This window comes from Micromonospora sp. NPDC006431 (genome assembly GCF_042870725.1).
Classification (GTDB): domain Bacteria; phylum Actinomycetota; class Actinomycetes; order Mycobacteriales; family Micromonosporaceae; genus Micromonospora.
In genome coordinates, this window is sequence record NZ_JBIAHQ010000032.1 from 1 (window position 1) to 54,101 (window position 54,101).

Consider the following 54,101-nt stretch of genomic DNA (forward strand, 5'->3'; position numbering starts at 1 on the left):
CAAAGGCACAAAGCCAGTCAGACGAAGAGTCACGCCCACTGCTGCCGACCATCAGCCCATCACCTGCAGACCGACCAAGCCAGCCTCACAGTCAGTCGAGGGTGCGGGCGTCCCGGTCGAGTTCGTGCTCGGCCTCGGCGAGCGCGTCGGCGTCGATGTGCTCGGCAAACTCGGCGGCCTCGGCGCTCTGCGCGGCCAGGGCCTCCTTCACCGCCCGGATCGCCACGCCCGGCGGGTACCCCTTGCGGGCCAGCATGCCCACGAGGCGGCGGAACACCGCGTCCGGCTCGCCCCGGGCGGTCCGCAGCTTCCGCTCGACCAAGGCGCGGGCGGTCTCCGCCTCGGTCTCCTCGTCCAGCTCGCCAAGCGCCTCGCTGGCCACCTCGCCGTCGACGCCGCGCTGGCGCAGCTCGTTGGCGAGCGCCCGCCGGGCCAGCCCACGGCCGGCATGCCTGCTGGTGACCCAGGCGCGGGCGAAGGCGGCGTCGTCGATGATGCCGACCTCGTCGTACCGGTCGAGGACCTGGGCGGCGACCTCCTCGGAGATGCCCCGCTTGGCGAGGGCGCCGGCCAGCTCGGCCCGGGTACGCGGCCGGACCGCGAGCTGCCGCAGGCAGATCTCCCGGGCCGCCTCGGCCTCGTCGCGGGGCGGGGCCGGCGCGGCCTCCGGATCGGCCTCCTCGGCGCGGCCCCGGCGGCCCCGGCGAGGGCGGGGTGTGGTGGCGTCACCCGTGCGGGGCGGGCTGGCGTCCCAGCCTCGCCCCGTACGGGCGCGTCGTCCTGCCACGGGGCAGGTCAGAAGTCGACCGGCGGCAGCTCCGGGCCACCGGCGGCGTCGCCCACGCCGACCCCGACGCCGAGCTTCTCCAGGATCTTCTTCTCGATCTCGGCGGCCACATCCGGGTTCTCGCGGAGGAACTCGCGGGCCTTTTCCTTGCCCTGGCCGAGCTGGTCGCCGTCGTAGGTGTACCAGGCGCCGGACTTGCGGATGATCGCCTGCTCCACGCCGACGTCGATCAGCGACCCCTCGCGGGAGATGCCCTTGCCGTACATGATGTCGAACTCGGCCTGCTTGAACGGTGCGGCGACCTTGTTCTTCACGACCTTGACCCGGGTGCGGTTGCCGACCACGTCGGTGCCGTCCTTGAGGCTCTCGATGCGGCGCACGTCGAGCCGGACCGAGGCGTAGAACTTCAGCGCCCGACCACCGGTGGTGGTCTCCGGGCTGCCGAACATCACGCCGATCTTCTCGCGGAGCTGGTTGATGAAGATCGCCGTGGTGCCGGTGTTGTTGAGCACACCGGTGATCTTGCGCAGCGCCTGGCTCATCAGCCGGGCCTGGAGACCCACGTGGCTGTCGCCCATCTCGCCCTCGATCTCGGCGCGCGGCACCAGGGCGGCAACCGAGTCGATCACGATGATGTCGAGCGCGCCGGAGCGGACCAGCATGTCCGCGATCTCCAGCGCCTGCTCGCCGGTGTCCGGCTGGGAGACCAGCAGGGCGTCGGTGTCGACGCCGAGGGCCTTCGCGTACTCCGGGTCGAGCGCGTGCTCGGCGTCGATGAACGCGGCGATGCCGCCCGCCCGCTGGGCGTTGGCCACCGCGTGCAGGGCGACCGTGGTCTTACCGCTGGACTCCGGGCCGTAGATCTCGATGACCCGGCCACGGGGCAGACCGCCCACGCCGAGCGCGACGTCGAGCGCGATGGAGCTGGTCGGGATCACGGCGGTCTGCACGACCGGCCGCTCCCCCAGCCGCATCACCGAACCCTTGCCGAACTGCTTGTCGATCTGAGCGAGAGCAAGGTCGAGTGCCTTCTCCCGGTCCGGCCCTGCCGCCATCGTTGCCACCCCTGCCTTCGCCGGCGTCTTACCTGAGCTTCGCGTCACGCGGGACACGCTAGGCGCTGGGTCCGACAGAAAACCAGCCGACGGGCCGCGAGCTGTGGACGAGCACCCCGCTGTGGACAATAGCCGAACAGGTGTACGACTCGGCAAGCGACACGCGGACTCGGAAAAAAGGCTGCTCAGCGTAGTCGCGCGGGGACCCGGTCGGGATAGGCGGCGACCACCGCCCGCCACACCACGTGCGTCTCCTCACCCGCGGCGAGGGCCTGCTCGATGGTCCGCCCGCCGAGCTGGGACAACACCTGGTCGCTGGCGATGCTGGCCGCGTAGCCCGGCCCGAACGCCTCCTCCAGCCGCGCCCAGAAGTCGGTCAGCCGCACGTGTCACTCCTCCTCGTCGGGCGCCCCCGCTGGCACCGGACGCAACGCTAGCGCCACCAGGGGCACCGCCGCGATCGCCGCGAGCAGGGTGAGGGTCGGATAACCGGCCACCCGTACGACAAACCCACTCAGCGCCGCAGCGCCGGCCCCGGCCAGTCCCATGGTCAGGTCCGACAACCCCTGAACGCTCGGCCGCACGTCCGTGGGCACCGACTCGGACAGCAGCGTGGAGCCGGCAACCATGGTGCCCGACCAGCCCAGTCCGAGCAGCGCCAGACCGAGCGAGAGTTCCGGCGTGTGGTGTCCGGCCGTGCCGGCGACCGCGCAGGCGGCGAGCAGCACCCCGATCCCGCCGAGGATCACCGCGCGCCGGCCGAGCCGGTCGGTGAGCCAGCCGACCACCGGGGAGAGCGCGTACATGCCGGCGATGTGCAGGCTCAGCACGATGCCGACCACCCGCAGCACGTCGGCGTCGTCGTGGAACTCGCCGAGCCGAACCGGGGTCATCGACATCACCGCGACCATCACCAGGTGCCCCATCGCCACGGCCGCGATGCCGAGCCGGGCGGCGGGCCGCTCGCGTACCACCCGCCACGCGGCGCGCATGCCCTCAGCGCGCCGGGCTGGCGACAACTCCGGCTCGGCGCGTCTGACGCCGCGCTGCGACCCGGAGCCGTCGGCCGGCGCCGCGACCACCTCGGCCACCGGGTCGTCGGCGGCCGCCAGCCGGCGGGCGGTGAGCAGCGGGTCGGGCCGCAGCAGAGCCGTCAGTACGCCGGCGGCGAGCACGAACGCCGCGGCGCTGAACGCGAACGGGCCGGCCAGCGGCGGCAGTCCCCACCCGCCGGTGGTCCGGTCGGCGAGCGCGGCGAAGTTGGGCGCCGCCACCGCGCCGATGGTGGTGGCCCAGACGATCAACGAGAGCTGGCGCCCCCGGCGGGCCGGCTCGGCGAGGTCCACCGCCGTGTAGCGCGCCTGAAGGTTGGCCGCGGTGCCGCCGCCGAAGAGCAGCATGCCGAGGAAGAGCAGTGGCACCCAGCGGGTGACCGCGGCGAGCACCACCAGCACACCGCCGGCCGCCCCGGCCAGGTACGCCACCACCAGGCCCGGCCGGCGGCCGTGCCCGGTCATGATCCGGGTCACCGGGACGGCGAGCAGGGCCCCACCGACCACGGCCGCGCTCTGCGCCAGGCCCGCCACGGCGGTGCCGGCGATCCGGGCGGCGAGCAGCGCGCCGACCGCGACGCCGATGGTGACGCCGATCCCGCCGATGATCTGGGTGACGAAGAGCAGCCGGAGGGTCCGGCGCTGGATCGCGGCGACATCGAGCCGGGGTGGGGCCGGCGCGGTCAGGTCGGTGGCCATCAGGGCTCCTAGGTAAGGGGTGCCAAGCCCGCCCATCCTTGCGCAGCCAGCCGGCCACCGGCATCCAGGTTCTGCTAGAGGCCGAGGCCGCGGCCGATGATCTCCTTCATGATCTCGGTGGTGCCGCCGTAGATCGTCTGCACCCGGCCGTCCAGCCAGGCCCTGGCCACCGGGTACTCCAGCATGAAGCCGTAGCCGCCGTGCAGCTGCAGGCAGCGGTCGGCCACCCGGTTCTGCAGCTCGGTGGTCCACCACTTGGCCTTCGCCGCGTCGGTCACCGAGAGCCGGCCGGCGTTGAACTCGGCGACGCAGTGGTTGACGAAGGTCCGTGCGATGGTGACCTCGGTGTCCAACTCGGCCAGGAGGAACCGGTTGTGCTGGAACTTCCCGATCGGCCGGCCGAACGCCTCCCGTGAGCGGGCGTAGTCGAGGGTGAGCGCGAGCAGTTTCTCCGCCGCCGCCACCGCCGCCACGGCGATGCTCAGCCGCTCCCGGGGCAGGTTGGCCATCAGGTGGTAGAAGCCGTGGTTCTCGGTGCCGATCAGGTTCTCCGCCGGCACCCGGCAGTCGTCGAAGAACAGTTCGGCGGTGTCGTTGGCCTTCAGGCCCACCTTGGCCAGCCGCCGGCCCCGGCTGAACCCGGGTGTGCCGGTCTCCACCGCGAGCAGGCTCACCCCGTGCGCGCCCTGGTCGGGCGCCGTCTTGGCGACCACCACCACGAGGTCGGCCAACTCGCCGTTGGTGATGAACGTCTTCTGGCCGTTGAGGACGTAGGTGTCGCCGTCGCGGACCGCGCTGGTGCGGACGCCCGCCAGGTCGGAACCCGCCCCCGGCTCGCTCATCGCGATCGCGGTGACCAGGTCGCCGGAGCAGAAGCCCGGCAGCCAGCGCTTGCGCTGGTCGGCGGTGGTCAGCTCGGTGAGGTACGGGGCCACCACGTCGTTGTGCAGGCCGAACCCGACGCCGGAGCAGCCGGCCGCGATGATCTCCTCGTCGAGGACCGCGTTGAACCGGAAGTCGTGCTGCCCGCCGCCACCGTGCGCCTCGTCGACATCCATGCCGAGCAGCCCGGCGGCGCCGGCCTTGCGCCACACCTCCCGGTCCACGATCCCGTCGGCCTCCCAGCGCTCGTGGTAGGGCACGGCTTCCCGGGCGAGGAACTCGCGGCACAGGTCGCGGAACTCCTCGTGCACCGGCTCGTAGAGATGCTGCTCCATGGCGATGAGTCTGCCCGCCACCCGGGCGGGCGGGAAGGGCCCGGGGGCCGGGCGCCACCGCGATCGCGGGTGCCGGCAAGGGCCCCGCCGTGGTCTTTTCCGGGCCCGGCCGGTACGCCAGGATGGACGGATGAGCACGCTCACCGGGCAGCAGATCGTCGACGAGGGACTGGCCGGGTGGACGTACCTGCTCGGCGGCCTGCAGACCCGGATCACCACGGGGAGCTTCGCCGCCGGGCTGGCGGTCGTCGACGCCATCGGTGCGGCGGCCGAGCGGATGGACCACCATCCCGATCTCGACCTCCGTTACACGCACGTCGACGTGCGGCTCTGGTCCCACGACGTGGGCGGGGTCACCGCCCGGGACGTCCGGCTGGCCCGGGCCATCGCCGCGATCGCCGCCGACGCCGGCGTGCCGCTGGGTCACACCGGCTTGTCCCGGCTCGAACTCGCCCTGGACACCCCGGACTTCGCCGCCGTGCTGCCGTTCTGGCGGGAGGTGCTCGCGACCGAGCACCTCGCGGGACCGGGCTTCGGCGACGAGCTGCGCGACCGGGCCGGCACGCTGCCCACCGTGTGGTTCCAGGAGTCCGGTAGTGCGGAACCCCGGCAGCGTTGGCACCCGGACGTGTGGGTGGACCCGGCGGAGGTGGCACCGCGCATCGAGGCCGCGCTGGCCGCCGGCGGCACGCTCGTCAGCGACGAGAACGCGCCGCGGTTCTGGGTGCTCGCCGACCCGGACGGCAACCGCGTCTGCCTGTGCACCTGGCAGGAACGCGACTGAGGGACCCCTCAGGCGGCCAGGGCGCGGGCGGCCACCGTCAGGTCCGCGACCAGACCCTCGTACGCCACGTCCTGGTTGTCCGCGCGCAGCACGGCGGACGGGTGGATGGTGGCCAGCAACTGGGCCTCCGGGGCGTCGGCCACCTTGCCGGCCTGGTCGACCGGCACCCGCTTGAAGTCCTGCGGGCGCTGCGCGGCGTCCGGCCAGGGCAGCAGTTCCCCGCGCTGCTTCGTCACCCGGAACGCCGGCCCGAGCAGCGCCTTGGCGGCGGTGGCGCCGAGCACCACGACGACCTCCGGGCGGAGCCGGGCGAACTCGGCGACCAGCCAGGGCCGGCAGGCGGTGATGTGCACCCGGTCCGGCGTCTGGTGGATCCGCCGCTTCCCGCGCAACTCGAATCGGAAGTGCTTCACGGCGTTGGTCAGGTAGATGTGGCCGGGGTCGATGCCGGCGTCGTCCACGGCGCGGCGCAGCACCCGCCCGGCGGGGCCGACGAAGGGCAGGCCCTTCTGGTCCTCCATGTCGCCGGGCTGCTCGCCGACGAAGACCACCCGGGCGCTCTCGTCACCCCGGCCGAACACCGTCTGGGACGCGTTCCGGTAGAGCTCGCAGCCCTGGCAGCCGGCCGCGGCGGCGCGCAGCTGGTCGATCGTGTCCGCCTGCGGCGGGATGAACTCCTGCGCTCCGGGCGCGCTCTCGGTCTCGGCCATGCCCGACTTTATATACCGGTTTCGTCATCGACGCCGGGTGCCGCCCACATCAGTAACCACCACCCCCGCCGCCGCCACCGCGCGAGGCCAGCGCGATCGCGATGATCACCAGGATGATCACCACCACCGCCACCCCGATCCAGATGCCCTTGCGGGACCTGTTCGCCACGGTCACCCACCTCCCGGCCGGTCTTACCCGTCGCCGACCGGGCCATGCCGCCGGGATTGCCGGGGCAGATCGGCCGGGCCGGGATCACGCGGTGAACGGGGCCGGCCCGACGGGACGCACCGCCCGCGCCACCGCGTCGGCCAGGGGCACGAGGTCGGCCTCGTCGAGCGGGCTGACCGTGATCCGGACGCCGGGGGCGGCGGCGATCCGGTTCAACGCGCCGGGGGCGACCGACCAGCCGGCGTCGCGCAGCGCGGTGACCATCACCGTCTCGTCGGGCACGGGCACCCAGACGTTGATCCCGGTCCGCCCGTGGGCGGCCAGCCCCCGGGCGGCCAGCGCGTCGACCAGCCCGTCCCGCCGCCGCTCGTAGCTCTCCCCCGCCCGCCGCACCAGGTCCGTCGTGCCCGGGTCGCGCCAGAGCGCCAGGACCAGGCGTTGCAGCACGGTGGAGACCCAGCCGGCGCCCACCCGGGCGCGGCCGGCCACCCGGGCCACGGTGGCCTCGTCGCCGGCGAGCACCGCGAGTCGCAGGTCCGGACCGTAGGGCTTGCTCACCGACCGGACGAAGGCCCACGCCGGGGTCGCCCCGGCGAGCGGGTGCAGGGGTACGCGGGCCAGCTCGGCGGCGTGGTCGTCCTCGATCAGCAGCAGGTCGGCGCGGCCGGCGAGCAGCGTACGCAGGGCCGCGGCGCGGTCGGCGGAGACGGCGGCGCCGGTCGGGTTCTGGGCGCGGCTGGTCACGATCAGCGCGCGGGCCCCGGAGGTGAGGGCGGCCCGGACGCCCGGCTCGGTGGGGCCGTCGTCATCGACGGGCACCCCGATGGCGCGTAGCCCGAGCGCGGCGAGCAGGTCGAGCAGGTTGGCCCAGCCCGGGTCCTCGACCGCGACCGCGTCGCCGGGACGCAGGTGGGCGGCGAGCAGGCGCTCGATGCCGTCCAGCGCGCCTCCGGTCACGGTGATCTCCTCGGCCGGTACACCGTCGGCGGCGAACCGCTCCCGGGCAGCGGCGGCCAGCTCGGGCAGGACGGCGGTGACCGCGTACCCGCCGGGCGGGCCGAGCTCGGTGGCGAGCGCGGCCAGGTGCGGGCCGAGCGGCGGCAGCAGCCGGCTGTCGGGCTGACCGGCGGAGAGGTTGCGGGCGCCGGGCAGCGGGGCCGGCATCAGCGCGGCGCGGCGGGTGGCGACGGGTGGGCGGGGTCGGACCCGGGTGCCGTGCCGGCCGGCGGTGACCACCAGGCCCCGCTGGCGCAGCTCCTGGTACGCCTTGGCCACGGTGGCCGGGCTGACCGCCAGCTCGGTGGCCAGGGCGCGGACGGCCGGCAGGGTGACGCCCGGGGCGAGGCCGCCGCTGCGGATGCCGCTTTCCACGCTCGCCGAAATGGCCGCCGACGACGAGCCGACGATCTGATAATGTGCTGCCACAGTTCAGAGATTGTACTAGAACAAAGGTGGGACTGCCGCATGTACCCCCGGACCGAACGGACCACCGCCACCCGCATGCGGGACCGGATGAGCTACGACGAGGCCGCCGCGCACGCCGTGCTGGACGAGGCGTACCACTGCACCCTGGGGTTCACCGTGGACGGCGAGCCGCGCGTGCTGCCCACCCTGCACGTCCGCATCGGCGACACCCTCTACCTGCACGGCTCCACCGGGAGCCGGCCGCTGCTCGCCGCCCGGGGCGACGGACTTCCGGTCTGCGTCGCGGTGACCCTGCTCGACGGGCTGGTCTACGCCCGGTCCCAGTTCAACCACAGCGCCAACTACCGGTCGGTGGTCGTCCACGGCACCGCCCGCCCGGTGACCGACGAGCGGGAGAAGGCCGAGGTGCTCACCGCGCTGGTGGAGAAGGTGGCGGCCGGGCGCAGCACCGACAGCCGCCCGCCGAGCCGGCGCGAACTGGCCGAGACGGCCGTGCTGGCCCTGCCGCTGCGCGAGGTGTCGGTCCGCGCCCGGGCCGCCGGAGCCAACGACGACCCGGCCGACCTCGACCTGCCGTACTGGGCGGGGGTGCTGCCGCTGCGGCTCACCGCCGGCGTGCCCGAGCCGGCCGCCGGGGTGGCCGCGCCGGTGCCGGCGTACCTGCGGCCCGCCCGGTCGGCCTGGCTGGAGCCCGTCGTGCTGCGCGGCGAGCACGTGGTGCTGGAACCGCTCGATGAGTCCCACGCCGAGGAGCTGTACGCCGCCCTCGACGACCCGGAGGTCTGGCGGTACGTCGGCAGCCCCCGGCCGCAGAACGCGGCCGAGACGGCCGGCCAGATCCGCGCCGCGCTGGACGCGAACCTACGGGGAGTCCGGACGCCCTGGGTGCAGCGATGCGCCGCCACCGGCGCGGTCGTCGGCACCACCTCGTACTACCAGCCCGACCCGGGCCTACGGACCCTGGAGATCGGCTTCACCCAGCTCGGCCGGGCGTGGTGGCGCACCGGGATCAACACCGAGGCGAAGCTGCTGCTGCTCACCCGGGCCTTCGAGGAGCTGGACGCGATCCGGGTCACCTGGCAGACCAGCACCCTCAACGAGCGCTCGCAGCGGGCCATCGAGCGGCTCGGCGCCACCCGGGAGGGGACGCTGCGGTCCAACCGCCGCCGCGCCGACGGCACCTGGCGGGACTCCGCGCTCTACTCCATGCTCGCCACCGAGTGGCCCAACGCACAGGTCACGCTGCGGGAAAGGCTTCGCCCGGCGGCACCGGTGGCGTCATGATGTCCGGCGTGCTGGGCATCACCGACATCTGGACGTACGTGCTGGGGACCGTGGCCATCGTGCTGCTCCCCGGGCCGAACTCGCTCTTCGTGCTCTCCACCGCCGCCAAGCGCGGGGTACGGGCCGGCTACCGGGCCGCCGGCGGGGTGTTCGTCGGCGACTCGGTGCTGATGTTCCTCTCCGCCGCCGGGGTGGCGTCGCTGCTCAAGGCGTACCCGCCGCTCTTCCTGGTGGTCAAGTACGCCGGCGCCGCGTACCTGGGTTACGTAGGGCTGACCATGCTGCGCGGCGCCTGGCGGCGCTGGCGCGACCGCAACAACCCGGCGACGCCGCGCCTGATCGACGCGGCGGAGCCGGCCGCGATGCGCAGTCCGTTCCGGAAGGCACTGGTGATCAGCCTGCTCAACCCGAAGGCGATCCTCTTCTTCATCTCGTTCTTCATCCAGTTCGTCGACCCCGGGTACGCCTGGCCGGCGCTGTCGTTCGTGCTGCTCGGGTTGATCGCCCAGGTGACCAGCGCGCTCTACCTGACCGCGCTGATCTTCGCGGGCACCTTCCTGGCCGCCCAGTTCCGCCGTCGCCAGCGCCTGGCCGCCGGCGGCACCACCGCCGTCGCCGCCCTGTTCCTCGGCTTCAGCATCAAGCTCGCCACCGCGTCGATGTAAGGAACGGGCCCCGGTCAACGCCTGCGATATAGCAGGCGTCCCCGGTTGACGTGTGGACTGCGGCGGCACCGGCCCGACACGGGGGCGGGTCAGGTGCCGTCGCCACCGCCGCCGCCCCCGATGCCGCCACCCCCGCCGGCGGTGCCCTGAAGGCCGAAGCCCGGCTGGACGGGCTCGTCCGGGTGGCGGCTGACGTGCGCCGACTCCCGGATCATGGCGGACCAGTCGGCGTGCGCGGCGGCTGCCGCATGCCGGTCGATCGCGTGCCGCAGCCAGCCGTCCACGGTGGCCACCCAGTCCCGCTGCACGGCCCCGGCGTGCCAGACCCGGAACCGGCTGATGCTCTGGTGGGTGACTCCGGCCAGGGAGAGCCGCCGGTCCATCCAAAGCAGCACCTCCAGCCCCGCCGCGTTGGTCACGAAGATCACCTCCAGCTCGGTGATCGGGCCGGCGTACAGCGGCGCCACCCAGTAGCCGAGCTGCTCGTAGAACGGCAGCGTCTGCTCCACGCCGGGCAGCCGGCCGTGCTGGAGGCCCGCCTGCCGCATCACGAAGCCGAGGATGTCCAGCGCCGCGAGGATGCCCTGCTGGGCGGGGAGCGGGTGGATGAAGATCGGCACCATCGCGCCCTGATCCAGGTCCGGGTCGACCGACACCTCGGTACGCAGCCCGTGGCGCAGGCTCATCAGCGGGACCCCGCCGAACATGTTCACTGGGGTCTCCCAGGGCAGCGGGAAGGCGAAGTCGACCGCCTGCCGGCGCCCGGCCGGCACCACGAACCGGCCGGCGACCGGCACCTGGTGGTACTGCACCAACCGGCGCGGCGCGTCCGGATCCTCCGGCTCGAGCTGGGCGACCAGTCCGAGCCGGAGGTGCCGGACCGGCACGTCCTCGCCCCCGGCGGTGAGCGTCACCCGGCCGGGCAGCCGCAGGCCCGGTCGGGTGCTGGCGTTGGTCACGGTGGTGCTCACCGAGAGCCCGGTCCAGACGGACTCCGACGACAGCCCGGTCAGCCGCATGCCACCGGCATTCCCGCTCGCCGGGCGGGCACTCCTGCCCCGCGCACCGGCCCGGCCTGCCTCGCCGGCTTGGCTCCCCTCGCCCGCTCGGCTTCCCTTGCCCGCTCGGCTTCCCTTGCCGGCTCGGCGATGTGGCGGGGTCCGGCCGCTCCGGACCCCGCCACATCGGCGATGCGGGTGCCGGAGCGGCGTGCCGACGGGCCGGCCGCCGGGCCCGGGGGCGTGGGGACGGGCCGGCCGCCGGGCCCGAGGGACCCGACGGCCGGACGGGTGGGACGGGACCGTCAGCGCAGGCGGCGGCCCCGGGGCACCGGGTCGGTCTCGTCGTCGAACTCGCCGATGACCTCCTCCAGCAGGTCCTCCAGCGCCACGAAGCCGATCGGCCGGGTCGGGCCGCCACCGTTGCGGACCAACGCCAGCTGGGCCTGCCGGCCCCGCATGGCCGCCACCGCCTCGGTGACCGACGCCCCGGCGGGCAGCGTGAACGCCGGGGTCATCAGCTCACCCGCGGTCGCCGGCCGGCCCGTGGTGACCGCCCGGACCGCCTCGCGGACGTGCACGAGGCCGCACACCTCGCCGCCGGCGTCGAGCACGGCCAACCGGGACCGGCCGCTGTCCCGCGAGACGTGCTCGATCCGCTCGGCGGTGTCCTCCCGGCATACCGTGACGATCCGGTCGAACGGCTCCATCACCTGCGCCACCGTGGTGCCCTGCAGCTCCAGCATGCTGGTCAGCATCTGGTGCTGCTCGGCGCCGAGCAGCCCGTGCTCGCGGGACTGCTCCAGCAGGATGCGCAGCTCGTCCGGGCCGTGCACCTGGGCGAGCTGGTCCTGCTGGCGTACGCCGACCAGCCGCAGGATCGCGTTGGCCAGCGCGTTCAGCGCGGACAGCACCGGGCGGGACACCCGGGCGAAGGCACGGAACGGCAGCGCCAGCAGCGTGGCCGAGCGCTCCGCGTCGGTGATCGCCCACGACTTCGGGGCCATCTCGCCGACCACCAGGTGCAGGAAGGTCACCAGGGCGAGCGCGAACACCAGCGCCACCACATGGCTGGCCGCCACCGGCAGACCCACCGCGTGCAGCAGCGGGCTGATCAGGTGCTCGATCGCGGGCTCGGCGAGGGCACCGAGGCCCAGGGTGCAGAGCGTGATGCCGAGCTGGGCACCGGCCAGCATCAGGCTCAACTCGCGGACCCCGTCCAGCGCCGCCCGGGCCGCCCGGCCGCCGCCGGCCGCCATCTGCTCCAGGCGGTACCGCTTGGACGCCACCAGGGCGAACTCGGCGGCCACGAAGAAGCCGTTGAGCGCCAGCAGCACCACGGAGAAGAACAGCGCAAACCCGGGGGTCATGCCGCCACCTCGCTGCGCTCGGCGTCGTCATGACGCGAAACGCTGAACCCGACGACTCGCTCACTCCGCTCGCTCATGCCGCCTCCTCCCCGCGCTCGGCGACGGTCGTCCGGAGCCGGACGGAGTCGGCGACGTGCCGATCCACGGCCAGCACCTCGACCAGGGCGCGCGGTTCGACGTCGGCCAGCTCGCCGTCGACGGCGAGGCTGATCTCCAGCCGGTCGCCGACCTCGGGCACCCGGCCCAGCTCCCGCATCACCAGCCCGGAGAGGGTGTCGTACTCGGGTGCCTCGGGCAGCGCGATGCCGGTGCTGTCGGCGACCTCGTCGATTCGCCAGCGGGCCGGCACCACCCAGGAGCCGTCGTCCTGCCGCGCCGCGGCCCGCTCCGGCGGATCGTCCTCGTCGCGGATCGGCCCGACCAGCTCCTCGGCGATGTCCTCCAGCGTGATCACGCCGGCGAAACCGCCGTACTCGTCGACCACGCAGGCGAGCTGCCGGTGCCCGACCCGGAGCCGGTCCAGCACCGTCGGCAGCGGCAGCGTCTCCGGCACCAGCAGCGGGGGTACGGCCACCGCCTCGACCCGGGTGGTGGCCCGCTCGGCCGGTGGCACCCCCAGCACGTCGGCGATGCCGACTACGCCGACCAAGTCGTCGACGCCCTCGGCGCCCCGGACCGGGAACCGGGAATGCCCGGTGTCAAGCAGCTCGACGACCCGGCTGACCGGCTCGTCGGCCCGCACCGTGTGCACGTCGACCCGGGGAACCATGGCCTCCCCGGCGGTCAGTTCCCGGAAGTCGAGACCCCGGTCGAGCAGATCGGACATCGCGGCGTCGAGGTGCCCCTCCTCCCGGGACTCGGCGATGATCTGTTCCAGGTCCTCCGGGGTGGCGCCGCTGGGCAGCTCCTCGATCGGCTCGATGCCGACCCGGCGGAGCAGCCGCACGGCGGCCCGGTCGAAGAGGGTGATCACCGGTCCGGCGATCTTCAGGTAGATCAGGGTGGACCGGGCCAGCGCCCGGGCCAGGGTTTCGGCACGGGCGATGGCGAGGTTCTTCGGGGCCAGCTCACCGAGGACCATCTGCACCACGGTGGCGATGATCAGGGCCAGCGCCACCGACAGCGGCAGCGCGACCCCGGTGGAGACCCCGGCGACGCCGAGCAGGTCGGCCAGCCCGCCGCCCAGGTACGGCTCGGCGGCGTAACCGACCAGCAGGGCGGTGACGGTGATGCCGAGCTGGGCGCCGGAGAGCATGAACGACAGCCGTCCGGTCACCTCCAGGGCCCGGGCGGCGGCCTGGTCGCCCCCGTCGGCGAGCTGCTTGAGCTTGCCCCGGTCCACGGCGACGTAGCCGAACTCCTGGGCCACGAAGTAACCGGTGGCGGCGGTGAGCACGATGATGAGAACGAGTCCCACGAGGATCAACACGGGACGCTCAGGGCTCCCGGGGCCGTCGGGACTGGGGATTGCCGGGCATGACCCGGCTGGCTACTGCTGCCCTCCTGGGCAGAGGAGTCGATCATGCGGCCATTTTATCGGCGCTGGCTGTGCGTCCGCTGAGGGTGCCGGGAAGCTCCTCGACGTCCGGTTCGCCGGTCCGCCAGCTCCGCGCGTCCGGTTCACCGGCCGGCCAGTTCGTCGGCGTCGAGCAGGGCGGCGTCGACCCGGCCCGACCGGTACGCCGCCCGCCCGATCATCTGCGCGGCGACCGGCGCGGTGGTCAGTTGGAAGACCGCGACCAGCCCGATCATCCCCAGGTCCGCCGGCGTACGCAGGCGCAGCGCCACCCCGACGAGCAGCAGCAGCACGCCGAGGACCTGCGGTTTGGTGGCGGCGTGCATCCGGTCCAGCACGTCCGGGAAGCGCAGCACGCCGATCCCGGCGGCGAGCCCGAGCAGCGCCCCGGCCAACAGGAAGGCCGCGCCGAACCAGTCGGCGACGGCGGCCATCAGGCGACCTCGCGGACGGCGAAGCGGACCAGGGAGACCGAACCGACGAAGCCGAGCAGCGAGAGCACCACGAGGATGGGCAGCGTGGTGGCGTGCCGGTTGACCGCCGCCTCCACGGCCACCGCGGCCAGCATGGTGGAGAGCAGCAGGTCGGCGGCGACGACCCGGTCGAGCAGCGACGGTCCGCGGTAGATGCGGGCCAGGGCGAGCAGCGCGGTGACCGAGATCAGCGCGGTCAGCGCGACGGCGAGAAGCGTGGTCACGGGTTGGTCCTCCGGTCGTCGGGTTCGGCGGTGAGCTGGCGTACTTCCTGCGGGGAGCCGACGGCGCGGACGATGCGCCGCTCGACGGCGAGGACCCGCTCCCGGCTGTCGGTCAGGTCCTCCGGGCTACGGACGTCGAGGACGTGCACGTAGAGGGCGCCGTGGTCACGGTCCACCTCGAGGATCAGGGTGCCCGGGACCAGGGAGATCAGCTCGGCGGTGAGCGCCAGGTTGAGGTCGGTGCGGATCCGCAGCGGCACCGCGATGATCGCACCGCGCGGCCGGTAGCCGGGGCGGACGGCGATGGCGGCGACGTGGACACTGGCGCTGACCAGCTCGCCGACGAAGGTGACCGCGAGGACCAGCAGCGCGCCGGGGCGGAGCCGGCCGCCGAAGGTGACCGGCGGGAGCGGGAAGAACAGCAGCACGGCCCCGCCGACGAGGATCCCGCCGAGCAGGTTTCCCCAGGACAGGTCCCCCCAGAGCAGCAGCCAGATCGCCACCAGCCAGCCGAGCGTGACGGCCTGGTCGCGGCGCCGCCCGCCGCGCCCGATGGCCGGCGCCGCCGGGCCGTCGTCGGCCGGCGGCGGTCCGTCCGCCGCGCGCCCGTCGTCGGCCGGCGGGCCCGGAGGCGGGGCGCCGGTCACCGGACGCCCGCCGGCAGCACGGCCCGGACGTACGGGGTGCGTTGCCGAAGGTCGCCGGCGGCGTCCGCGGTGACCCGGAACAGCGGCCCGGCGGCCAGGGTCAGCGCCACGCCGAGCGCCACCAGGGCGGCGGTCGCGCCGACCATCAGCGCGGGCAGCCGGACGGCCGGGGCGCTGGTGGCCAGCCGGGGCGCCCGCCAGAACGCGATGTTCCACACCCGGGAGGCGGCGTAGAGGGTGAGCAGGCTGGTCACCGTTCCCGCGGCGACCAGCACCCCGGGCAGCACCCCGCCGGCCGCCACCCCGGCCTGGAGCAGGCCGAGCTTGCCGAGGAAGCCGGAGAACGGCGGGATGCCGGCCAGGTTCATCGCCGGGACGAAGAAGAGCACGGCGAGCAGCGGGGCGATCCGGGCCAGTCCGCCCAGCCGGCGCAGGTCGGTGCTGCCGGCCCGCTCCTCGACCAGGCCGGCGACCAGGAAAAGGGTGGTCTGGATGGTGATGTGGTGCACCACGTAGAAGATCGCTCCGGAGAGCCCGGCAACGGTGCTCAGCGCCACCCCGTAGATCATGTAGCCGATGTGGCTGACCAGGGTGAAGGAGAAGAGCCGCTTCAGGTCGGACTGGGCGACCGCGCCGAGGACGCCGACCACCATGGTCAGCCCGGCCACGACCATGAGCAGGCCGGAGACCTGACCGCCGGGGAAGAGCAGGGTCTCGGTGCGGATGATCGCGTAGACGCCGACCTTGGTGAGCAGGCCGGCGAAGACCGCGGTGACCGGCGCCGGCGCCGTCGGGTAACTGTCCGGCAGCCAGGCCGAGACCGGGAAGACCGCCGCCTTGATGGCGAACGCGAGCAGCAGCATGAGCTGCAACACCAGGCGTACGCCGGCCGGCAGGTCGTCCAGCCGCCCGGCGAGCTGGGCCATGTTGAGAGTGCCGGTGGCGGCGTACACCAGTCCCACCGCGGCCAGGAAGATCATCGAAGAGAGGACGCTGACCACCACATACGTCGCGCCGGTCCGGATCCGGGTCTCGGTGCCACCGAGGGTGATCAGCACGAAGCTGGCGGCCAGCAGGATCTCGAAGCCGACGAAGAGGTTGAACAGGTCCCCGGCGAGGAACGCGTTGGTCACGCCGGCGGTGAGCACCAGGTAGGTCGGGTGGTAGATGTTCACCGGGGCCGCCTCCGTGGTCTCCCCGCGCCCCTGGCCGATCGAGTAGAGCAGCACGCAGAGGGTCACCGCCGAGGAGACCACCAGCATCAGTGCGGCCAACTGGTCGGCGACCAGCACGATGCCGACCGGCGGGGGCCAGCCGCCCACCCGGACCACCACCGGCCCGTGCCGGTACGCCTCGACGAGCAGCACCACCGCGACCGCCAGGGTGGTGACGAGGCCGAGCACGCTCACCGTCCGCTGCCAGCGGGGCCGGTTGGCCAGGATCAGGGTGAGCGCGGCACCGAGCAGCGGCACCACCACCGGCAGCGGGACCAGGGCCGGGGTCATGAATGTTCCCCCCGGCGGCGCAGCCGGCGCAGCGCCGGCCCCGGGTCCACCTGCTCCGGGTCGTTGTTCGGCCCCTCGCCGCCGAGATCCGCGGTGGACACCTCGTTACGTTCGGCGAGCCGGACGATCTGCCGGTCCTCCAGGTCGTCCTGCACCTCGTCGTCGCCGCTGAGGTACCAGCTCCGGTAGGCGACCGCGAGCAGGAACGCGGTCAGCCCGAACGTGATCACCACGGCGGTGAGCACCATGGCCTGCGCCAGGGCGTCGCTCATCTGCCCGGTCGGCCCGGTGCCGGCCAGGGGCGGGCCGCCGGACCGGCCACCGAGCAGGATCAGCAGGTTCACCCCGTTGCCGACCAGGATGACGCCGAGCAGGATCCGGGTCAGGCTCCGCTCCAGCAGCAGCGTGACGCCGGCCGCCACGAGCGCCCCGACGGCGATTACCAGGACCAGTGTCGGCCCCGCCCCGACATTCGTCATGGCCGGTCCCCCTCCCGCTGGACCACGAGCCCCGGGGCGGACTCGCCGGCCGCCTCGATGTGCCGGTCCACCTCGGCGCCGAGGCTGCGCAGGATGTCCAGCACCAGGCCGACCACGATCAGGTAGACGCCGATGTCGAAGAAGAGCGACGTGACCAGGTGGAGGTGGCCGACCACGGGGACCCAGAGGTTCACCTTGACGCTGTGCAGCACAGCGCCGGTGACCAGCAGCGAGAGCACGCCGCCGCCGACCGCGACGGCCAGCCCGGCGCCGAGCACGGTGCCGGCCCCCACCGGGGCGGCCTCGGCCAGCTCGTACCGGCCGCCGGCCAGGTAGCGAAGGGCCAGCGCGAGGCTGGCGACCAGCCCGCCGGCGAAGCCGCCGCCGGGGGCGTTGTGCCCGGAGAAGAGCAGGAACAGGGAGAACAGCACCACGGTGTGGAAGATCAGCCGGGTGACCACCTCGAAGACGATCGAGCGGCGGCGCTCGTGCAGGGTGGTCCCGCCGCGCAGCCAGACGGTGCGCCGGTCCCGACGGGGCGCGGACGGGCGGGGGCGGCGCGGTCGGGGCCCGGTGCGGGACCGCTCGAAGATCAGGCTGGCCACCCCGGTCGCGGTCACCACCAGCACCGAGATCTCGCCCATGGTGTCCCAGGCCCGGATGTCCACCAGGGTCACGTCGACCACGTTGCGGCCGTGGCCCTCGGTGACCGCCAGATGCGGGTAGGCCAGCGAGATCGACGGCGCCCGCCGGGCGCCGGCCGCGGCGAGGGCGAGGCCGGCCATCACCAGCCCCGCGGCCAGCCCGATGCCGCGGCGTACCCAGCGGCTGCGGCGCAGCGGGCGGGCCGAGAAGTGGGGCGGCAGGCGCCGCAGGACCAGCACGAAGACCGCGATGGTGGCGGTCTCCACCAGGAACTGGGTGAGCGCCAGGTCGGGCGCGCCGTAGAGGACGAACATCATCGCCGTGCCGTAGCCGGTGACGCCGACCAGCAGCATCGCGGTGAGCCGGCGCCTGGCGCCGAGCGCGAGCACCGCCGCCACCGCGATCACCGCGCAGACCACGAGCTGGGCCGGGCTGGCCCAGCCGGCGATGTCGTTCCGCCAGGGCCGGGTGACCAGCATCGCCGTGCCGGGCACCAGCACCAGGGCGAGCAGCACGGTGCCGAGGTACTGCGGAAGGGAGCCGCGCTGGGTGACGCTGGTGACCTCGATGGCGATCCGGTCGAACCGGTGGGTGATCCACTCGTACCCCTGGTTGCCGCCGACCGGGAAGCGCAGCCGCCGCAGCGCGGGCGCCAACCGGCCGCGGACCAGGTGCAGCACCACGCCGCCGCCGATGGACGCGGCGGAGAGGCCCAGCGCGACGGTCGGTCCGTGCCAGAGCGCCAGGTGCTCCCCCACCGGGCCGAAGAGCGCCGCGTACGGATGGAGCAGACCACCGATCCAGCCGGCCGCCGGACCGGCGGCGAGCCCGGCCACGGCGAGCAGGGCCGGCGGTACGAGCATCGCGGCCGGGGGCCGCTCCAGTTCGGTGTCGGGCACGCCGGGCCGGGTGGCGAAGGCCCCCCACAGGAAGCGGATGCTGTACGCGACGGTCAACGCGATGCCCACGACCAGCACGGCGAGCACCAGCGGCCGGTCGGTGAACGCGGCGAGGACGGCCTCCTTGGCGACGAAGCCGAGCAGCGGCGGCACACCGGCCATCGAGGCGGCGGCCAGCCCGGCGATCCCGGCGAGCAGCGGCGCGCTGCGCCCCACCCCCGACAGTTCGCGCAGGTCCCGGCCGCCGGCGCTGTGGTCGAGGATGCCCACGACGAGGAACAGCCCCGCCTTGAACAGCGCGTGCGCCAGCAGCATCGCGGCGCCGGCCAGCGCCGCCTCGGGGGTGCCCGCGCCCAGCACCACGGTGAGCAGGCCGAGCTGGCTGACCGTCCCGTACGCCAGCAGCAGCTTGAGGTCGTCCTGCCGCAACGCCGCCCAGCCCCCGGCGACCAGGGTGATCAGCCCGGCGACCACGGTGACCGGCCGCCACGGACCGGCCGGGGCGAGCGCCGGGCCGAGCAACCCGATCAGGAACACCCCGGCCTTCACCATCGCCGCCGCGTGCAGGTACGCGCTGACCGGCGTGGGTGCCGCCATCGCCACCGGCAGCCAGGAGCTGAACGGGAACACGGCGGCCTTGGCGAGCGCCCCGGCGAGGACGAGCAGCACGGCCGTGACCAGGTACCCGCCGCCGGGCAGCGGCACGGACGTGATCAGTGACCAGCGGTAGCCGCCGGCGTGCCGGCCGAGCAGCAGGAAGCCGACCAGCATGGCCAGCCCGCCCAGCGTGGTGACGATCAGCGCCTGGGCGGCCGCCAGGCGGCTGGACCGCCGCTCGGTGCTGTGCCCGATCAGCAGGTAGGAGAAGACCGTGGTGAGTTCCCAGAAGACGTAGAGCAGCAACAGGTCGTCGGAGACGACCAGGCCGACCATCGCCCCGGCGAAGGCGACCATGACGGCCGCGAACCGGGCCAGGCCCGCCGAGCCGGCGTGGAAGTAGCGGGCGGAGTAGACCAGCACCAGTGCGCCGACGCCGCCGACCAGCAGCAGCATGAGCCAGGACAGGGTGGTGACCCGCAGCGCCACGTCGAGCTGGAGCTGCGCGATCCACGGGTACGTCTCGACCACCGCGCCGCCGTGGCGTACCGCCCCGGTGTGCGCGACGGCCCAGCCGAAGGCGGCGGCCGGGGTGAGGGCGAGGGCGTAGCACGCGCGTGGGCCCCACCACCGGACCAGCAGCGGCGCGAGCAGGGCCGCCGCCAGGTGCAGGATCAGCAGGACGAGCACGCGGACTCCCGGTCGAGTAACAGCGCACGCCGGCACGCTGCGGCCACGACCGATCAGACGTCACAGCGGCACCCACTCGGGCGGTTTTCCGAAAACCCACCCACCCCCGGCGGGGCCACCCGACCGCCCGTCTGGTTGATCAAGAGGTTTGCGTCCGGATCCGGGGGCGGGGGCGACGCAAACTTCTTGATCAACGGCCGCCCCCGTATGCGCGCTGCTCGCCGCCGGCTGGGCCCCGCCGCTGGGTGGGCCGGGGGGTGGGCGGGTTGGACGGGGCGGTCAGCGGAGGGCGGGGTCGCCGGCGGGAACCGCCGGTGACCGGGCGGGGCGGTCCCGGCGGGTCTCCACCAGCAGGTCCGGGCGGCCGAGCTGGCGGACCGCCTTGTTGACCACCCGCTGCGCGGCGGCCAGGGAGCGCACCGGCAGCAGCTTGCCGCGGCTCTCCCGGCGAAGGACGAAGTAGTGCACGGCGGCGCGGACCAGGGCCCGGTCGGCGGCGCTGGAGTGGGCGGTGGCGACGACCAGCTCACGCAGGCACCGGGCGAGCTCCTCGGCGAGCTCCAACTCGGGGCCGTGCAGCCCGGCGCGGAGCGCGGCGAGGTGGCCGTCGACCTTGCGGATCAGCACATCGGTCCCGGGCCCAGAGTCTCGCTCCTCGACGGTCATCCAAGCCCTCCACCCCACGCTGCGTTGCGAGTGAAGTTACTTTATGTTGCGCGGCGCGAGCAAGCAGTTAAGTAAGACTTAACGCATGCAACGCCGCATCCGCCGCGTAAGCGGCTGAGCCGGACAGAACAGCGCTCGCCGCGGGCCGAATGTCACATCGGCGAGGCAGGATGGGAGCGTGGCGGACGAGGTGACCGGCGGGGACGCGGCGGTGTTGGCGGATTTCGGCGCGGCGACCCGGGAGTGGTTCACCGCCGCCTTCGCGCGGCCCACCGCCGCCCAGGCCGGCGCCTGGCGGTCGGTCGCGGCCGGGCGCAACGCCCTGGTTGTCGCCCCGACCGGCTCCGGCAAGACCCTGGCCGCGTTCCTCTGGTCACTGGACCGGCTGGCCAAGGAACCGCTGCCGGCCGAGCCCCGGCAGCGCTGCCGGGTGCTCTACGTCAGCCCACTCAAGGCGCTCGCCGTCGACGTGGAACGCAACCTGCGCGCCCCGCTGGCCGGCATCCGGCAGGCCGCCACCCGGCTCGGTCTCGCCCCGCCGGAGATCACCGTCGGCATGCGCACCGGCGACACGCCGGCCGACGAGCGCCGGTCCTTCGCGCGTACCCCGCCGGACATCCTGATCACCACGCCGGAGTCGCTGTTCCTGCTGCTCACCTCCGCCGCCCGGGACTCGCTGCGCGGCGTACGGACGGTCATCGTCGACGAGGTGCACGCGGTCGCCGGCACCAAGCGCGGCGCCCACCTGGCGCTCTCCCTGGAACGCCTCGACGCGCTGCTGGAGGCGCCGGCACAGCGGATCGGCCTGTCCGCCACCGTCCGGCCGGTCGACGGCTGCGCCCACTTCCTCGGCGGGGCCCGCCCGGTCGACGTGGTGCAGCCGGCCAGCAGCAAGACCATCGAGGTCAGCGTGCAGGTGCCGGTGGAGGACCTGACCCGCCTCGACGAGCAGGAGCCGCCGGAGGACGATCTCGGCGGCCCCGGCCCGCGCCGGCCGTCGATCTGGCCGGCCGTCGAGGAGCGCGTCTTCTCGTTGGTCCGGTCGCACCGGTCGACCATCGTCTTCACCAACTCCCGGCGCAGCGCCGAACGGCTCTGTGCCCGGCTCAACGAGCTGGCCGCCGAGGAGCTGGAGGCGGCAAGCGCCCCGGGCGGCGGCCACGTGGCGCAGGGCGGCCGGCCGGTGGGCGTAGCCGATCGGCCGGGGTGGGACGACGGCCCGGCGGCCGCCGACGGCGGTCCGCGGCGCGGGCCGCTGCGCGCGCCCCGGCAGCCGGCCGAGGTGATGGCGCAGTCGGGGGCGGCGGCGGGCACGCCACCGGTGATCGCCCGGGCCCACCACGGCAGCGTCTCCCGCGAGGAGCGCAAGCAGATCGAGGAGGCGCTCAAGTCCGGGCAGCTCCCCGCCGTGGTCGCCACCTCCAGCCTGGAGCTCGGCATCGACATGGGCGCGGTCGATCTGGTGGTGCAGATCGAGGCCCCGCCGAGCGTCGCCGCCGGCCTGCAACGGGTCGGCCGGGCCGGGCACCAGGTGGGCGCGGTCTCCCGGGGCGTGGTCTTCCCGAAGCATCGCGGCGACCTGCTCTCGTGCACCGTGGTCGCCGAGCGGATGGCCGAGGGCGCGATCGAGGAACTGCACTACCCGCGCAACCCGCTGGACGTGCTGGCCCAGCAGATCGTGGCGATGGTGGCCCTGGAGCCGTGGCGGCTCGGCGACCTGGCCGTGCTGGTCCGCCGGGCGGCCCCCTTCGCCGAGCTGCCCGACTCGGCGCTGCACGCCGTGCTCGACATGCTCTCCGGGCGCTACCCGTCGACCGCCTTCGCCGAGCTGCGGCCCCGGCTGGTCTGGGACCGGGCCACCGACGTGCTCACCGGCCGGCCCGGCGCCCAGCGGCTCGCCGTGACCAGCGGCGGCACCATCCCCGACCGGGGGCTGTTCGGGGTCTTCCTGGCCGGCGCCGAACGGGCCGCCCGGGTCGGCGAGCTGGACGAGGAGATGGTCTACGAGTCCCGGGTCGGCGACGTCTTCCTGCTCGGCTCGTCGTCCTGGCGGATCGAGGAGATCACCCCCGACCGGGTGCTGGTCTCCCCCGCCCCCGGGCAGGCCGCCCGGATGCCGTTCTGGAAGGGCGACCAGCTCGGCCGCCCGGTCGAGCTGGGCCGGGCGATCGGCGCCCGGGTCCGGGCGCTGCTGCGGCAGAGCGACTCCGACGCCGTCGCCGCGCTGCGCGCGGGCGGGCTGGACGACTGGGCCGCCAGCAACCTGATGGCGTACCTGCGGGAGCAGAAGGAGGCCACCCGGGCGCTGCCCGACGACCGGACGGTGGTGGTCGAGCGGTTCCGCGACGAGCTCGGCGACTGGCGGCTGGCCGTGCACTCGGTGCTCGGCGCCCGGGTCAACGGCCCCTGGGCGCTCGCCATCGGCCGCCGGCTCGCCGAGCGGTACGGGGTGGACGCCCAGGTGATGCCCGCCGACGACGGCATCGTGGTGCGGCTGCCGGACACCGCCGACGAGCCGCCCGGCGCCGACGTGGTGGTCTTCGAGCCCGACGAGATCGCCCAGCTCGTCGAGGAGTCCGTCGGCACCTCGGCGCTCTTCGCCGCCCGCTTCCGCGAGTGCGCGGCCCGGTCGCTGCTGCTGCCCCGCCGCGACCCGCGCCGCCGGCAGCCGCTCTGGCAGCAGCGCCAGCGGGCCGCCCAGCTGCTCGACGTCGCCCGGGAGTACGCCGACTTCCCGGTCACCCTGGAGGCCGCCCGGGAGTGCCTGCAGGACGTCTTCGACCAGCCGGCGCTCGCCGAGCTGATGCGCGACCTGGCGGCCCGCAAGGTACGCCTGGTCGAGGTGGCGTCCGAGCGCCCGTCCCCGTTCGCCCGCTCGCTGCTCTTCGGGTACGTCGGCGCGTTCCTCTACGAGGGCGACGCGCCGCTCGCCGAACGCCGGGCCGCCGCCCTCGCCCTCGACTCCGGGCTCCTCGGCGAGCTGCTCGGCCGGGTCGACCTGCGGGAGCTGCTCGACCCGGCGGTGCTCGCCGAGACCGAGCGGCAGCTGCGCTGGCGCACCGAGCAGCGCCGCCCCCGCGACGCCGAGGACGTGGTGGAGCTGCTCCGGGTGGTCGGCGACCTGAGCGACGCCGAGCTGGCCGAGCGGGGCGTACCCGCCGGTTGGCTGGACGAGCTGGCGGCGGCCCGGCGGGTGCTGCGCGTCCGGATCGCCGGCGAGGAACGCTGGGTGGGCGTGGAGGACGCGGCCCGGCTGCGGGACGCGCTCGGCGTGGCACTGCCGGTCGGGGTGGCCGAGGCATACCTCGCGCCGGTGGCCGACCCGCTCGGTGACCTGGTCGCCCGGTACGCGAAGACCCACGGCCCGTTCGCGGCGGCCACCTGCGCCGCCCGGTTCGGGCTCGGGGTGTTCGTGGTCGAGCAGGCGCTGCGCCGGCTCGCCGCCACCGGGCGGGTGGTCTCCGGCGAGTTCGCCCCGGACAGCGTCGGCAGCCAGTGGTGCGACGCCGAGGTGCTGCGGCTGCTGCGCCGGCGCTCCCTCGCGGCGCTGCGGCGGGAGATCGAGCCGGTGCCGCCGCGCGCCCTCGCCGCGTTCCTGCCCCGCTGGCAGCAGGTCGGTTCGTCGGCCCGGGGCATGGAGGCGGTCGCCGCCACCGTGGAGCAGCTGCAGGGCGTCGCGGTGCCGGCGTCGGCGCTGGAACGGCTGGTGCTGCCCGCCCGGGTCGTCGACTACTCCCCCGCCCAGCTCGACGAGCTCTGCGCCAGCGGGGAGGTGGTGTGGGCCGGGTCCGGGGCGATCTCCGGCGGCGACGGCTGGATCACCCTGGCGTACGCGGACGCCGCGCCGCTGCTGCTCCCGCCGCCGGACGAGGCGCTGACCCGCACCCCACTGCACGAGGCGGTGCTGGGCGCGCTCGCCGACGGGCAGGCGCTCTTCTTCCGTTCCCTGTCCGACCGGATCGGCGCGACCGACGACGCCGCGCTGGCGGCAGCGATCTGGGATCTGGTCTGGGCCGGGCACCTCACCAACGACACGCTCGCCCCGCTGCGGGCGGTGCTCGGCGGGGGCGGCGCGCACCGGTCCCGGCCGTCCGCGCCGCGCACCCGCTACCGCCGGCCCGGCCGGGTGGCGCTGCCCAGCCGCGGCGGCCCGCCCACCGTCGCCGGCCGCTGGTCCCGGCTGCCTGATCGCGACCTCGACCCGACCCGGCGGGCCGCCGCCCTCGCCGACCTGCTGCTGGAACGGCACGGCGTGGTCACCCGGGGCGCGGTCATGGCCGAGCAGGTCACCGGCGGCTTCGCCGCGGTCTACCCGGTGCTGTCCGCGTTGGAGGAACGCGGCGCCGCGCGCCGGGGCTACTTCGTGGAAGGGCTGGGCGCGGCCCAGTTCGCGGTGCCCGGGGCGGTGGACCGGATCCGCGCCCTGGCCGACCCGGCCGACGGCGCCCGTGGCCCGGGCGGGCCGACCCTGGTGCTCGCCGCCACCGACCCGGCCAACCCGTACGGCGCGGCGCTGCCGTGGCCGGAACGGGTGGTCGACTCCGGCGACGGCACGACGCCGGCCACCGGGCACCGGGCCGGACGCAAGGCAGGCGCGCTGGTCGTGCTGGTCGGCGGGGAGCCGGTGCTCTACGTGGAGCGGGGCGGGCGGACCCTGCTGTCGTTCACCGACGACGTCGACCTGCTCGCTGCGGCGGGCAAGGCGCTCGCCGACGCGGTGCACTCCGGCGCCCTCGGCGCCATCTCGGTGGAGCGCGCCGACGGCGAGGCGGTGCACTCCTCGCCGCTGCGCGACGCGCTGACCGCCGCCGGTTTCCGAGCCACCCCGCGCGGCCTGCGCCTGCGCGGCTGACCCTCGCGCCTCCCGCCGAAGCCCGGCGGCCGGCGGCGAGCCGCACGGGCGCGCGAACGGCGCCGCGCCCCCGGGGTGGTCCCAGGGGCGCGGCAGCGGACAGCCGGCCGTCAGTTGGCCCGGATCAGCTGGCCCACCAGACCGTGCTGCTCGTCGTCCGGCCCCGAGCTGAACCAGAGGGTTCCCTCGCCGCCGGTCTGCTCGGTCCCCGGCAGCAGCGCCCAGAGACCGTCGATCGTGATGACGTCGCCGTCGTCGTCCCGCAGCAGGCCCTCGAACTCGTTCCCGTCGAACAGGTTGATCTTGCCGTCGCCGAAGTTGCCCACCAGCAGGTCACCGGCGAACCGGCCGAAGCTCTTCGGCGCGATGGCCATGCCCCACGGCGCGTTGAGCGTCCCCCTGCTGGCGACCCGGCACACGCGCCGACCGAAGTCGGTGAAGAGGTCCACGAAGCCGAGCCCCTCACCGGGCACGTCGTCGTGCGCCGCCGCGTCCTGCTTGGCGTAGCTGACGTAGACCGCCTCCCCGACCGCGAACACGTTGAACGGCGCGAAGCCCTCCGGCAGGTCCCGGTCCTGGAACCGGCGGTCCGAAAGGTCGACCTTGTCGAAGTCCTCGTCGAACACGTCGATCCGCGCGTTGTGGAAGTCGGCGGCGAGCAGGAAGTTGCCGGAGTCCGTATGCAGCAGGGTCGCTCCCTTGTAGACCGCACCCTCCTCCCCGTGCGCGACGACGACTCCATTGGCGCCCGCCTTCTGGTTCCACGCGATGACGTCGCCGCTCTCGGTGACGAAGATGAACCTGGCGGGCGCATTGCCACCCCCGTCCGGCACCGCGAAGCCGTCCGTGTCGTTGAACACCGCGCCGGTCGGCCCACCGGGCACGCTGACCGTGATGTTGACCTTGTTGACGGGCGCGCCGTCCACCCCGCCGCTGTAGACGGTGGCCGTGTCGGTGCCGTTGTTGGCCACCCACAACGGCGTGTCCGGCCCCAGGGCCAGGCCCCAGGTGTTGACCGCGTTCGGATCCACGAGCGGCGGTCTTCGGGAATCCTGCTTCAACGCCTGGTCCGAGACCTGGTTGATCACGTCGAACTCGGGCGTCCGGTGCCTCTCATGGCCGCCGTCATGGGCCCACGCCGGGCTGCCGACGGCGGTGGCCGCGGCCACCACCCCGACGGTCACCAGCCGCGCCATCCTCGTCGCCATGCTGCTCCTCTCGATCGAGTGACAGGGACCAGCGTCCGCGAGAAGGGTCGGGTGACGGCGCGGGCGCAGGCGTGGGCGTCAAATGGCTCGGCGCCGTGGGAAATTCGTGGAGCCCTCGGCGGTACCGAGTCTCGGACGCCCATAGCGACCCTTCCACGTCGATCGGGAGCTGATCGCCAGTTTGATGAAAGATTGTCACATTCCACCCGATAGGGGCGGCGTCAGCCGTTCGGCTGCCACCGGCCCGCCGGATAGCCTTCCCCGCATGTCCCGGCCCACCTGCATCTCGCTGACCACCGACTACGGTCTCGCCGACGGGTTCGTGGCGGCGTGCCACGGGGTCCTCGCCCGGCTCGCCCCGGCCGCCCGGGTGATCGACGTGACCCACCTGGTGCCACCGGCGGACGTCCGCCGGGGCGCGGTGGTGCTCGCGCAGACCGTGCCGTACCTGCCCGAGGGGGTGCACGTGGCGGTGGTCGACCCGGGCGTCGGCACCGCACGCCGGGCGATCGGCCTGGCCACCCCGAACGGGCTGCTCGTCGGGCCGGACAACGGCCTGCTGCTCGACGCCGCTGCGGCGCTCGGCGGAATCACCGCCGCGGTCGAACTGACCAACCCGACGTGGCTGGCTCCCGCGGTCTCCCGCACCTTTCACGGCCGGGACGTCTTCGCGCCGGTCGCCGCCCGTCTCGCGCTCGGCGCACCGCTCGCCGAGGCCGGCCCGGCGCTGGACCCGGCGACGCTGGTCCGGCTGCCCGCACCGGTGCTCCACCGCACCGCCGACGGGTTCGCCGCCGAGGTGCTCACCGTGGACCACTTCGGCAACGTCCAGCTCGCCGCCCCGGCCGACCTCCTCGACGGGCTGCCGGACCGGGTCCGGGTGACCGGCCGGGCCGACCGACCACGCCAGCTCGGCGCGCCTGACGCCGCGCCGCTACGACAGCCTCAGCTCGGCGCGTCTGACGCCGCGCCGCGACCTGAGGCCGTCGCCGAGGCCGTCACGGGAGCCCTCGCGATGCGCGGGCGCACCTTCGCCGACGCCCCGGTCGGGGAGCTGGTGGTGTACCCGGACTCCGCCGGCCTGCTCGCCGTCGCGGTCAACACGGGCCGGGCGGTGGACCGGCTCGGCGTACGCCCCGGGGACGTGGTGACGGTGACCCGCGGCTGAGCCCCTATTCGGGCCGGTGCGGTCCCGGGCGGGCGAGGGAGGATGGGGAGGTGCCCGAAGGTGACACCGTCTGGAACACCGCCCGCGTCCTCCAGCGCGCCCTGGCCGGCACCCGGCTCACCGGCTCCGACTTCCGGGTGCCGCAGCTCGCCGCAACCGACCTGACCGGCTGGACCGTCCGGGAGTCGGCCAGCCGGGGCAAGCACCTGCTGCTCCGGCTCACCGCTCCCGACGGGCACACCGACGGCGGGCGGGACTGGACCCTGCACTCGCACCTGCGGATGGACGGCGCCTGGCGGGCGTACGCCCCGGGCGAGCGGTGGGCGGCCCGGCCGGCACACCTGATCCGGGCGGTGCTCCGCTCCCCCGGCGCGGTCGCCGTCGGCTACCACCTGCACGAGCTGGCGCTCATCCCGACCGCGGCGGAGGAGTCGCTGGTCGGCCACCTGGGGCCGGACCTGCTCGGCCCGGACTGGGACCCCGATGAGGCGGTCCGCCGGCTGGTCGCCCACCCGGACGAGAGCATCGGCGAGGCGCTGCTGGACCAGCGCAACCTGGCCGGGGTGGGCAACCTCTACAAGTGTGAGGTGCTCTTCCTGCGCGGGGTCTCGCCGTGGACCCCGGTCGGGGCGGTGCCCGACCTGGCCGGCACGGTCGCCCTCGCGCAGCGGCTGCTCGCCGCGAACCGGGGTCGCTGGACGCAGAGCACCACCGGCGCGCTGCACCGGGGGCAGACCAGCTACGTGTACGGCCGGCGGGCCCAGCCCTGCCGGCGCTGCGGCACCGCCATCCGCAAGGCGGAGCAGGGCGAGCGGGTCACCTACTGGTGCCCGGCCTGCCAGCCGGACCGGCCCTGACCTCCGCGCCACGGCCCGGAGGGCCGGGCTCGGAACCGGCGGATGGAGATCCGCTTCGCTCGGTGACACCGGCGGCCGGCGCGTGGAACTTCCACGAACCGGCAAGATCGCCCGAGATTGGGACGATTGGGTACTTCCCTCACCGGCTTCGGCGTCGCATGCTGCGGTTGACTGCTCACCCATCGTCAGCAGCGCGTACGCCCCGCCACGCCGCGGTGGCGGCGGGCGCGCCCCGATCCCGGGGAGAGCCATGGCCCTGTTCCGCAGATTCCGGCCGGGCTGGGCGGACCGTGCCGTCCGGGCCGTCGAGGACAATACGCCGACCGTGCCCGCCGCCCGGCTCGCCGAGGAGGAGAGCGGGCCGGCGCCGGCCAGCCTCGACCCGGCCGCCGTGCCCCGCTGCTTCGGCCCGGTGCCGAACTTCGCCGGCAGCCCGCTGCCGACCCTCGACCAGGCCGGCCGGCCGGTACCCGGAACGGGCATCCGCAAGTTCGTCGACGCGCTGCCGGTGCCCGCGTTCGACAACTCCAGCTCGGCGCGTCTGACGCCGCGCCGCGATCTGAAGCCGTCGTTGGAGCCGTCGCCGGCCACCGCCGGGCTGGACGCCCGGCTGCCGGTGGCGGTGCCGGACACCATCAGCTGGCCCGGCTGCGACTACTACGAGATCGGGCTCCAGGAGTACGCGCAACGCCTGCACCGCGACCTGCCCGCCACCCGGCTGCGCGGCTACCGCCAGCTCAACCTGGGCACCGACCCGTCCGGGCACAACACGGTCAGCCCCCCGGACCGGCCCTGGCACCTCGGGCCGCTGATCCTGGCCCGCCGCGGCCGGCCGGTGCGGATCAAGTTCATCAACCAGCTCCCGACCGGGCGGGCCGGCGAGCTCTTCCTGCCGGTCGACGAGACCGTCGACGGGGCCGGGGCCGGGCCGCGGGACGGGCCGGCGCCATACCCGCAGAACCGGGCGGTGCCGCACTTGGCCGGCGCGCAGACCGCCTGGATCAGCGCGGGCAACCCGTGGCAGTGGGTCACCCCGGCCGGCGAGATCACCCCGTACCCGACCGGGGTGGGGGTCGTCCCGGTGCCGGACATGCCGCCGCCGGGCGCCGGGGCCACCACGCTCTACTTCCCGAACGAGCAGAGCGGGCGGCTGATGTGGCTGCACGACAACACGCTCGGCCTGGGCCGGCTCACCGTCTACTCCGGGCAGCTCGCCCCCTACCTGCTCACCGATCCGGCCGAGGAGCGGCTGGTCGACGAGGGGGTGCTCCCCGCCGAGCAGCTGCCGCTGGTGATCCAGGACAAGACGTTCGTGCCGGACGACGCGCAGCTCGCCGACCAGGACCCGACCTGGGACCGGGACCGTTGGGGCGCCAAGGGCAGCCTCTGGCACCCGCACGTCTACCAGCCACGGCAGAACCCCTATCGCCGCACCGGCAGCAACCCCACGGGCCGCTGGGACTACGGGCCGTGGACACACGACCCGGACGGCGGCGGCAGCCCGTGGGTCGCCCCGGTGCCGAACCCGCACCACGACCCGGTCGCCGAACCGGAGGAACCGCCGCTGGCACCGGGCGTGCCGCACCCGTCGGCCGTCCCCGAGGCGTACGGGGACACCCCGCTGGTGAACGGGGTGGCCTACCCGTACCTGGTGGTGGCGCCGCGGGCGTACCGGTTCCGGATCCTCAACGCCTGCGCGGACCGCAGCCTCCACCTCCAGCTCTACCGGGCGTGCTCGGACGAGCCGATGTGGACCCACGACGGCGACCTGGCCGAGCCGGAGGCCGGGGAGGTGCCGATGGTCGAGGCGGTCCACGCGGCCGGGCGGCCGGCGTACTGGCCGACCGACGGGCGCGACGGCGGGGTGCCGGACCCGCGCGCCGCCGGCCCGGACCTGATCCAGGTCGGCAACGAGTGCGGCCTACTGCCCGCCCCGGTGGTGCTGGTGAACCGGCCGATCGGCTACCGCTACGACCGCCAGGACCCGACCGTGCTCAACGTGGACGGGCACACCCTGCTGCTCGCCCCCGGCGAGCGGGCCGACGTGGTGGTGGACTTCTCCGCCGTCCCCCCGGGCAGCACCATGATCCTCTACAACGACTGCCCGGCCCCGCTGCCCCGGTTCGACCCCCGGTACGACCACCACACCGACGCCCCGGACCGCACCGCGATCGGCGGCCTCCCCGCCGCCCAGCCCGGCTACGGGCCGAACACCCGGACCCTGCTCCAGTTCCGGGTGGCGGGCACCCCGGCGCCACCGTACGACCTGGCCCGACTGGCCGCCCGCCTGCCCGGCGCGTACGCGGAGAGCCAGCAGCCGCCGATCGTGCCGCAGCCGGCGTACGACGCCGCCTTCGGCACGCTGACGCCTCGGGAGACGCTGGTGCCGGCACGCACCACCTCGGTGACCTTCACCCCGGTGGGCGCGGTCACCCCGGTGACCCTGCCGTTGGCGGCGAAGTCGGTCGGGCAGGTGTTCGAGCCCCGGCACGGCCGGGCGGTGGGGCGGCTCGGCGTGGGCCACCCGCACGCCGGCTCGCTGGCCCCGGCCACCCTGCCGCTCGGGCCGGTCGACCCGGCAACCGAGGTGCTGTACGCGACCGACCCCACCGTGCCGGTGGGCGCCCCGGCCGACGGCACCCAGTTGTGGCGGATCGTCGGGGACGCCCCGGGTACCCAGCCGGTGCACGTCGACGGCTGCGACCTGCAACTGGTCAACCGGGTCGGCTGGGACGGCACGCTGCGCCCGCCCGACCCCAACGAGCTGGGCTGGAAGGAGACCGTCCGGGTCAACCCCCGGGAGGACGTGATCGTGGCGTTGCGCCCGGTCCTGCCCGGCCTGCCGTTCAAGATCGGCGACAGCGTACGGCTGCTCGACCCCACCCGGCCGGCCGGCGTCCGGCTCGACGGCAGCCCGGTCAGTCCGATCGACGGGCGGCCCGCCACCGTGGTCAACCAGCTGGTCAACCTGGGCTGGGAGTATCGCTGGCAGACCCGGTTGGCGGGGCTGCGCGACCAGGGCATGAGCCGGCCCCTGGTGGTGCGGGTCGCCCCCAAGGCGCCGACCGGGCTGACCGCCACCCCGGCGCCCGGGTCGGCCACCGTGCTGCCGGCCATCGCGCTCGCCTGGACGGGCAACGGCAGCCGCCCGCCGGCCACCAGTCACCTGCTGCAGCGGGCCACCGACACCACGTTCACCGCCGGGCTCACCGAGATCACCGTGGCGGCCACCGCCACCCGGTACACCGACGCGACGGTGACGCCCGGGGTCACCTACCACTACCGGATCCGGGCGGAGAACGCGGTCAGCTGCTCGGCCTGGTCGAACAGCGTCCCGGCGTCGGTGCAGCTCACCTCGCCGGCGAAGCTGACCGCGGCGGTGCCGCCGGCCGCACCGCTACGGGTCGCGCTGCGCTGGGCCAACCGCTCCTTCGCCACCGGGGTGGACGTGCAGCGGGCCACCAACCCGACGTTCACCAGCGGGCCGGGCACCACCGCCATCGCGGTCGGCGACGCCCACCTCGACGCGGCGGTCGCCCCCGACACCACGTACTACTACCGGGTACGCACCACCTACCTGGGCGCCGCCTCACCCTGGTCCACGGTGGCGACGGTGACCACCCCGCCCCGGCCCGGAGTGCCGACCGGGGTGTGCGCCACCGCGACCGCACCCGCCCCGGACACCGCCACGGTGATCCTGAGCTGGTCCGCCAGCACGCCCACCGGGCCCGGGTCCGGCTTTGTGGTGCAGCGCGCGATCGACCCCGGATTCACCCGCGAACTGTCCGCCTTCAGCGTCACCGGCCGGGGGTTCACCAACACCGGGCTGGCCCGCGGCGTCACCTACCACTACCGGATCAGGTCGTTCAACGTCGTCGGCACGTCCGCCTGGACCGGCCCCATCCCCATCACCACCCCCGACTGACCACACCGCCGTGTTGATCAAGAGGTTTACGTCAGGAATTCGCGCGGTCCGGACGCAAACTTCTTGATCAACACAGGTCGGTCAGGGGGTGCGGAGTGGGGGGTGGGCGGTGCGGAGTTCGGCCAGGGCCGAGGCCACGCCGTGCAGCAGGTCGGTCGCCTCGGTGAGGCGGGCGGCGGCCGGGTGCTCGGTGCTGGGCCGGGCGTCCTCGGCGACGTAGCCGGCGGCGGCCACCACCAGCCGCTCGTACGCGGCGACCCCGCTCTCGAGCTGGGCGGCCAGGGTGCCGTGCGCTGCGGCGAGCGACCCGTGGGCTTCGGCCGGGGCGAGCTTGAGGGCCCGTTCCACGCTGGCCACCCGGTTGGCCAGGTCGCGCAGGGAGCGGTCGGCCTCGGCGGCCTCCTGGACCGCCGGCTCGGCCAGCCCGGTCAGCCGCCCGGTCATCCCGGCCAGGGTCAGTGCCGCCCGGTCCAGCCGGGCCCACGCCTTGGCCGCGGAGGTGCCGCGTAGCGCCAGGTGGGAGCGGACCCGGCGTACCTCGGACAGGACGCCCGGGCCGACGGGCAGCCGCTCGACGGCGGCGACCAGCCGGGCGCGGGAGCGGGCGGCGGCCTCGGCCGGGTCGAGGGCCGGCGGTGCCGGCGCGGCGGCCAGCGCGCGGAGGTCTGCCCAGCGCCAGGCGGCGACGGCGATGGCGCTTCCCGCGGCACCGGCCCAGACGGCGTCCGGCAGCCCGATCCCGGCGTACGGGGTCAGCACCGCCGCCGCGCCGCCGAGCCCGCCGGCCAGGACGCTCCACCGCCGGGCGGAGCGCCGCAACCGGCGCAGCTGGCGGAAGTGTCGGTTCCGCTCGTCGGCCATCGGTCTCCCCGCCTCTCAGCCGGTGGTGCTCTCCCCGGCGCCGTGCTCGCGGCTCATGCTGGCCCGGATCTGGTCCAGCCGGGCGGCGGCGGCCGGGTCGGCGGCGGGCGCGGCCGCCGGCTGCCCCACCGCAGGGGACTCCTGCCGGCCGGTGAGCCGCTCGCCGGCCATGCTCGACCGGATCTGCTCCAGTCTCGCCGTCCCGGCGGAGTCGAGCGTGGCCTTCTGGATCTCCAGCATCCGGCCCTCGACGGAGTTGCCGGCCAGCTCGGCCCGGCCCATCGCGGTGGCGTACCGGCGCTCGATCCGGTCGCGGACCTCGTCCAGGGAGGGGGTGGTGCCGGGCGCGGTGAGCGCGGACATGGACTCCAGCGAGCGGGCCACGCTCTCCTGCATCTTGGCCTGCTCGAGCTGGCTGAGCAGCTTGGTCCGCTCGGCCAGCTTCTGCTGGAGGATCATCGAGTTGTTCTCGACGGCCTTGCGGGCCTGCGCGGCCGCACCGAGCGCCTGGTCGTGCAGCGTCTTGAGGTCCTCGGCGGCCTGCTCGGCGGAGACCAGCTGGGTGGCGAGCAGCTGGGCGGACTGCTCGTACCGCCCCGCCTCGGCCTCGTCGCCGCGGGCCCGGGCCTGGTCGGCCAGGACCAGGGCCTGCCGGGCGTTGGCCTGGAACTGCTCGACCTCGGACATCTGCCGGGACAGCTTCATCTCGAGCTGGCGCTGGTTGCCGATCACCGCGGCCGCCTGCTGGACCAGCGCCTGGTGCTGCCGCTGGGCCTCCTCGATGGCCTGCTGGATCTGCACCTTCGGGTCGGCGTGCTCGTCGATCTTCGAGCCGAAGAGCGCCATCAGGTATTTCCAACCCTTGACGAACGGGTTCGCCATCTCCGCGTTGTCCCCTCAGTAGCGTCGCGCCGCCTCCCCGGCCGGGCGGGTCGACCAGCGGGCCGCGCGGTGAGCCTCCATCGTCCCAGCCCGACGCCAGCGCGGCACCCGTACGACCCTGATCAACAGTACGCGGCGTCCGCCACCGGCGGCCATGGCGCGACGGAGCGGATCAGGCGGCGCAGACCACGTCCCGGTCCGCGGGGCGGACCCGGGTGCTACGCAGCGTCGCCTTGAGCGGCGAGTCCTGGCGGACCTGGACAGCGACCGACCCGTCGGAGGCGACCTGGCGGACGCTCCGGTTGGTCGCCTTGCGGACGGCGGGCGGGGCGACCGGGGTCGAATCGACCGGCTCGCCGGCCACCGGCACCAGCACGCCCGGCAGCTGCTCGGCCAGGGCGACCGTGTCGCTGACCTCGCGGAGCAGCTCGGACAGGCGGGCACCGAGCGCGTCGCAGATCGCGGCCAACAGCTCGCTGGAGGCTTCCTTCTGGCCGCGTTCGATCTCAGAGAGGTAACCGAGGCTCACGTTGGCGGCGGAGGAGACCTCGCGGAGGGTGCGGTGCTGCCCCTGCCGGCGCGCCCGCAGTGCGTCACCGATCACCCGGCGTAGCAGGACCATCGCACCTCCCCCTGACGGGACCACCATCTCCGGCCGGTCGTGCCGCGCCGGACGCGGTGGACCGCCCCGGCGCCGACGTCGTCCGTCGGAGCCTTCCCGCAACCGTACCCGTTAGCCGCCCCGGCGACATCCCGCCCCGCCCCTTCAATCGCCGACCCCGCCGCGCGGGCCGGTCGGACGGCCCTCGGCCGGGCGGTGGGCGTCCGGCTCACCGACGACCCACCCCGGCCCGGTCGGCGGCATCCGTCGGACCGGCATCGGCGGCCTCGGCCTCCCGCTCGCTGGCGGCGTGCAGCCGGTCGGCGAGCAATCGCAGCGCCTCGATCACCGCGGCCGACCGGATGTGCGCACGGCCCCCGTCGAGGTCGAGCTGGCGTACCTGGGCGCCGCCGGGCCCGGCGACCGCGACGTACACCAGGCCGACCGGCTTGCCGTCCTGCGGTTCCGGCCCGGCCACCCCGGTGGTGGCCAGCCCCCAGTCGGCACCGCAGCGGCGCCGCCCGCCCTCGGCGAGCGCCACGGCCACGTCCGGGTCGACCGGTCCCCGCTCCGCCAGCAGGTCCTCGGGTACGCCCGCCAGCTGCGCCTTCAGCTCGGTGGCGTAGACCACCAGCCCGCCCCGGTACGTCCCGCTCACCCCGGCGATCTCCACGATCGAGGCGGAGAGCAGGCCGCCGGTGAGGGACTCGACGGTGGCCAACGTCTCGTGCCGCTCCGACAGGCTGTGCACCACCCCGGCCGCCGGACTGCCGACGGGGCGTTCCCCCCGCGCATCCCGATCATCCATGCCCCAGTCCCTTCCCCTCCCCACCTCGGCCTACTCATCCTCCCCACCGATCCGTCGATCACGGAGTCATCGCCATGACACGTCGGTCCCGGGGGGCAACGAACTCATGATCGCCGACGCCGGCGAGGGGTGGGACGGGCGCGGTCAGGGGATGGTGCGGCGGCGGAGGCGGAGGGCCTGGGCGATGTAGTCGAAGCCGGTCAGCACGGTGACGACGACCGCGGCACCCATGATCCACGGGCCGACGACGGCCAGCGGCTCCGGCATCGGCCAGAGGTACCAGGTGATGGCGAGGATCTGGAGCGCCGTCTTGATCTTGCCGCCCCGACTGGCCGCGATCACCCCGCGCCGGATCACCCAGAAGCGCAACGCGGTGATGCCCAACTCCCGGACCAGGATCACCACGGTGACCCACCAGGGCAGCCTGTCATACCAGGAGAGCAGCACCAGGGCGGCGCCGGTGAGCGCCTTGTCGGCGATCGGGTCGGCGACCTTGCCGAGCGAGGTCACCAGCGCGAACCGACGAGCGATCCAGCCGTCCACGAGGTCCGTCGCCGAGGCGACCACGAAGATCAGGCAGGCCGCCATCCGCCAACCCGCGTCCGTGAAGTCGGAGGCGACCACCGAGGCGGCGAAGACCGGCACCAGCATGAGCCGCACCGCGGTCAGCACGTTCGCCGCGTTGAGCAGGGGCACCCGACCCACGGTCGGATCCGCCCCGGTCATCGCCGTGCCCCGCTCCGCCCGCCGTGGCGTACCTGGCACCGCACCACGTGGCTCCCCCGCTCCGTCCGGGCCCGTCGTCACCGTGCCGCGCCGGGCGCCGCCGAGATCATCTCATCCGGTACGGCGACCAGGTCGACGCCCTCGGTCGCGGTGACCGTGGCCCGGACCAGGTCGCCGGGGCGCAGCGCGGCCAGGTCGACCCCGCCGCCCACCGGCGCGACCAGGGTGGTCGAGCCGTCCACCTCGGGCGCCTGGTGCGCCGCCCGCCCCTCGACCACACCGTCGGCGACCGAGTCGACCAGCACCTCGACCGTCGAGCCGAGCCGCTCCTCGGCCCGCTGCGAGCAGAGCTCGTCGGCGAGCGCGCTGAGCTTGTCGTACCGCCGCTTGACGGTGGCGGCGGAGACCTTGCCGGGCAGGCCGGCGGCCTCGGTGCCGTCCTCGTCGCTGTAGTCGAACACGCCGATCGCGTCGAGTCGCGCGTCGGTCAGGAACCGGACCAGCTCGGCCACGTCCTGCCGGGTCTCGCCCGGGAAACCGACGATGAAGTTGCTCCGGGCGCCCGCCTCGGGGGCGAGCGCGCGGGCCGAGGCCAGCAGTTCCAGGAAGCGGTCGGTGGACCCGAAACGGCGCATCCGGCGCAGCACCGGCTCGCTGGAGTGCTGGAACGACAGGTCGAAGTACGGCGCCACGCCGGGCGTGGTGGCGATCACCTCGACCAGGCCGGGCCGGGTCTCGGCGGGCTGGAGGTAGCTGGCCCGCACCCGGACGATCCCGTCGATCGCGGCGAGCTGCGGCAGCAGCTTCTCCAACGCCCGGGGGTCGCCCAGGTCCTTGCCATACGAGGTGGAGTTCTCGCTGACCAGCACCAGCTCCCGGACGCCGGTCTTGGCCAGCCACTCCGCCTCGGCGAGCAGCTCGTCCGGGGTACGCGAGACGAACGCGCCGCGGAACGCCGGGATGGCGCAGAACGCGCAGCGGCGGTCGCAGCCGCTGGCCAGCTTGAGCGAGGCGACCGGCCCGGTGTCGAGCCGGTGCCGCAGCACCTGCCGGAGGTGGGCCGGGGTGTGCTCGTCGGTCGCCACGAGAGCCCGGGTCGGGGTGCCGTGGCCGGGCAGCGACACCGCCGCGTCGCGCCGCTTGACCGGGGTGAGCGGCAGCAGCTCCCGCCGGTCGCGAGGGGTGTGCGCGTCCAGCGCCTCGCCGGCCACGACCGCGTTCAACCGGGCGGAGATCTCCGGGTAGTCGTCGAAGCTGAGCACCGCCTGCGCCTCGGGCAGGCTGTCGGCCAGCTCGCGGCCGTACCGCTCGGCCATGCACCCGGCGGCCACCACCTTGGCGCCGGTGTCGGCGGCGGCGAGCAGCGTCTGGATCGAGTCCTGCTTGGCCTTCTCCACGAAGCCACAGGTGTTGACGACCACCACGTCGGCGCCCTCGCCGTCGGTGGTCACCTGCCAGCCGTCGGCGTGCAGCCGCGCGGCCAACTCCTCCGAGTCGACCTCGTTACGGGCGCAGCCCAGGGTCAGCAGGGCGACGCGACGGCTGTTGGAAGGGGAGGTGGCAGACACCATCCGAGGGTACCGGGCCGGGTCGGGGGCCCCGCGACGGCGGGCCGTCGGGATCAGCCGCCTCTCCCCGGCCGCAGGACGTCAGCGGGCCGCCGCGCCGACCCGGGCCAGGCGGTCGAGCAGGAAGACCTCCGTGCCGGCCAGGCCGGTGGAGCAGAAGACCGAGATCTGGTCCGCGCCGGTGCGGCCCGGGACCGCCCCCGCCAGCACCGCGCCCAGGTCGCGCAGCCGGCCGGCGTACGGCTCGACGGCGGTGAGCATCGGCGGGACGTACGCGGCGGCCTGCGCCGGCGAGTCGGTGATCAGCAGGTCGGCGGCGTCCAGCAGGTCGGTGCCGAACTCGTGCCGGTTGACCTGCTTGAAGCCGACCGTGTTGACGTGGGTGCCCGGGGCGAGGTCGCGGGCGTCGAGCACCGGCGTGGTGCTGGTGGTGGCGAGCACCACCACGTCCCGGTCGCGGACCGCTTCGGCGGCGGAGGCGACCGCGTGGGCCGGCACGCCCAGCTCGGCCCGGACCCGGGCGGCGAACGCCTCGCGCCGGGCCGCCGAGCGGCTGTGCACGGTCACCTCGCGCAGCGGACGAACCGCGGCGGTGGCCCAGACCTGGGTCCACGCCTGGCGGCCGGAGCCGATCACCCCGATCGTGGCCGCGTCGGGGCGGGCCAGGGCGGCCACGGCCACCCCGCCCAGCCCACCCGTGCGCCGGGAGCCCAGTTCGTCGCCGACGGCGATCGCCCGCACCGCCCCGGTCCGCGCGTCGTGCAGCACGACCAACTGCCCGCTCTCCGCGTGCCCGAAGGTGTCGTACGAGCGGAAGCCGTACCACTCGCCGGTGAGGTGACCTGCGGTGAGCACCATCCGGCCGCCGCCCAGCGGGGCGGACGCCCGGGGCGGGGCGATCAGCCGGCCCTCGTACGCGGCCAGCAGGGCGTCCCGCATGGCGGCGACGGTGAGCGGCGCGTCCACCGCGGCGGCGACGTCCTCGTCGGAGAAGAGCAGGGCCATGCGAACATAGTGCAACCTGAAGTTAACTTGAGATCCACCGACGGTGGGCTTTGTCACCACATCGGCCGGTGGCCGGCGCCGGTGCTACGGTCGGCTGCGGCGGCCCCGCGCCGCCCCGGACGAGTGGTGGCGTACCCGGTCAGGCCAAGACGCCCCGTGACCGCCCCCGTCCCGGTCCCGGTGGCCGGGCTCGCTCGTCAGAGGTGATCTCATGGCTTGGATCGTGCTGGTGCTCTCCGGAATCCTGGAGACCGTCTGGGCGATCGCCCTCGACCGCAGTGCCGGCTTCAGCCGCCCCCTCCCGTCGTTCGTCTTCGGCGTCTCGCTGGTGGCGAGCATGGCCGGCCTGGCGTACGCCCTGCGCGACATCCCGGTCGGCACCGGCTACGCGGTCTGGGTGGGGATCGGGGCGGTGGGCACCGCACTGGTCGGCATGCTGGCGCTGCACGAGCCGGCCACCCTGCCCCGGATCGGCTGCCTGCTGCTGGTGGTCGCCGGCGTGGTGGGCCTCAAGCTCTTCCACTGAGCGGCCCGGAAACGGTGCCGGCGTCCGGTTTGGTGGCCGGCCGATAGGGGGTAGTCATCCGTCACCTCACCCGAGGGACCGATCTGACGGAGGACACCATGGCTGACATGCCCGCCACCGCCCGCCCGCGCAGCAGTGCGGCGCGCGTCTGCACCATTCTCGCGTTCGTCTTCGCGGTCATCGCGATCTTCTTCCTGCCGCCGCTGTTCGGCCTGGTCGGGCTGATCCTCGGCATCGTCGGCGCGGTCCTGGGCGACAAGCCGCTCGGCTGGTACGCCGCCGCTGCCAGTGTGGTCGGCGCGGTCCTCGGCATGATCATCGGCTACGCGATCCTGAACTCCTGACCCTTCGTAGACGCTGAGGGCCCGCCGGTTGGCCGGCGGGCCCTCGCGCGTGCCGGCTGCCGCGTGCAGACGAGCCGCCGGCAGCGGCGCCGGCGCCATGGCGGAAAGTCAGGCTGGGACCTGCCCGCTCCTCACCCTGTGCAACATCGCCTCCCGTCACCCATGGTGACGGTCGTTCGGGAACTCGGCACTGCCGAAGCGCCGCCTTTGCTCTGCAGCCAAATCCACAGCACCCGCTTGAACTGGTTCTTTCCGCCAGCAGCCCGCACCACACTCACGCCGGCGCAGCTACGAACCGTTACCGTTGCGCCGATGGCTGCAGAGCAAAGGCAGCAGATGACACGGTCGGAGCGGCTGGCTCGGACACCGGGAGTGACGACGGTTCGGTCCAGCACAGACGCTCAGCGAAGGCCGCATGCCAAGCTCGGCATGGGAGGTCAGCGGCGGTCGGCGAGCATGACCCGGTTGCCGTCCGGATCGAGGACGACCGCCATGCGCTCCCCCCACGGCTGGTCCACCGGCGCGGCGAGAACCGTCACCCCGGCGTCGCGCAGTCGGTCGTGGGCGGCGTCGCAGTCCGGTACGTACGCCCACAGCCGGACCCGGTTGTTGGTCAGTTCCTCCGGCCCGTCTGGAACGCCGAGGCCGAGGGAACTCGCGCCGACCTGGAGCGCGACGAACTCCACCTCGCCGGACGCCGGATAGCGGTATGTCTCCACGCCGCCGAGCAGGTCCCCGTAGAAGCGCAGGGCGGCCGGCAGATCGGCGGTGACGAGGATCGGGAAGAGTTCCCGCGCACCCGGCGGCTCAGTCATCGCCACCGCGCAGGCCGACCAGGACCTCCTCCAGTTCGTCCGGCTTGACCAGCACGTCGCGGGCCTTGGAGCCCTCGGACGGCCCGACCACGCCCCGGGTCTCCATCAGGTCCATCAGCCGGCCCGCCTTGGCGAAACCGACCCGCAGCTTGCGCTGCAGCATCGAGGTGGACCCGAACTGCGAGGTGACCACCAGCTCCACCGCCTGCACCAGCAGGTCCAGGTCGTCGCCGATGTCCTCGTCGATCTTCTTCTTGCTGTCCTGCGCGGCGGTCAGCACGTCCGCGCGGAACTCCGGCTCGCGCTGGTTCTTGCAGAACTTCACCACGTCGTGGATCTCGCGCTCGGTCACCCAGGCGCCCTGGATCCGGACCGGCTTCGACGCGCCCATCGGCAGGAAGAGGCCGTCGCCCCGGCCGAGCAGCTTCTCCGCGCCCGGCTGGTCCAGGATGACCCGCGAGTCGGCGAGCGACGAGGTGGCGAAGGCCAGCCGGGACGGCACGTTGGCCTTGATCAGGCCGGTGACCACGTCGACCGAGGGCCGCTGGGTGGCCAGCACCAGGTGGATGCCGGCGGCCCGGGCGAGCTGGGTGATCCGGACGATCGAGTCCTCGACGTCGCGCGGCGCCACCATCATCAGGTCCGCCAGCTCGTCCACGATCACCAGCAGGTACGGGTACGGCCGCAGCTCCCGCTCGCTGCCCGGCGGGGCCTTGATCTCGCCGTTGCGCACCTTGCGGTTGAAGTCGTCGATGTGCCGGACCCCGTTGGCGGCGAGGTCGTCGTAGCGCATGTCCATCTCGCGGACGACCCACTCCAGCGACTCGGCCGCCTTCTTCGGGTTGGTCACGATCGGCGTCACCAGGTGCGGGATGCCCTCGTAGCCGGTCAGCTCGACCCGCTTCGGGTCGACCAGCAGCAGCCGCACCTCGTCCGGGGTGGCCCGGGTCAAGATGGACACCAGCAGAGTGTTCAGGCAGCTGGACTTGCCGGCGCCGGTGGCCCCGGCGATGAGGATGTGCGGCATCTTCGCGAGGTTGGCCACCACGTAGCCGCCCTCGATGTCCTTGCCGAGCGCCACCACCATCGGGTGGTGGTCGCTCTTGGCGGCCCGGGAGCGGAGCACGTCCCCGAGCGCGACGTTCTCCGGGTCGGTGTTGGGGATCTCCACGCCCACCGCGCTCTTGCCCGGGATCGGGCTGAGGATCCGCACGTCCGGCGACTTCACCGCGTACGCGATGTTGCGGGAGAGCTGGGTGATCCGCTCCACCTTGACGCCCGGGCCCAGCTCGACCTCGTAGCGGGTGACCGTCGGGCCGCGGGTGAAACCGGTGACCGCGGCGTCCACGTCGAACTGCTCGAAGACGCCGGTCAGCGCGGCGATCACCTCGTCGTTGGCCTTGCTCCGGCTCTTCGGCGCGGCGCCGCTGCCGAGCATGTTGGCCGGCGGCAGGGTGTAGTCGCCGGCCAGCCCGGTGAGGGCGAGCTGCTCGGCCCGGGTGGGCAGCGGCGAGTGCTCTGGCGGCTCGGCCGGCTTGCGGCTCGCCGGCACCTTCGCCGGCGGCTTGCGCGGCAGCACCAGGGTGTCCTGCAGGTCGACCCCGTCGAGGTCGGCGTCCAGGTCCGCCGGATCCAGCGGCGGCGGGAGGCGCTTGGCCGGCCGCTTGCGGGCCGGCTTGGCCGGCGTCTCGGCCTCGGCGTCCGCCGCCTCGGGCGGCGCGACCAGGGAGCCGGCCAGCAGCCCGAGCCGTTCCGGAATCTTGTTGATCGGGGTCGCGGTGACCACCAGCAGGCCGAAGACCAGCAGCAGGATGAGCAGCGGCACCGCCACCCAGGGGGTGATCGCGGCCGCCAGCAGGTCGCCGAGGCCGGCGCCGATCAGCCCGCCCGCGTAGTCGCGCTGCACCGCGTCGACCGGGTCCTGTCCGATGTGCAGCATCGCCGCGGTGGCGAGCAGCATGGAACCCCACCCGACCAGGCCGCGCCCGCGGTGGGCCGGGTCGGCGGGCGTCCGCATCAACCGCCAGGCGCCGATCATCAGCAGCACCGGCACGACGATCGCGATCGCGCCGAGGAAGAGCCGGACGGTGTCGGCGAGGCGCGCGCCGACCGGGCCGGCGCCGCCGAACCAGATGGCCACCGCGCTGAGGATGGCCAGGCCGAACAGGAGCAGCCCGGCGCCGTCGCGGCGGTGCTCCGGGTCGAGTTCGCGGGCCGAGGCGGCCTGCCGGCCGGCGGCGCGGACCGCCCAGCCCACGCCGTGCGCCACGCCCATCCACATCGCACCGACCGCCCGGCCCAGGTAGGCGGCCGGGCTCGGCCGCCGCGCCGGTCGCCGCCGCGGGTTGGCCCGGGTAGCCTTCTTCGCCGGCTGGCGGGCACGGCTGTTCGTGGTACCGCGCGGCGACGCGCCGCGCCGCCGGCTCGCCTGAGAGGTACGGCCCGCCATACAGTCACGGTAACGGCGGGACCCGGCAGATCGCCGCTTTTCCGGGTCGTGTCCGCGCGTCGCAGCACGGACCGCGCCGTCCGATGTGTTATTCGCCTCAGAAGGGATGCCCTGATGGCGTCGCCGGAGATCGAGGACGGTCCGGACGGCCCCCTGGCCGGACACCCGCAGGCGCTGCGGCCGCTGACCCGCGAGCTGATCGCTGCCGTGCTGGCCAACCGGGGGTACGCGGTGGCCGAGGACACCGACGGCGACCTGGTGGGGCGCTGGGAGGAGAGCCTGATCTGGTTCTACCGGCGGGGTGCCGCCGGGGAGGTGCTCCAGGTCCGCACCGTCGCCGGGCACCGTTTCGGCATCGAACGGGTCCCCGACCTGTACGGGTTCTGCAACTCCTGGAACCACGACCGGCTCTGGCCCAAGGCCTTCGTGCACGTGGCCGACGACGGGCTGGCCCAGGTCTGCGGCGAGGTGACCACCGATCTGGAACGCGGCGTCACCCCGCACCAGCTCGACCAGCTCATCGACTGCGGCATCGTCACCGGCTGCCAGCTCGCCGGCGAGGTGGGCCGGCTGCCCGGCGGGTCGCTGCGGTGACCACCTTCCGCGACCGGGGCCTGGCCCAGGCGCTCGTCGACGCCCGGGACCTGCCCGACGGCGAGGCCCGCTGCGCCGAGCTGGACCGGATCGCCGCGCGGGCCGACGCGACCGGCGATCCGCGTACCGCGCTGGCGGCCCGGTTCGCGCTGATCGAGGCGTACCTGCTGCTCGGCGAGCGGTGGCGGCTGGTGGAGCCGCTGCGCCGGTGCCTGGCCGCGCTCGACCGGACGCCCGGGCTGCTGGCCGGCCGGCCAGGGGAAGCCGAGCGGCTGCACCGGCACCAACGGCAGGCGGTGGAGGCGCTGTTCGCCACCCCCCGGGTCGGTCTGGACCAGGCCCGGTCCCTGTTGGACGATCTCGCCGACCGGCTGGGACCGGACGCCGAGGCGGTGGCCGAGCTGCGCTGCCGGCTCGCCGACCACCTCGGCGACGAGCCGACCGCCCGCCGCGAGTACGCCCGCTGGCCCGACGACCATCCCGGCTCGGCGGGTCGGGCGCGGCACCGCGAGCCGGAACGGTCGGCCGGGCCCGACCCGGTCGCCGGCTGCCCCGGGTGCGCCCCGGCCCGCCGGGCCGAGTTGCTGGCCGGCTGGGGCGAGCCGGCGGCGGCCCTGGCGGCGCTACGTCCCGTGCTCGACGGCGAGGTGGGCTGCACCGACCAGCCGGAACGGGCCCTCGCGGTGGCGCTGCTGCCGTGGCTGCGCACCGGCGAGGCGGCCCGCGCCGCCCGGGCGCACGTGCGCGCGTACCGCCGGCACCGCCGGGAGCGGGAGGCGTTCCCGCTGCTCGCCGCACACCTGCGGTTCTGCGCGCTGGGTGGGCACCTGGCCCGCGGGCTGGACATCCTGGCCGAGCAACTGCCCCGGCTGGACCGGACCGCCGACGACCTGGCCGCGATGGAGTTCGCGGCGGCGGGCGCGCTGCTCTGCGGGCTGGCCGTCGAGGCCGGTTTCCGCGGGCGGCGGATCCACCGCCCCGGGCACGGCCCGCGGCCGGCCGCCGAGGTGGACCTGGCCACGCTCGGCGGGCAGCTCCAGATGCTCGCCACCACGCTGGCCGGCAGCTTCGACGCCCGCAACGGCACCGGGCACCAGTCCGGCCGGATCGCCTCCTGGCTGGCGGATCGCCCGCTCGCCGAGCCGGTGCCGCTGCCCGCCGAGGACGCCGCCGACGAGTGGCCGGACGACGAGCCAGCCGAGCCCGGCCCACCGGGCGAGGAGGAGCTGGCTCCGCTGACCCTGGCGCTGCTCACCGCCGCCCTCGACGGACGCGGGGACGGGTACGCGGTGGAGCCGGACGGCACGGTGGTGGGGCGCTGGGGCGAGGCGGTGATCCAGTTCCGCCGGCTCGGGCGGGGCGGGGAGATCCTGCACGCCCGGGTGGTGGCGACCCGGCGGCTGCCGGCCGCCCGGCGCGCCGAGGCGTACGCGTTCTGCAACGCGTGGAACCACGACCGGCTGCTGCCGGCGGCGTACCTGCACGACCCCGGCGACGGGACGGTGGAAATGGCCGCCACCGTCACCACCGACCTGGCGCACGGGGTGGCCCCGGCCCAGCTCGTGGTGCTGGTGACCGCGGCGGTCAGCACCGGCGCCGCGTACGCCGAGGCGGTCGCCGCGCTGCCCTGACCGGGGACGTGGCGCGCCCCGGTCACCGGGCGGACGTACCCGCGCAACGGCGACGCCGGCCCACCGCGGCGGGTGGACCGGCGTGGGGAGCCGGTGGGATCAGACCTCGACGACCGTCGGGACGATCATCGGCCGGCGTCGGTACGCGTCGTTGACCCAGCGCCCGACGGTGCGCCGGACGATCTGCTGGAGCTGGTGCGGGTCGGTGATGCCGTCCGCGGCGGCCCGGTTCAGCGCCTCGGTGACCAGCGGGATCACCGGACTGAACGCCTCCGGGTCCTCGGAGAAACCCTTCGCCGAGACGGTCGGCCCGCCGACCACCTTGCCGGTGACCGAGTCAACCACCACGGTGGTGGCGATGAAGCCGCCGTCGCCGAGGATCCGCCGCTCCGTGAGCAGCGACTCGCTGACGTCGCCGACGGCGAGGCCGTCGACGTAGACGTAGCGGCTCTTCACGTGGCCGACCAGGCTGGCCCGCCCCTCGACCAGGTCGACCACGTCGCCGTCCTCGCAGAGCACCACCCGGTCCGGCGCGACGCCGGACTCGATGCCGAGCCGGGCGTGCGCCCGCAGGTGCCGCCACTCGCCGTGCACCGGCATCAGGTTGCTCGGGCGGGTGACGTTGAGCAGGTAGAGCAGCTCGCCGGCCGGGGCGTGGCCGGAGACGTGCACCTTGGCCACGTCCTTGTGCACCACCACGGCGCCGGCCCGGGCCAGCCGGTTGATCACCCGGTAGACCGAGGTCTCGTTGCCCGGCACCAGCGACGAGGCGAGCACCACGGTGTCGCCGGGGGCGATGGTGATGTGCCGGTGGTCGCCGCTCGCCATCCGGCCCAGCGCGCTCATCGGCTCGCCCTGCGAGCCGGTGGACATCAGCACGATCTGCTCGGGCGGCAGGCTGGTGGCCTCCTCCAGGCCGACGACCAGGCCCGGCGGGATGTTGAGCAGGCCGAGGTCGCGGGCGATGCCCATGTTGCGGACCATCGACCGGCCGATCAGCGCCACCTTGCGGCCGTGCTCGACGGCCGAGTCGAAGACCTGCTGCACCCGGTGCACGTGCGAGGCGAACGAGGCGACGATGATCCGACCCCGGGCCTTCGCGAAGATCGAGTCCAGCACCGGCCCGATCTCCCGCTCGGGGGTGACGAAGCCGGGGATCTCCGCGTTCGTGGAGTCCGAGAGCAGCAGGTCCACGCCCTCCGCGCCGAGCCGGGCGAAACCGGCCAGGTCGGTGATCCGGCCGTCCAGCGGGAGCTGGTCCATCTTGAAGTCGCCGGTGTGCAGCACCAGGCCGGCGCCGGTCCGGATGGCCACCGCGAGCGCGTCCGGGATCGAGTGGTTGACCGCGAAGAACTCGCACTCGAACGGGCCGAGCCGCTCCCGCTGCCCCTCCCGCACGGTCAGCGTGTACGGCTGGATCCGCCGCTCGGCCAGCTTCGCCTCGACCAGGGCCAGGGTGAACTGCGAGCCCACCAGCGGGATGTCCGCCTTGTGGGCGAGCAGGTACGGCACCGCCCCGATGTGGTCCTCGTGGCCGTGGGTGAGCACGATCGCCTGGATGTCGTCGAGCCGGTCCAGGATCGGGCCGAAGTCGGGCAGGATGAGATCCACACCCGGCTGTTCGACGTCGGGGAAGAGCACCCCGCAGTCGACGATCAGCAGCTTGCCGTCGTACTCGAAGACGGTCATGTTCCGGCCGATGGCGCCGAGTCCGCCGAGCGGCATGATCCGCAGGCCGCCTTCCGGCAGTGGCGGGGGCAGTTCGCCCTCGATGTGCGCCTCGGTCACGCGTCCACCTCATTCTGCGACGCCGGCACCCGGCGTCCGTCGTGTCGTTCGATCATTCGGGAAGGGGCAGCCCGGCCGCCGCGCAGTCGGCGCGCAGCTGGGCCAGTTCGGCCGCGGTGGCGTCCACCAGCGGCGGGCGTACCGGGCCGGCCGGCAGGCCCCTGGCCGCCAGACCCGCCTTCACCAGGATCACGCCCTGGGTACGGAAGATACCGGTGAACAGGGGCAGCAGCCGGCGGTGCAGCGTCCGGGCGGTGGCGACGTCCCCCGCCTCGTACGCCTCGATCAGCTGCTTGGTCGGCACGCCGGTGAAGTGCGTCGAGGTGCCCACCACGCCGACCGCGCCGACCGCGAGGGCGGGCAGGGTCAGCGAGTCCTCGCCACTGTAGTAGGCGAGGTCGCTGCGGCTCAGCACCTCGGAGGTGGCGGCGAGGTCGCCCTTGGCGTCCTTGACCGCGACGATCCGGCCGTGCTCGGCCAGCTTCACCAGGGTGTCGGTGGCGATCGCGGTGCCGGCCCGGTGCGGGATGTCGTACAGCATGATCGGCAGCCCGGTGGCGTCGGCGACCGCGGTGAAGTGCCGCAGCAGGCCGCTCTGCGGCGGCTTGTTGTAGTACGGCGTGACCACCAGCAGGCCGTGCGCGCCGGCCTTCTCCGCCTGCGCGGCCAGCTCGATGGTGTGCCGGGTGTCGTTGGTGCCGACCCCGGCCACGATCCGGGCCCGGTCGCCGACCGCCTCCACGACGACACGGATCAGGCCCTCCTTCTCCGCGTCGGTGGTGGTCGGCGACTCGCCCGTGGTGCCGTTGAGCACCAGCGCGTCGTTGCCCTGCTCGTCGACGAGGTGCTGGGCGAGCCGTCCGGCACCGTCCAGGTCGAGCGACCCGTCGGCGGTGAACGGCGTCACCATCGCCGTGATCAGTCGCCCGAACGGGCGCGATGCGCCCCGGTCCGGGGCGGCAGGGTGGTCGTGCGTCATGTTCACAACCTAGCGGACGACCACCGGAGCCCCGGTGGGGAAGGGCCCAGGAGTCACTCGGCGTGCGGGCTGGCCGCCACCTCGGTGCCGTCGGGCTGGGTGGAGATCACGAAGTCGGCGAAGACATTCGGCGCCACGCCCTGGAGCTGTCGCAGGCACTCCACGGCCAGCTCGCGGATCTCCACGTCGGCGTGCTCGGTCGCGCGCATCTTGATGAAGTGCCGCCAGGCCCGGTAGTTGCCGGTGACCACGATCCGGGTCTCGGTGGCGTTGGGCAGCACCGCCCGGGCCGCCTGCCGGGCCTGCTTGCGGCGCAGCGTCGGGTTGGGCTCGTCGGTGAAGCGCGCCTCCAGGCCCTCGAGGAGCTCGGTGTACGCCCGCACGCTCGCCTCGGCCGCCTCGACGAACTTCTTGTGCAGCTCCGGGTCCTCGGCGATCACCGCCGGCTCGACCATCGCGGCGTCCCGCTCCGGGACGTAGCGCTGGGAGAGCTGGGAGTACGAGAAGTGCCGGTGCCGGATCAGCTCGTGGGTGAAGGACCGGGAGACGCCGCTGAAGTAGAAGCTCACCGAGCCGTGCTCCAGCACGGACAGGTGCCCGACCTCGAGGATGTGCGCCAGGTAGCCGGCGTTGGTGGCGGTGGCCGGGTTCGGCTTCTTCCAGCTCTGGTAGCACGCCCGACCGGCGAACTCGGCGAGCGCCTGGCCCCCCTCGGCGTCGGTCGACCACGGCACGTCGTCGGGGGCCTGGAACTGGGTCCACGCGATGAGCTTGACCTGGGGCTGCACCATCTCCGGCATTCCTGCGACTGTAGTGGCCGGTGGGCCGGTGGGGAAACTTGGGCGCGCGGACGTGAAGCGGCGCACTCGCGCCGGACCGCGGGTCAGACGTAGAGCGCGGTGAACGGGGCCCAGGGCAGGTTGCGGACCACCGAGAAGACGAGCCAGAAGGCCAGGAAGCCGCCGAGGACCTTCGGGTTGAGCCGCAGCTCCGGCAGCCGCCAACCGAACGCCCGGTTCCCGGCCCAGGTGACGAAGAGGTACGCCAGGAAGGGCACCGAGAAGACGAAGAGGAAGTGGTGCCGGGCGGCGGCCGGCAGGTCGCCGTGCAGCAGGTACCAGAGGGCGCGGGTGCCGCCGCAGCCCGGGCAGTCCAGCCCGGTGGTGAGCTTGAGCAGGCAGCTGGGCCGGGCGTCCGGGTCACTGTGGGTGGGATCGCTGAGCAGGGCGTACGCCATGCCGAGCCCGACGCAGCCGACCGCGGCCAGGGGCACCGCCCAGCGCGGGGCGCGGGCGTGCAGCCGGAGCACCAGGCGGGTGAACCGGTCCGGCTCGACCGGCGCGTACGCCATCCCGGCGGGCCAGTTCGCCGAGCCGGGATCGGGGGCTCCGGCGACGGCGTGCACCCCGTCCGGGGCCGGGCCGGCGGGGGCGGTCGGCGGGACGGGGACCGTCTGCGGGTCGGGCGTGGCGGCCGGCCGGTCAACGCTCGTCACGCGCTCACCGTACACCGGCCACGCCCACCAGCGCGGCGGCCAGCGGGACGGCCAGGTCGCCGGCCGCCGGCGGGGCGACCGCGTCCAGGCCGAGCCAGCCGGCGAGCCGGTAGAGCTCGGCGGCGAGGGCCACCGCCGTCTCCCCCGGGTCCACCCCCGGCTCGACCCACGCGGCCGGCACCAGCAGCACCCCAGCCTTCCGGTCGGCCTTGAGGTCGACCCGGGCGGTGAACCGCTCGCCCTGCAGGAAGGGCAGCACGTAGTAGCCGTGGACCCGCTGCGGGGCGGGCACGTAGATCTCGATCCGGTAGGAGAAGCCGAAGAGCCGCTCGGCCCGGGCCCGCTCCCAGACCAGCGGGTCGAACGGGCTGACCAGGGTGTTGCCCCGGACCCAGCGGAGCAGCCGCGCCTGCCCGTGCAGGTAGGCCGGCTGCCGCCAGCCCGGCACCGTGACCGGGTTCAGCTCGCCCGCCTCGACCAACTCCGCGATCGCCCGGCGCGCCCCGGCCACCGGCAGCCGGAAGTAGTCGCGCAGCTCCGGCTCGGCCGCCACGCCCAACGACCGGGCGGCGACCGCCACCAGCGTGCGGTGGGCGTCGGCGTCGCTCGGGGTGGGGGCGTCGAGCACCTCGGCCGGCAGCACCCGCTCGGGCAGGTCGTAGCGGCGGGCGAAGGAGGTGGTGCGTTCGGCGGCGGTCACCTCGCCGGACCAGAACAGGAACTCCAGCGCCCGCTTGACGGCCGACCAGTTCCAGCCCCAGTTGCCGGTCTCCCGGGGTGCGTCGTGCTCGATCTCGGCGGCGGTGAGCGGCCCCCGGGCGGCCACCTCGTCGCGTACCCAGGAGACCAGCTCGGGCTGCTCCTGGGCGATCCGGCGCATCCCGCCCCAGGCCTCGTCACGGGCCTTGGCCATCCGCCAACGAAGCGCCGGATGCAGGCCGACCGGGATCAGCGACGCCTCGTGCCCCCAGTATTCGAACAGCTCCCTGGGGCGCCGGTAGGCGGCGTTGTCGAGCAGCGTGGTCGGGTAGGGTCCGAGCCGGCTGTAGAGCGGCAGATAGTGGGCCCGTTGCAGGACGTTGACCGAGTCCATCTGGATCAGCCCGACCCGGTCCAGCACCCGGCGCAGATGCCGGCGGGTCGGCACCCCGGCGGGCGCCGGGTCGGCGAAGCCCTGGGCGGCGAGAGCCACGCGGCGGGCCTGGGCGAGCGAGAGCGATTCCGGTGCGGCCATCGTCCGGGGACCCTAGTCCACCGGTATGACACGACGACTCCAGGTCGTGCCGCGGCGTGAGCCGCGCCGAGCTGGAGTGTCGGACGACGGCTCCAGGTCGTGGCGCGGCGTCAGACGCGCCGAGCTGGAGTTGTCGAACGGAGCGGTCGCTGGACCGACCGCCCCTCGGGGCATAGAACGGACGGATGCTGACCATCCGCCGGGAGGACCCGGACGACGCGGCGGCGATCGCCGCGGTGCACATCCGCAGCTGGCAGGCCGGGTACGCCGGGATCATGCCGGACGAGGTACTGCACCGGCTGAACCCGGCCGCCTGGGCGCAGCGCCGCCGGGACCTCGGCACCGCCGACCCGGCGCACCCGTTCACCACTCTGCTCGCCGAGGTCGACGGGGCGGTCGCCGGATTCGCCACCTTCGGGCCGTACCGGAACAATCAGGACCGCGGCGACCTCGACCCGGCGCACGGGGAGATCCTGGCGATGTACGTCGAGCCCGCGCGGTGGGGCACCGGGACCGGGCGGGCCTTGCTGGCGGCGGCCCGGGCCGGCCTGGCCGAGCGGGGCTGGACGGAGTACCGGCTCTGGGTGCTCACCGACAACGTCCGGGCGCGGCGCTTCTACGAGCGGGCCGGGCTGTCACTGGACGGCGTCGAGTCCGTCTACCGGCTGCCGCTCTCCGGCGGGCGTGACCCGGCCCTGCTTCGGGAGGCGCGCTACACCGCCCGACTCGATCAGTGACCCGGGCGGCCCGCCCCGGTCGGCGGGCCCACCGCCGGTCGACGCGGCCCCGCGCCGGATCGGCAGGCCGAGCAGCAGCGCCAGGCTGATCCAGACGTACGTGTTGCTGCCGAGGAAGCCGGTCACGCCGCTGAAGTCCTCCTCGAACCGCCACACGATCCGGCTGATCAGGAAGGCGTACCCGATGGCCGCGGCGGCTAGCAGGAGGCGGCGCCAGTGGCTGCGCGCGGGCGCCGCCATGCCGTTGTCGACCAGCAGGATCAGCGCCGGCAGCAGCCAGACCAGGTGGTGCACCCAGGTGACCGGGCTGACCAGGCACATCACCGCGCCGGTCAGGGCCAGGCCGGTGGCCTCGTCGCCGGCGGTCACCGCGGCCCGGGAGCGCCAGCCCCAGACCGCGAGGGTGGCGAGCACCAGCACCAGCCAGGCGAGAGTGCTCGGGTGCTCCGGGTTCAGCCGGGCCACCACCCCGCGCAGCGACTGGTTCGAGACGAAGGCCAGTTCGCCCACCCGGTCGGTGTTCCACAGCGCCTCGGTCCAGAACTCGCGGGAGGCGTCCGGGAAGAGCGCGCCGGCCAGCAGGGTGGCGCCGGTCGCCGCGCCCATCGCGGTGAACGCGGCCCGCCAGCGCCCGGTGATCAGCAGGTAGACGATGAAGATGCCCGGGGTCAGCTTGATCGCGGTGGCCAGGCCGATGCCCGCCCCGGCCCACCGGCTGCCGGCCGGGAGCAGCCGCAGCAGGTCCACCGCCACCAGGAAAAGCAGCAGCATGTTGACCTGGCCGAAGTTGACCGTCTCGCGCATCGGCTCGAACGCGGCGGCCAGGCAGAGCGCGACCGCGAGCGCGAACCAGCGGGTCCACCCGGCGCGGCGGGCGATCGGGTCGACCAGCCACCAGACGACCACGGTGCTGACCACCACGGTGGCGGCCACGCTGACCGTGATCGCCGCGTGCCACGGCAGGTACGCCATCGGCAGCATCACCAGGGCGGCGAACGGCGGATAGGTGAAGCCGTACTGGGTCTTGGCCCGGAGGAAGTCATAGATCTGCCCGCCGTCGTGCACCCAGTAGTTCAGCGCACCCCAGTAGACGTTGAGGTCGAAGAAGCCGTGTCGCACGGCCGCCTCCCTCAGGAAGGCGGTCACCGCGACGGCGAGCACCACCACGGCGACGACCTGCACGATCGTCCGCCTGGCACCCTGCGCCACCGTCGCCTCCCTCGCCCTGCGTAGGCTCACGTGCCATGGCTCTCGGGTACGTCCGCCCCGCGCGTCCAGAGGACGCCGGCGAGATCGCACGCATCCAGCTCGCGACCTGGCGGGTCGCGTACCGCCGGATCCTGCCCCGGCACGTGCTCGACAACCTGGACGAGGCGTACCTCGCCCGGCGGTGGAGCGCGGCGGTGCAGGAGCCGCCCTCGGGCGCGCATCGCGTGCTGGTCGCCGTCGAACAGGCCGAGCAATCGTATCTGGTGGGGTTCGCCGCTTCCGGTCCGGCCGACACCGAGGCGCTCGCCCCGGGCGAGCCGGCCGAGGCGCTCGGCGACGGCGTGGCGGCGGTGACCGACCTGCTGGTCGAGCCGCGCTGGGGCCGGCGCGGGCACGGCAGCCGGCTGCTCGCCGCCACCGTCGACGGGTGGCGGTCTGACGGCTTCACCCGGGCGGTGGCCTGGACCTTCGACGGGGACGCGGCGACCCGGAAGTTCCTCGCCTCCACCGGCTGGGAGCCGGACGGCGCGGCCCGCGCCCTGGACGTGGACGACATGCTCGTCCCCCAACTGCGGCTGCACGTCGCGATCCCGACCGAGCCGGTCGCGGCGGACTGAGCGGAACCACGGTCCCGGTCGTTCCGCGCCCCACGGCCCGCCGTGTCACCGGCGCACGTCGGACGGCGGGCCTACTGTGACGCAGTGACGGGCTTCGCCGCTCCGGCACCGCCTTGCAGACGGAGCACGACCGGAAGAGGGAGACGATCATGTTCAGGGACACGAGGGCCTTCAGCGGCTTCTCGGTGGACGACACCGATCGGGCGATGGCGTTCTACGCCGACACGCTCGGCCTGCGGGTGTCGCGGGACGACGCGATGGGCGGACTGCTGACGCTGCACCTCGCCGGGGACCGGGACATCCTGGTCTACCCCAAGGACGACCACACCCCGGCCACCTACACCGTGCTCAACTTCCCAGTGGACGACATCGATCGGGCCGTCGCCGAGTTGACCGCCCGCGGGGTGCAATTCGCGCGCTACCCCGGGATGCCCCAGGACGAGCAGGGGATCGTCCGGGGGAACGGGCCCGCGATCGCCTGGTTCACCGACCCCGCCGGCAACGTCATGTCCGTACTGGAACTGAAGTGACCGGTGGCGGGGGGGCCCCCCCCCCGGGCCCCCCCCCCCCCCCCCCCCTCCCCCCCCCCCCCCCCCCAAAGGGGGCCCCCCCCCCGCCCCCCCCCCCCGGCCCGCGGGCCCAGAACAACAACACCCCCCCCCCCCC

The 54,101-nt window shown here is 74.4% G+C and carries 47 protein-coding genes and 1 riboswitch; of the genes, 14 read left to right on the forward strand and 33 right to left on the reverse strand.

All coding sequences use genetic code 11. The annotated features are described in order from the left end of the window. Positions 1-91: 91 nt before the first annotated feature. The 5 genes from ACFYM6_RS32485 to ACFYM6_RS32505 all read right to left on the reverse strand — a co-directional run bounded on the left by ACFYM6_RS32485 (position 92) and on the right by ACFYM6_RS32505 (position 4,810). Positions 92-787, reverse strand: coding sequence for a regulatory protein RecX (locus ACFYM6_RS32485; RefSeq protein WP_387281286.1), 696 nt, complete (start codon positions 785-787; stop codon positions 92-94). A gap of 8 nt (positions 788-795) precedes the next feature. Continuing rightward, positions 796-1,842, reverse strand: coding sequence for a recombinase RecA (recA, locus tag ACFYM6_RS32490; protein ID WP_073832643.1), 1,047 nt, complete (start codon positions 1,840-1,842; stop codon positions 796-798). A 185-nt stretch (positions 1,843-2,027) separates the two neighbouring features. After that, positions 2,028-2,228, reverse strand: a complete 201-nt coding sequence (locus ACFYM6_RS32495; protein ID WP_073832642.1) for a DUF3046 domain-containing protein — start codon at positions 2,226-2,228, stop codon at positions 2,028-2,030. Positions 2,229-2,231: 3 nt separating this feature from the next. Further along, on the reverse strand, positions 2,232-3,593 hold the full coding sequence (locus ACFYM6_RS32500) for an MFS transporter (RefSeq protein ID WP_387281287.1): 1,362 nt from the start codon (positions 3,591-3,593) through the stop codon (positions 2,232-2,234). A gap of 74 nt (positions 3,594-3,667) precedes the next feature. Then, positions 3,668-4,810, reverse strand: coding sequence for an acyl-CoA dehydrogenase family protein (locus ACFYM6_RS32505; RefSeq protein WP_387281288.1), 1,143 nt, complete (start codon positions 4,808-4,810; stop codon positions 3,668-3,670). Positions 4,811-4,940: 130 nt separating this feature from the next. Between ACFYM6_RS32505 and ACFYM6_RS32510 the strand changes: the two genes are divergently transcribed. Continuing rightward, entirely contained in the window at positions 4,941-5,594 is a 654-nt protein-coding gene (locus ACFYM6_RS32510) for a 4a-hydroxytetrahydrobiopterin dehydratase (protein WP_387281289.1), read from the forward strand. An 8-nt stretch (positions 5,595-5,602) separates the two neighbouring features. On the opposite strand, the gene ACFYM6_RS32515 is transcribed toward ACFYM6_RS32510, so the two are convergent. Continuing rightward, positions 5,603-6,304 carry a UdgX family uracil-DNA binding protein gene (locus ACFYM6_RS32515; protein ID WP_387281290.1) on the reverse strand — a complete coding sequence of 234 codons (702 nt, stop codon included), beginning with the start codon at positions 6,302-6,304 and terminating at the stop codon, positions 5,603-5,605. A 253-nt stretch (positions 6,305-6,557) separates the two neighbouring features. Further along, positions 6,558-7,898 (reverse strand): aminotransferase class I/II-fold pyridoxal phosphate-dependent enzyme, encoded by a 1,341-nt coding sequence (locus ACFYM6_RS32520; protein ID WP_387281291.1) that lies wholly within the window; start codon positions 7,896-7,898, stop codon positions 6,558-6,560. 39 nt (positions 7,899-7,937) lie between these two features. On the opposite strand from ACFYM6_RS32520, the gene ACFYM6_RS32525 reads away from it, so the two are divergent. After that, complete coding sequence (locus ACFYM6_RS32525; protein WP_387281292.1) at positions 7,938-9,182, forward strand: bifunctional pyridoxamine 5'-phosphate oxidase family protein/GNAT family N-acetyltransferase; 1,245 nt, start codon at positions 7,938-7,940, stop codon at positions 9,180-9,182. After that, the gene (gene leuE, locus ACFYM6_RS32530) at positions 9,179-9,847 is read left to right on the forward strand and encodes a leucine efflux protein LeuE (RefSeq protein WP_073832634.1); all 669 of its coding nucleotides are present in this window, start codon (positions 9,179-9,181) and stop codon (positions 9,845-9,847) included. Before ACFYM6_RS32525 ends, leuE begins: the two co-directional genes overlap by 4 nt. Positions 9,848-9,936: 89 nt before the next feature. Here the strand turns inward: leuE and ACFYM6_RS32535 are convergent, their stop codons facing one another. The 10 genes from ACFYM6_RS32535 to ACFYM6_RS32580 form a co-directional block, all read right to left on the reverse strand. After that, complete coding sequence (locus tag ACFYM6_RS32535) at positions 9,937-10,866, reverse strand: sporulation protein (protein WP_387281293.1); 930 nt, start codon at positions 10,864-10,866, stop codon at positions 9,937-9,939. Between the two features lie 284 nt (positions 10,867-11,150). Continuing rightward, the gene (locus tag ACFYM6_RS32540; protein ID WP_387281294.1) at positions 11,151-12,215 is read right to left on the reverse strand and encodes a hemolysin family protein; all 1,065 of its coding nucleotides are present in this window, start codon (positions 12,213-12,215) and stop codon (positions 11,151-11,153) included. Positions 12,216-12,288: 73 nt separating this feature from the next. After that, on the reverse strand, positions 12,289-13,644 hold the full coding sequence (locus ACFYM6_RS32545) for a hemolysin family protein (RefSeq protein ID WP_387281295.1): 1,356 nt from the start codon (positions 13,642-13,644) through the stop codon (positions 12,289-12,291). Positions 13,645-13,835: 191 nt separating this feature from the next. After that, positions 13,836-14,165, reverse strand: a complete 330-nt coding sequence (gene mnhG, locus ACFYM6_RS32550; RefSeq protein WP_073832630.1) for a monovalent cation/H(+) antiporter subunit G — start codon at positions 14,163-14,165, stop codon at positions 13,836-13,838. Beyond that, the gene (locus tag ACFYM6_RS32555) at positions 14,165-14,428 is read right to left on the reverse strand and encodes a monovalent cation/H+ antiporter complex subunit F (protein ID WP_387281296.1); all 264 of its coding nucleotides are present in this window, start codon (positions 14,426-14,428) and stop codon (positions 14,165-14,167) included. Before ACFYM6_RS32555 ends, mnhG begins: the two co-directional genes overlap by 1 nt. After that, positions 14,425-15,075 (reverse strand): Na+/H+ antiporter subunit E, encoded by a 651-nt coding sequence (locus tag ACFYM6_RS32560; protein WP_387281297.1) that lies wholly within the window; start codon positions 15,073-15,075, stop codon positions 14,425-14,427. The genes ACFYM6_RS32555 and ACFYM6_RS32560 overlap by 4 nt, the downstream gene beginning before the upstream one ends. Continuing rightward, positions 15,072-16,580, reverse strand: a complete 1,509-nt coding sequence (locus tag ACFYM6_RS32565) for a Na+/H+ antiporter subunit D (protein WP_387281298.1) — start codon at positions 16,578-16,580, stop codon at positions 15,072-15,074. The genes ACFYM6_RS32560 and ACFYM6_RS32565 overlap by 4 nt, the downstream gene beginning before the upstream one ends. Further along, positions 16,577-17,059, reverse strand: a complete 483-nt coding sequence (locus ACFYM6_RS32570; RefSeq protein ID WP_387281299.1) for a Na(+)/H(+) antiporter subunit C — start codon at positions 17,057-17,059, stop codon at positions 16,577-16,579. The genes ACFYM6_RS32565 and ACFYM6_RS32570 overlap by 4 nt, the downstream gene beginning before the upstream one ends. Beyond that, a complete protein-coding gene (locus ACFYM6_RS32575; RefSeq protein ID WP_387281300.1) occupies positions 17,056-19,890 on the reverse strand; it encodes a Na+/H+ antiporter subunit A in 2,835 nt (944 codons plus the stop codon). The genes ACFYM6_RS32570 and ACFYM6_RS32575 overlap by 4 nt, the downstream gene beginning before the upstream one ends. 279 nt (positions 19,891-20,169) lie before the next feature. Beyond that, positions 20,170-20,556 (reverse strand): hypothetical protein, encoded by a 387-nt coding sequence (locus ACFYM6_RS32580; protein ID WP_073832625.1) that lies wholly within the window; start codon positions 20,554-20,556, stop codon positions 20,170-20,172. 178 nt (positions 20,557-20,734) lie between these two features. Between ACFYM6_RS32580 and ACFYM6_RS32585 the strand changes: the two genes are divergently transcribed. Then, complete coding sequence (locus tag ACFYM6_RS32585) at positions 20,735-25,408, forward strand: DEAD/DEAH box helicase (protein WP_387281301.1); 4,674 nt, start codon at positions 20,735-20,737, stop codon at positions 25,406-25,408. Between the two features lie 110 nt (positions 25,409-25,518). Here the strand turns inward: ACFYM6_RS32585 and ACFYM6_RS32590 are convergent, their stop codons facing one another. After that, positions 25,519-26,616 carry a TIGR03118 family protein gene (locus ACFYM6_RS32590; protein ID WP_387281302.1) on the reverse strand — a complete coding sequence of 366 codons (1,098 nt, stop codon included), beginning with the start codon at positions 26,614-26,616 and terminating at the stop codon, positions 25,519-25,521. A 265-nt stretch (positions 26,617-26,881) separates the two neighbouring features. Here ACFYM6_RS32590 and ACFYM6_RS32595 point away from each other — a divergent pair, with 265 nt between their 5' ends. The 3 genes from ACFYM6_RS32595 to ACFYM6_RS32605 all read left to right on the forward strand — a co-directional run bounded on the left by ACFYM6_RS32595 (position 26,882) and on the right by ACFYM6_RS32605 (position 32,566). Continuing rightward, positions 26,882-27,784, forward strand: a complete 903-nt coding sequence (locus ACFYM6_RS32595; RefSeq protein ID WP_387281303.1) for an S-adenosyl-l-methionine hydroxide adenosyltransferase family protein — start codon at positions 26,882-26,884, stop codon at positions 27,782-27,784. Positions 27,785-27,834: 50 nt separating this feature from the next. Continuing rightward, entirely contained in the window at positions 27,835-28,641 is an 807-nt protein-coding gene (locus ACFYM6_RS32600; protein ID WP_387281304.1) for a DNA-formamidopyrimidine glycosylase family protein, read from the forward strand. A 250-nt stretch (positions 28,642-28,891) separates the two neighbouring features. Then, complete coding sequence (locus ACFYM6_RS32605) at positions 28,892-32,566, forward strand: multicopper oxidase domain-containing protein (RefSeq protein ID WP_387281305.1); 3,675 nt, start codon at positions 28,892-28,894, stop codon at positions 32,564-32,566. An 81-nt stretch (positions 32,567-32,647) separates the two neighbouring features. Here the strand turns inward: ACFYM6_RS32605 and ACFYM6_RS32610 are convergent, their stop codons facing one another. The 7 genes from ACFYM6_RS32610 to ACFYM6_RS32640 form a co-directional block, all read right to left on the reverse strand. Continuing rightward, complete coding sequence (locus ACFYM6_RS32610; RefSeq protein ID WP_387281306.1) at positions 32,648-33,427, reverse strand: hypothetical protein; 780 nt, start codon at positions 33,425-33,427, stop codon at positions 32,648-32,650. Between the two features lie 15 nt (positions 33,428-33,442). Next, a complete protein-coding gene (locus tag ACFYM6_RS32615; RefSeq protein ID WP_357433495.1) occupies positions 33,443-34,309 on the reverse strand; it encodes a PspA/IM30 family protein in 867 nt (288 codons plus the stop codon). 172 nt (positions 34,310-34,481) lie between these two features. Further along, positions 34,482-34,931 (reverse strand): helix-turn-helix domain-containing protein, encoded by a 450-nt coding sequence (locus ACFYM6_RS32620; protein ID WP_387281307.1) that lies wholly within the window; start codon positions 34,929-34,931, stop codon positions 34,482-34,484. 208 nt (positions 34,932-35,139) lie between these two features. Next, a complete protein-coding gene (locus ACFYM6_RS32625) occupies positions 35,140-35,718 on the reverse strand; it encodes a CinA family protein (RefSeq protein WP_387281308.1) in 579 nt (192 codons plus the stop codon). A 144-nt stretch (positions 35,719-35,862) separates the two neighbouring features. Beyond that, complete coding sequence (gene pgsA / locus ACFYM6_RS32630; protein ID WP_387281309.1) at positions 35,863-36,444, reverse strand: CDP-diacylglycerol--glycerol-3-phosphate 3-phosphatidyltransferase; 582 nt, start codon at positions 36,442-36,444, stop codon at positions 35,863-35,865. Between the two features lie 77 nt (positions 36,445-36,521). Further along, positions 36,522-38,015: a 30S ribosomal protein S12 methylthiotransferase RimO gene (rimO, locus tag ACFYM6_RS32635; protein WP_387281310.1), complete on the reverse strand. Its 1,494-nt coding sequence runs from the start codon at positions 38,013-38,015 to the stop codon at positions 36,522-36,524. Positions 38,016-38,093: 78 nt separating this feature from the next. Next, on the reverse strand, positions 38,094-39,017 hold the full coding sequence (locus ACFYM6_RS32640) for an ornithine cyclodeaminase family protein (RefSeq protein WP_387281311.1): 924 nt from the start codon (positions 39,015-39,017) through the stop codon (positions 38,094-38,096). 95 nt (positions 39,018-39,112) lie between these two features. After that, positions 39,113-39,175, forward strand: a riboswitch (guanidine-III (ykkC-III) riboswitch). Positions 39,176-39,228: 53 nt separating this feature from the next. Between ACFYM6_RS32640 and ACFYM6_RS32645 the strand changes: the two genes are divergently transcribed. Together ACFYM6_RS32645 and ACFYM6_RS32650 are read left to right on the forward strand one after the other, a co-directional pair. Then, positions 39,229-39,543 carry a DMT family transporter gene (locus ACFYM6_RS32645; protein ID WP_387281312.1) on the forward strand — a complete coding sequence of 105 codons (315 nt, stop codon included), beginning with the start codon at positions 39,229-39,231 and terminating at the stop codon, positions 39,541-39,543. A 98-nt stretch (positions 39,544-39,641) separates the two neighbouring features. Then, positions 39,642-39,887: a hypothetical protein gene (locus tag ACFYM6_RS32650; protein WP_073832723.1), complete on the forward strand. Its 246-nt coding sequence runs from the start codon at positions 39,642-39,644 to the stop codon at positions 39,885-39,887. A gap of 437 nt (positions 39,888-40,324) precedes the next feature. Here the strand turns inward: ACFYM6_RS32650 and ACFYM6_RS32655 are convergent, their stop codons facing one another. After that, positions 40,325-40,702, reverse strand: a complete 378-nt coding sequence (locus ACFYM6_RS32655; protein WP_387281313.1) for a VOC family protein — start codon at positions 40,700-40,702, stop codon at positions 40,325-40,327. Beyond that, positions 40,695-43,151, reverse strand: coding sequence for a DNA translocase FtsK 4TM domain-containing protein (locus ACFYM6_RS32660; protein WP_387281314.1), 2,457 nt, complete (start codon positions 43,149-43,151; stop codon positions 40,695-40,697). The genes ACFYM6_RS32655 and ACFYM6_RS32660 overlap by 8 nt, the downstream gene beginning before the upstream one ends. Positions 43,152-43,265: 114 nt before the next feature. On the opposite strand from ACFYM6_RS32660, the gene ACFYM6_RS32665 reads away from it, so the two are divergent. Then, positions 43,266-43,745 carry a YbjN domain-containing protein gene (locus tag ACFYM6_RS32665; protein ID WP_387281315.1) on the forward strand — a complete coding sequence of 160 codons (480 nt, stop codon included), beginning with the start codon at positions 43,266-43,268 and terminating at the stop codon, positions 43,743-43,745. Next, entirely contained in the window at positions 43,742-45,376 is a 1,635-nt protein-coding gene (locus tag ACFYM6_RS32670; protein ID WP_387281316.1) for a YbjN domain-containing protein, read from the forward strand. The genes ACFYM6_RS32665 and ACFYM6_RS32670 overlap by 4 nt, the downstream gene beginning before the upstream one ends. A gap of 99 nt (positions 45,377-45,475) precedes the next feature. On the opposite strand, the gene ACFYM6_RS32675 is transcribed toward ACFYM6_RS32670, so the two are convergent. From ACFYM6_RS32675 to ACFYM6_RS32695, 5 genes are all read right to left on the reverse strand, one after another. Next, positions 45,476-47,164: a ribonuclease J gene (locus ACFYM6_RS32675; protein ID WP_387281317.1), complete on the reverse strand. Its 1,689-nt coding sequence runs from the start codon at positions 47,162-47,164 to the stop codon at positions 45,476-45,478. Positions 47,165-47,216: 52 nt separating this feature from the next. Continuing rightward, positions 47,217-48,143, reverse strand: coding sequence for a 4-hydroxy-tetrahydrodipicolinate synthase (dapA, locus tag ACFYM6_RS32680; RefSeq protein ID WP_387281318.1), 927 nt, complete (start codon positions 48,141-48,143; stop codon positions 47,217-47,219). 53 nt (positions 48,144-48,196) lie between these two features. Continuing rightward, a complete protein-coding gene (thyX, locus tag ACFYM6_RS32685; protein WP_387281325.1) occupies positions 48,197-48,934 on the reverse strand; it encodes an FAD-dependent thymidylate synthase in 738 nt (245 codons plus the stop codon). A 92-nt stretch (positions 48,935-49,026) separates the two neighbouring features. Next, positions 49,027-49,653, reverse strand: a complete 627-nt coding sequence (locus tag ACFYM6_RS32690) for a DUF2752 domain-containing protein (RefSeq protein ID WP_387281319.1) — start codon at positions 49,651-49,653, stop codon at positions 49,027-49,029. Next, positions 49,643-50,872, reverse strand: a complete 1,230-nt coding sequence (locus tag ACFYM6_RS32695; RefSeq protein ID WP_387281320.1) for a winged helix-turn-helix domain-containing protein — start codon at positions 50,870-50,872, stop codon at positions 49,643-49,645. Before ACFYM6_RS32695 ends, ACFYM6_RS32690 begins: the two co-directional genes overlap by 11 nt. A gap of 185 nt (positions 50,873-51,057) precedes the next feature. Here ACFYM6_RS32695 and ACFYM6_RS32700 point away from each other — a divergent pair, with 185 nt between their 5' ends. Then, positions 51,058-51,609 (forward strand): GNAT family N-acetyltransferase, encoded by a 552-nt coding sequence (locus tag ACFYM6_RS32700; protein WP_387281321.1) that lies wholly within the window; start codon positions 51,058-51,060, stop codon positions 51,607-51,609. Here ACFYM6_RS32700 and ACFYM6_RS32705 read toward each other — a convergent pair. Next, positions 51,508-52,818, reverse strand: coding sequence for a glycosyltransferase family 87 protein (locus tag ACFYM6_RS32705; RefSeq protein ID WP_387281322.1), 1,311 nt, complete (start codon positions 52,816-52,818; stop codon positions 51,508-51,510). The genes ACFYM6_RS32700 and ACFYM6_RS32705 overlap by 102 nt on opposite strands. A 35-nt stretch (positions 52,819-52,853) precedes the next feature. On the opposite strand from ACFYM6_RS32705, the gene ACFYM6_RS32710 reads away from it, so the two are divergent. After that, positions 52,854-53,435 (forward strand): GNAT family N-acetyltransferase, encoded by a 582-nt coding sequence (locus ACFYM6_RS32710; protein ID WP_387281323.1) that lies wholly within the window; start codon positions 52,854-52,856, stop codon positions 53,433-53,435. 149 nt (positions 53,436-53,584) lie between these two features. Continuing rightward, the gene (locus ACFYM6_RS32715) at positions 53,585-53,965 is read left to right on the forward strand and encodes a VOC family protein (protein ID WP_387281324.1); all 381 of its coding nucleotides are present in this window, start codon (positions 53,585-53,587) and stop codon (positions 53,963-53,965) included. Positions 53,966-54,101: the final 136 nt, after the last annotated feature.

What these genes read in the sequence shown, in the direction of transcription:
- recA (WP_073832643.1), bottom strand. Translation starts at nt 1,842, where the DNA reads ATGGCGGCAGGGCCGGACCGGGAGAAGGCACTCGACCTTGCTCTCGCT.
- ACFYM6_RS32500 (WP_387281287.1), bottom strand. Translation starts at nt 3,593, where the DNA reads ATGGCCACCGACCTGACCGCGCCGGCCCCACCCCGGCTCGATGTCGCC.
- ACFYM6_RS32505 (WP_387281288.1), bottom strand. Translation starts at nt 4,810, where the DNA reads ATGGAGCAGCATCTCTACGAGCCGGTGCACGAGGAGTTCCGCGACCTG.
- ACFYM6_RS32510 (WP_387281289.1), top strand. Translation starts at nt 4,941, where the DNA reads ATGAGCACGCTCACCGGGCAGCAGATCGTCGACGAGGGACTGGCCGGG.
- ACFYM6_RS32515 (WP_387281290.1), bottom strand. Translation starts at nt 6,304, where the DNA reads ATGGCCGAGACCGAGAGCGCGCCCGGAGCGCAGGAGTTCATCCCGCCG.
- ACFYM6_RS32525 (WP_387281292.1), top strand. Translation starts at nt 7,938, where the DNA reads ATGTACCCCCGGACCGAACGGACCACCGCCACCCGCATGCGGGACCGG.
- leuE (WP_073832634.1), top strand. Translation starts at nt 9,179, where the DNA reads ATGATGTCCGGCGTGCTGGGCATCACCGACATCTGGACGTACGTGCTG.
- ACFYM6_RS32535 (WP_387281293.1), bottom strand. Translation starts at nt 10,866, where the DNA reads ATGCGGCTGACCGGGCTGTCGTCGGAGTCCGTCTGGACCGGGCTCTCG.
- ACFYM6_RS32540 (WP_387281294.1), bottom strand. Translation starts at nt 12,215, where the DNA reads ATGACCCCCGGGTTTGCGCTGTTCTTCTCCGTGGTGCTGCTGGCGCTC.
- mnhG (WP_073832630.1), bottom strand. Translation starts at nt 14,165, where the DNA reads ATGGCCGCCGTCGCCGACTGGTTCGGCGCGGCCTTCCTGTTGGCCGGG.
- ACFYM6_RS32565 (WP_387281298.1), bottom strand. Translation starts at nt 16,580, where the DNA reads ATGACCCCGGCCCTGGTCCCGCTGCCGGTGGTGGTGCCGCTGCTCGGT.
- ACFYM6_RS32570 (WP_387281299.1), bottom strand. Translation starts at nt 17,059, where the DNA reads ATGACGAATGTCGGGGCGGGGCCGACACTGGTCCTGGTAATCGCCGTC.
- ACFYM6_RS32580 (WP_073832625.1), bottom strand. Translation starts at nt 20,556, where the DNA reads ATGACCGTCGAGGAGCGAGACTCTGGGCCCGGGACCGATGTGCTGATC.
- ACFYM6_RS32590 (WP_387281302.1), bottom strand. Translation starts at nt 26,616, where the DNA reads ATGGCGACGAGGATGGCGCGGCTGGTGACCGTCGGGGTGGTGGCCGCG.
- ACFYM6_RS32595 (WP_387281303.1), top strand. Translation starts at nt 26,882, where the DNA reads ATGTCCCGGCCCACCTGCATCTCGCTGACCACCGACTACGGTCTCGCC.
- ACFYM6_RS32605 (WP_387281305.1), top strand. Translation starts at nt 28,892, where the DNA reads ATGGCCCTGTTCCGCAGATTCCGGCCGGGCTGGGCGGACCGTGCCGTC.
- ACFYM6_RS32610 (WP_387281306.1), bottom strand. Translation starts at nt 33,427, where the DNA reads ATGGCCGACGAGCGGAACCGACACTTCCGCCAGCTGCGCCGGTTGCGG.
- ACFYM6_RS32615 (WP_357433495.1), bottom strand. Translation starts at nt 34,309, where the DNA reads ATGGCGAACCCGTTCGTCAAGGGTTGGAAATACCTGATGGCGCTCTTC.
- ACFYM6_RS32620 (WP_387281307.1), bottom strand. Translation starts at nt 34,931, where the DNA reads ATGGTCCTGCTACGCCGGGTGATCGGTGACGCACTGCGGGCGCGCCGG.
- ACFYM6_RS32625 (WP_387281308.1), bottom strand. Translation starts at nt 35,718, where the DNA reads ATGGATGATCGGGATGCGCGGGGGGAACGCCCCGTCGGCAGTCCGGCG.
- pgsA (WP_387281309.1), bottom strand. Translation starts at nt 36,444, where the DNA reads ATGACCGGGGCGGATCCGACCGTGGGTCGGGTGCCCCTGCTCAACGCG.
- rimO (WP_387281310.1), bottom strand. Translation starts at nt 38,015, where the DNA reads ATGGTGTCTGCCACCTCCCCTTCCAACAGCCGTCGCGTCGCCCTGCTG.
- ACFYM6_RS32640 (WP_387281311.1), bottom strand. Translation starts at nt 39,017, where the DNA reads ATGGCCCTGCTCTTCTCCGACGAGGACGTCGCCGCCGCGGTGGACGCG.
- ACFYM6_RS32645 (WP_387281312.1), top strand. Translation starts at nt 39,229, where the DNA reads ATGGCTTGGATCGTGCTGGTGCTCTCCGGAATCCTGGAGACCGTCTGG.
- ACFYM6_RS32650 (WP_073832723.1), top strand. Translation starts at nt 39,642, where the DNA reads ATGGCTGACATGCCCGCCACCGCCCGCCCGCGCAGCAGTGCGGCGCGC.
- ACFYM6_RS32655 (WP_387281313.1), bottom strand. Translation starts at nt 40,702, where the DNA reads ATGACTGAGCCGCCGGGTGCGCGGGAACTCTTCCCGATCCTCGTCACC.
- ACFYM6_RS32660 (WP_387281314.1), bottom strand. Translation starts at nt 43,151, where the DNA reads ATGGCGGGCCGTACCTCTCAGGCGAGCCGGCGGCGCGGCGCGTCGCCG.
- ACFYM6_RS32665 (WP_387281315.1), top strand. Translation starts at nt 43,266, where the DNA reads ATGGCGTCGCCGGAGATCGAGGACGGTCCGGACGGCCCCCTGGCCGGA.
- dapA (WP_387281318.1), bottom strand. Translation starts at nt 48,143, where the DNA reads ATGACGCACGACCACCCTGCCGCCCCGGACCGGGGCGCATCGCGCCCG.
- thyX (WP_387281325.1), bottom strand. Translation starts at nt 48,934, where the DNA reads ATGGTGCAGCCCCAGGTCAAGCTCATCGCGTGGACCCAGTTCCAGGCC.
- ACFYM6_RS32695 (WP_387281320.1), bottom strand. Translation starts at nt 50,872, where the DNA reads ATGGCCGCACCGGAATCGCTCTCGCTCGCCCAGGCCCGCCGCGTGGCT.
- ACFYM6_RS32700 (WP_387281321.1), top strand. Translation starts at nt 51,058, where the DNA reads ATGCTGACCATCCGCCGGGAGGACCCGGACGACGCGGCGGCGATCGCC.
- ACFYM6_RS32710 (WP_387281323.1), top strand. Translation starts at nt 52,854, where the DNA reads ATGGCTCTCGGGTACGTCCGCCCCGCGCGTCCAGAGGACGCCGGCGAG.
- ACFYM6_RS32715 (WP_387281324.1), top strand. Translation starts at nt 53,585, where the DNA reads ATGTTCAGGGACACGAGGGCCTTCAGCGGCTTCTCGGTGGACGACACC.